Annotated in this window: 30 protein-coding genes, 1 tRNA gene and 22 pseudogenes; 45 read left to right on the top strand and 8 right to left on the bottom strand. The window is 37.8% G+C overall.

The features are described 5' to 3' along the window. Positions 1 to 49: 49 nt before the first annotated feature. Positions 50 to 122 (top strand) — tRNA-Thr (locus NBRC111893_RS09600). An 80-nt stretch (positions 123 to 202) separates the two neighbouring features. Here the strand turns inward: NBRC111893_RS09600 and helD are convergent. Further along, positions 203 to 2,514, bottom strand: a pseudogene (helD, locus tag NBRC111893_RS09595) (RNA polymerase recycling motor HelD). 328 nt (positions 2,515 to 2,842) lie between these two features. Between helD and trpS the strand changes: the two are divergent. The 19 genes and pseudogenes from trpS (at position 2,843) to NBRC111893_RS09505 (ending at position 19,791) form a co-directional block, all read left to right on the top strand. Beyond that, positions 2,843 to 3,859: a tryptophan--tRNA ligase gene (gene trpS / locus NBRC111893_RS09590; RefSeq protein WP_125008906.1), complete on the top strand. Its 1,017-nt coding sequence runs from the start codon at positions 2,843 to 2,845 to the stop codon at positions 3,857 to 3,859. 15 nt (positions 3,860 to 3,874) lie between these two features. Then, positions 3,875 to 4,802, top strand: a pseudogene (locus NBRC111893_RS09585) (Ppx/GppA phosphatase family protein). A gap of 119 nt (positions 4,803 to 4,921) precedes the next feature. Then, positions 4,922 to 6,135, top strand: a pseudogene (locus NBRC111893_RS12235) (hydroxymethylglutaryl-CoA reductase, degradative). Next, positions 6,128 to 7,098 (top strand): annotated as a pseudogene (locus NBRC111893_RS09575) (IpaB/EvcA family protein). The pseudogenes NBRC111893_RS12235 and NBRC111893_RS09575 overlap by 8 nt, the downstream one beginning before the upstream one ends. Positions 7,099 to 7,114: 16 nt before the next feature. Further along, positions 7,115 to 7,831: an NAD-dependent protein deacylase gene (locus NBRC111893_RS09570; RefSeq protein WP_125008905.1), complete on the top strand. Its 717-nt coding sequence runs from the start codon at positions 7,115 to 7,117 to the stop codon at positions 7,829 to 7,831. Between the two features lie 17 nt (positions 7,832 to 7,848). Next, a complete protein-coding gene (locus NBRC111893_RS12230) occupies positions 7,849 to 8,133 on the top strand; it encodes a DUF72 domain-containing protein (protein ID WP_369689741.1) in 285 nt (94 codons plus the stop codon). Positions 8,134 to 8,147: 14 nt separating this feature from the next. Beyond that, the gene (locus NBRC111893_RS12225) at positions 8,148 to 8,696 is read left to right on the top strand and encodes a DUF72 domain-containing protein (protein WP_369689740.1); all 549 of its coding nucleotides are present in this window, start codon (positions 8,148 to 8,150) and stop codon (positions 8,694 to 8,696) included. 82 nt (positions 8,697 to 8,778) lie between these two features. Next, positions 8,779 to 10,806, top strand: a complete 2,028-nt coding sequence (metG, locus tag NBRC111893_RS09560; RefSeq protein WP_125008904.1) for a methionine--tRNA ligase — start codon at positions 8,779 to 8,781, stop codon at positions 10,804 to 10,806. 51 nt (positions 10,807 to 10,857) lie between these two features. Beyond that, positions 10,858 to 11,659 (top strand): annotated as a pseudogene (locus NBRC111893_RS09555) (TatD family hydrolase). After that, positions 11,647 to 12,195 (top strand): ribonuclease M5, encoded by a 549-nt coding sequence (gene rnmV / locus NBRC111893_RS09550; RefSeq protein ID WP_125008903.1) that lies wholly within the window; start codon positions 11,647 to 11,649, stop codon positions 12,193 to 12,195. Before NBRC111893_RS09555 ends, rnmV begins: the two are co-directional and overlap by 13 nt. Next, positions 12,192 to 13,083, top strand: a pseudogene (rsmA, locus tag NBRC111893_RS09545) (16S rRNA (adenine(1518)-N(6)/adenine(1519)-N(6))-dimethyltransferase RsmA). The gene rnmV and the pseudogene rsmA overlap by 4 nt, the downstream one beginning before the upstream one ends. 98 nt (positions 13,084 to 13,181) lie before the next feature. Then, positions 13,182 to 13,427 carry a Veg family protein gene (locus tag NBRC111893_RS09540; RefSeq protein ID WP_125008902.1) on the top strand — a complete coding sequence of 82 codons (246 nt, stop codon included), beginning with the start codon at positions 13,182 to 13,184 and terminating at the stop codon, positions 13,425 to 13,427. Positions 13,428 to 13,551: 124 nt separating this feature from the next. Beyond that, positions 13,552 to 14,408 (top strand): annotated as a pseudogene (ispE, locus tag NBRC111893_RS09535) (4-(cytidine 5'-diphospho)-2-C-methyl-D-erythritol kinase). 146 nt (positions 14,409 to 14,554) lie between these two features. Then, positions 14,555 to 15,237, top strand: a pseudogene (locus NBRC111893_RS09530) (metal ABC transporter ATP-binding protein). Next, positions 15,230 to 16,029, top strand: a pseudogene (locus NBRC111893_RS09525) (metal ABC transporter permease). Before NBRC111893_RS09530 ends, NBRC111893_RS09525 begins: the two co-directional pseudogenes overlap by 8 nt. A gap of 125 nt (positions 16,030 to 16,154) precedes the next feature. Then, positions 16,155 to 16,973, top strand: coding sequence for a pur operon repressor (gene purR / locus NBRC111893_RS09520; RefSeq protein ID WP_191984851.1), 819 nt, complete (start codon positions 16,155 to 16,157; stop codon positions 16,971 to 16,973). A 21-nt stretch (positions 16,974 to 16,994) separates the two neighbouring features. After that, positions 16,995 to 18,371, top strand: a complete 1,377-nt coding sequence (gene glmU, locus NBRC111893_RS09515) for a bifunctional UDP-N-acetylglucosamine diphosphorylase/glucosamine-1-phosphate N-acetyltransferase GlmU (RefSeq protein WP_125008900.1) — start codon at positions 16,995 to 16,997, stop codon at positions 18,369 to 18,371. 83 nt (positions 18,372 to 18,454) lie between these two features. Further along, the gene (locus NBRC111893_RS09510; protein WP_125008899.1) at positions 18,455 to 19,435 is read left to right on the top strand and encodes a ribose-phosphate diphosphokinase; all 981 of its coding nucleotides are present in this window, start codon (positions 18,455 to 18,457) and stop codon (positions 19,433 to 19,435) included. Continuing rightward, positions 19,435 to 19,791, top strand: a complete 357-nt coding sequence (locus tag NBRC111893_RS09505) for a DUF3899 domain-containing protein (RefSeq protein ID WP_125008898.1) — start codon at positions 19,435 to 19,437, stop codon at positions 19,789 to 19,791. The genes NBRC111893_RS09510 and NBRC111893_RS09505 overlap by 1 nt, the downstream gene beginning before the upstream one ends. 60 nt (positions 19,792 to 19,851) lie before the next feature. Here NBRC111893_RS09505 and yidA read toward each other — a convergent pair. From yidA to NBRC111893_RS09490, 3 genes and pseudogenes are all read right to left on the bottom strand, one after another. Continuing rightward, a pseudogene (gene yidA, locus NBRC111893_RS09500) lies at positions 19,852 to 20,666 on the bottom strand (sugar-phosphatase). Between the two features lie 16 nt (positions 20,667 to 20,682). Beyond that, positions 20,683 to 22,013: pseudogene (locus NBRC111893_RS09495) on the bottom strand (HD domain-containing protein). 2 nt (positions 22,014 to 22,015) lie between these two features. Then, on the bottom strand, positions 22,016 to 22,837 hold the full coding sequence (locus tag NBRC111893_RS09490; protein ID WP_125008897.1) for a lipoate--protein ligase family protein: 822 nt from the start codon (positions 22,835 to 22,837) through the stop codon (positions 22,016 to 22,018). 136 nt (positions 22,838 to 22,973) lie between these two features. Here NBRC111893_RS09490 and NBRC111893_RS09485 point away from each other — a divergent pair, with 136 nt between their 5' ends. The 5 genes and pseudogenes from NBRC111893_RS09485 to NBRC111893_RS09465 all read left to right on the top strand — a co-directional run bounded on the left by NBRC111893_RS09485 (position 22,974) and on the right by NBRC111893_RS09465 (position 27,690). Continuing rightward, positions 22,974 to 23,408, top strand: a complete 435-nt coding sequence (locus NBRC111893_RS09485; protein ID WP_125008896.1) for a YwiB family protein — start codon at positions 22,974 to 22,976, stop codon at positions 23,406 to 23,408. A gap of 44 nt (positions 23,409 to 23,452) precedes the next feature. After that, positions 23,453 to 24,107, top strand: a pseudogene (gene rpoE, locus NBRC111893_RS09480) (DNA-directed RNA polymerase subunit delta). Positions 24,108 to 24,269: 162 nt separating this feature from the next. Then, positions 24,270 to 25,885, top strand: a pseudogene (gene pyrG / locus NBRC111893_RS09475) (CTP synthase). A gap of 168 nt (positions 25,886 to 26,053) precedes the next feature. Continuing rightward, on the top strand, positions 26,054 to 27,325 hold the full coding sequence (gene murA, locus NBRC111893_RS09470; protein WP_125008895.1) for a UDP-N-acetylglucosamine 1-carboxyvinyltransferase: 1,272 nt from the start codon (positions 26,054 to 26,056) through the stop codon (positions 27,323 to 27,325). Positions 27,326 to 27,438: 113 nt separating this feature from the next. Continuing rightward, entirely contained in the window at positions 27,439 to 27,690 is a 252-nt protein-coding gene (locus NBRC111893_RS09465; RefSeq protein ID WP_125008894.1) for a type B 50S ribosomal protein L31, read from the top strand. A 121-nt stretch (positions 27,691 to 27,811) separates the two neighbouring features. On the opposite strand, the pseudogene NBRC111893_RS09460 reads toward NBRC111893_RS09465, so the two are convergent. Next, positions 27,812 to 29,014: pseudogene (locus NBRC111893_RS09460) on the bottom strand (MFS transporter). Between the two features lie 36 nt (positions 29,015 to 29,050). Between NBRC111893_RS09460 and NBRC111893_RS09455 the strand changes: the two are divergent. After that, entirely contained in the window at positions 29,051 to 29,803 is a 753-nt protein-coding gene (locus tag NBRC111893_RS09455; RefSeq protein ID WP_125008893.1) for a class A sortase, read from the top strand. Here NBRC111893_RS09455 and NBRC111893_RS09450 read toward each other — a convergent pair. Beyond that, the gene (locus NBRC111893_RS09450) at positions 29,800 to 30,267 is read right to left on the bottom strand and encodes a low molecular weight protein-tyrosine-phosphatase (RefSeq protein WP_191984850.1); all 468 of its coding nucleotides are present in this window, start codon (positions 30,265 to 30,267) and stop codon (positions 29,800 to 29,802) included. The two genes, NBRC111893_RS09455 and NBRC111893_RS09450, sit on opposite strands and share 4 nt — an antisense overlap. Before the next feature lie 152 nt (positions 30,268 to 30,419). Here NBRC111893_RS09450 and NBRC111893_RS09445 point away from each other — a divergent pair, with 152 nt between their 5' ends. The 6 genes and pseudogenes from NBRC111893_RS09445 (at position 30,420) to NBRC111893_RS09415 (ending at position 36,770) form a co-directional block, all read left to right on the top strand. Further along, positions 30,420 to 31,187, top strand: coding sequence for a hypothetical protein (locus tag NBRC111893_RS09445; RefSeq protein ID WP_125008891.1), 768 nt, complete (start codon positions 30,420 to 30,422; stop codon positions 31,185 to 31,187). A gap of 45 nt (positions 31,188 to 31,232) precedes the next feature. After that, positions 31,233 to 32,615 (top strand): UDP-N-acetylmuramoyl-tripeptide--D-alanyl-D-alanine ligase, encoded by a 1,383-nt coding sequence (locus NBRC111893_RS09440; RefSeq protein WP_125008890.1) that lies wholly within the window; start codon positions 31,233 to 31,235, stop codon positions 32,613 to 32,615. Positions 32,616 to 32,807: 192 nt separating this feature from the next. Continuing rightward, positions 32,808 to 34,367: a degradosome RNA helicase CshA gene (cshA, locus tag NBRC111893_RS09435; RefSeq protein ID WP_125008889.1), complete on the top strand. Its 1,560-nt coding sequence runs from the start codon at positions 32,808 to 32,810 to the stop codon at positions 34,365 to 34,367. A 165-nt stretch (positions 34,368 to 34,532) separates the two neighbouring features. Continuing rightward, positions 34,533 to 34,922, top strand: a complete 390-nt coding sequence (acpS, locus tag NBRC111893_RS09430) for a holo-ACP synthase (RefSeq protein ID WP_125008888.1) — start codon at positions 34,533 to 34,535, stop codon at positions 34,920 to 34,922. Then, positions 34,897 to 36,020, top strand: a pseudogene (gene alr / locus NBRC111893_RS09425) (alanine racemase). Before acpS ends, alr begins: the two are co-directional and overlap by 26 nt. A 395-nt stretch (positions 36,021 to 36,415) precedes the next feature. Continuing rightward, a pseudogene (locus NBRC111893_RS09415) lies at positions 36,416 to 36,770 on the top strand (type II toxin-antitoxin system PemK/MazF family toxin). Between the two features lie 101 nt (positions 36,771 to 36,871). Here NBRC111893_RS09415 and cbpA read toward each other — a convergent pair. Together cbpA and NBRC111893_RS09405 are read right to left on the bottom strand one after the other, a co-directional pair. Then, positions 36,872 to 37,519, bottom strand: a complete 648-nt coding sequence (gene cbpA, locus NBRC111893_RS09410; RefSeq protein ID WP_125008886.1) for a cyclic di-AMP binding protein CbpA — start codon at positions 37,517 to 37,519, stop codon at positions 36,872 to 36,874. Between the two features lie 119 nt (positions 37,520 to 37,638). Continuing rightward, the gene (locus NBRC111893_RS09405) at positions 37,639 to 38,595 is read right to left on the bottom strand and encodes an L-lactate dehydrogenase (protein WP_125008885.1); all 957 of its coding nucleotides are present in this window, start codon (positions 38,593 to 38,595) and stop codon (positions 37,639 to 37,641) included. Between the two features lie 224 nt (positions 38,596 to 38,819). On the opposite strand from NBRC111893_RS09405, the pseudogene pth reads away from it, so the two are divergent. The 13 genes and pseudogenes from pth (at position 38,820) to lysS (ending at position 53,717) form a co-directional block, all read left to right on the top strand. Further along, positions 38,820 to 39,376, top strand: a pseudogene (pth, locus tag NBRC111893_RS09400) (aminoacyl-tRNA hydrolase). 38 nt (positions 39,377 to 39,414) lie between these two features. Continuing rightward, positions 39,415 to 42,943: pseudogene (mfd, locus tag NBRC111893_RS09395) on the top strand (transcription-repair coupling factor). Next, the gene (locus NBRC111893_RS09390; protein ID WP_125008884.1) at positions 42,936 to 44,522 is read left to right on the top strand and encodes a polysaccharide biosynthesis protein; all 1,587 of its coding nucleotides are present in this window, start codon (positions 42,936 to 42,938) and stop codon (positions 44,520 to 44,522) included. Before mfd ends, NBRC111893_RS09390 begins: the two are co-directional and overlap by 8 nt. Beyond that, positions 44,509 to 44,787, top strand: coding sequence for an RNA-binding S4 domain-containing protein (locus NBRC111893_RS09385; protein ID WP_125008883.1), 279 nt, complete (start codon positions 44,509 to 44,511; stop codon positions 44,785 to 44,787). The genes NBRC111893_RS09390 and NBRC111893_RS09385 overlap by 14 nt, the downstream gene beginning before the upstream one ends. 98 nt (positions 44,788 to 44,885) lie before the next feature. Further along, positions 44,886 to 45,281: an FtsB family cell division protein gene (locus NBRC111893_RS09380; RefSeq protein WP_125008882.1), complete on the top strand. Its 396-nt coding sequence runs from the start codon at positions 44,886 to 44,888 to the stop codon at positions 45,279 to 45,281. 157 nt (positions 45,282 to 45,438) lie between these two features. Beyond that, the gene (locus tag NBRC111893_RS09375) at positions 45,439 to 45,939 is read left to right on the top strand and encodes a S1 domain-containing RNA-binding protein (protein ID WP_125008881.1); all 501 of its coding nucleotides are present in this window, start codon (positions 45,439 to 45,441) and stop codon (positions 45,937 to 45,939) included. A 44-nt stretch (positions 45,940 to 45,983) separates the two neighbouring features. Further along, positions 45,984 to 46,555: pseudogene (gene tilS, locus NBRC111893_RS12220) on the top strand (tRNA lysidine(34) synthetase TilS); the annotation flags it as partial. 48 nt (positions 46,556 to 46,603) lie between these two features. Continuing rightward, complete coding sequence (tilS, locus tag NBRC111893_RS11695; protein ID WP_369689742.1) at positions 46,604 to 47,356, top strand: tRNA lysidine(34) synthetase TilS; 753 nt, start codon at positions 46,604 to 46,606, stop codon at positions 47,354 to 47,356. Between the two features lie 15 nt (positions 47,357 to 47,371). Then, on the top strand, positions 47,372 to 47,914 hold the full coding sequence (hpt, locus tag NBRC111893_RS09360; RefSeq protein ID WP_125008878.1) for a hypoxanthine phosphoribosyltransferase: 543 nt from the start codon (positions 47,372 to 47,374) through the stop codon (positions 47,912 to 47,914). A gap of 67 nt (positions 47,915 to 47,981) precedes the next feature. Then, positions 47,982 to 50,075 (top strand): ATP-dependent zinc metalloprotease FtsH, encoded by a 2,094-nt coding sequence (ftsH, locus tag NBRC111893_RS09355; RefSeq protein ID WP_125008877.1) that lies wholly within the window; start codon positions 47,982 to 47,984, stop codon positions 50,073 to 50,075. Positions 50,076 to 50,176: 101 nt separating this feature from the next. Further along, a pseudogene (gene hslO / locus NBRC111893_RS09350) lies at positions 50,177 to 51,072 on the top strand (Hsp33 family molecular chaperone HslO). 81 nt (positions 51,073 to 51,153) lie between these two features. Beyond that, positions 51,154 to 52,159 (top strand): annotated as a pseudogene (dusB, locus tag NBRC111893_RS09345) (tRNA dihydrouridine synthase DusB). A 54-nt stretch (positions 52,160 to 52,213) separates the two neighbouring features. Next, positions 52,214 to 53,717: pseudogene (gene lysS, locus NBRC111893_RS09340) on the top strand (lysine--tRNA ligase). The last annotated feature ends 170 nt before the right edge of the window (positions 53,718 to 53,887 follow it).

Raw genomic sequence — 53,887 nt, 5'->3', positions numbered from 1 at the left:
TTTTTTTGTTCTCTTGATGTTCAGTATTAATTCATATAAAATTAAGATTGCCGTTTTAGCTCAGAAGGTAGAGCATTTCCATGGTAAGGAAAAGGTCCCGGGTTCAAATCCCGGAAACGGCTTAAATAGTAAGCTAATGTTTATCTTAATTGATTTAAGTGAAAAATAAATAAAAAAAGCGACCCATCATAGGTCACTTTTTTTATTCATGATTAATTGTATGATCAATTTTGATCTCACTGTTGGTCAATGAATCTTCAGTAATGATTGGGGTAACCTTACCAACACTGATCATCGTCAAGCTGTGCATTGCTCTTGTAAAGATAGTATAGAGAGTACCAGTGTAATTTGGATTGGGGTAGTTCTTTTCAGAAATATCCCAAGCAATTACAGAATCAAATTCCAATCCCTTTGCTAAATAGATTGGAATGATAAGCACACCCTTTGGTAAAGTCCGATCAGCATCCTTAAGTAAGTTAACCTCAATTTTTGAATGAAGCTGGTCGTAAACTTGATTAGCTTCCTCAACATTTTTAACTAAGATTGCAACAGTTCCATATTCTGCTTGCTGCTTAATGACTAATTGAATTAGTTGATTATATGATTCTTTTAAGTCATCCGTAATAATTAGTTCTGGTAACTCACCTTCTCGTTGGAAGGCTTCAATTTCACCACCATTAGGCAGAATCGATTTAGCAAACGTCGTAATTGGATAGGTGGAACGATATGATTTAAGTAAACTAATTAATCGAGAATGCTTAGTTTTAAATGAAGAATTTAAACGATTCAATAGTTGCTTTGGTGTTTCAACTTCTTTGAATAGCGCTTGTTCACTATCTCCAAGTAATGTCCACTTAGTTTGCGGAAAAGCATATTTTAAATATTTTAGCTGTGCAACTGAATAATCTTGCATTTCATCAATAAATAGATACTTCATCGTGTTATTTTGGCCGCCACCGCACATGTAGTCTCTTAGATATAGAAGTGGTGCTGCATCATCTAATTCAACTTGATGAAATTCAATCTGCCTCATAAAGCTAGGTAACTTAGATTTCCATTCTTCCAATGAAGCGTTAGCTGGTGAATGATATTGTTTCATAAAGCTATTGTATTGAACGTATGGATCAACAAAATTGTTATTGAAAATCGCGTCATATACTGACTGAAGTCGATTAGTAACGATTTGCTTTGCGATGTAGAATCTTTCAGCACTTTCATCTTGAAATCATTCAGGCGTTTGCCAGCAAGAATATTGTGATAACGTTCATCAGTCATCTCGTCGATTTCCTCGTTAACCCAATCAGCTTGGGTTTCTTTGTCAATTCTTCGCTTTAGAATCTTAATTAATGCATTCTTGGTCTTTGTGAACTTATCAGCGGTTTTTAGAGCGGTCGGAAATTGGTTAAATACTTGTTTAATTTCGTCCTTAGAAAAGAAGACTTCGCCATTGAAGTTAATATTGGAAAAGGCAATGGTGTCCGCAGTTAAGTCATCACAGTATGTTGTGATGGCATTCATGTATTCACCAGCTTCTTTTTCTCTTCTAATATTTAGATCAGTATCACTTGTAGTATCATCGACTTCATATCGTTCAAACAAGCTCTGAACATTAATGCCCTTGAGACGATTTTCGATAAATTCGGCAAAAGTGACTTGTCGCATATTCCGTTCACCTAAACTAGGAAGAACTTCAGAAATGTAGTGACTGAAAAGACGGTTAGGTGAAAATAAAATAATCTGATCTGCTTCTAAGGTATCTCGACTGTGATACAGTAAAAAGGCAATTCTTTGAAGAATTGCTGAAGTTTTACCAGATCCGGCAACCCCTTGAACAACTAACAAATCACTACGTGTATCACGGATAATATCGTTTTGTTCTCGTTGAATTGTTGCGACAATGTTTTGCATATATTCATCGTTTTGTTCACCCAAAGCATTTTGAAGGAGCTCATCTCCAACTGTCTCATTGGTATCGAACATGTTTTTAATTTCACCATCATTAATTTGAAACTGGCGCTTCTTATTAAGGGTAACTTTTTGAGATCCCATGGGTGCCTCATAAGTTACCTCACCTAATGTGCCGTTGTAATAAATACTAGAAATTGGCGCACGCCAGTCATATATTAAAAATTCGCCATCTTTATCCTGAAAAGAGGCTGTGCCAATATATAATTTTTCTGGTGTAGTTTCACCATCTTCAGTGATATCAATTCGACCAAAGTATGGTGATTTTTGTAATTGTCTATAAGTATCTAATTGATCCTTTAAAATTGATTCATTTTCAGTTAATCGAGAAACTAAGCCTCTTTGTTGCTGTAATTCAGCACTAGTTTCGATTCGGTCATCAACTTCAAAGTAGTTTACTGAAGTGTTGGTAGAGTAACTTTGTTGAACCCGTTTGGTTTCGTCATGAGCCCGGTCATACTCTGTTTGGGTATCATCAATCTTGTCTGAGAGTTTGTTTACTACATCATCGACACGTTGTTGTTCAATTTTCTTTTCAGTATTTTCCAAATGGGCAAGTCCTTTCTATAAGTCGTAATTCTAAATGCTTTGAATATTCTAGATGTATTTTATGGGCCTGTCAATTCAAGCATACTTTGACATTTTGGTGATTTATAAGTAAAATAAAAGCGATATTTTGTTAAGTAGATGAGTCACTATCAGAGAGACTATAGTTGCTGAAAGTAGTCACGATAAATCGAAATGGAAAAGGTAATGTATGGGTAACTCCTTATCGTTGAGAAGTGGCGGCTATTAATAGTCCGCAATTTAGGTGGTACCACGGTTTAACGTCCTATTGAGCAAGTCAATAGGGCGTTTTTGAAAGGATGGATATGAAATGGCAAAGAAAGTTATTTTAACAGGTGATCGTCCAACAGGCAAGCTACACATTGGTCACTATGTTGGTTCCCTAAGAAACCGGGTTGAATTACAAAATTCCGGTGAGTATGATACCTATATTATGATTGCTGATATGCAAGCTCTAACGGATAATGCACGCGATCCAGAAAAAATTAGAAATAGTTTGCTTCAAGTTGCAATGGACTATTTAGCAGTTGGAATTGATCCTGAAAAATCAACTATTTTAGTTCAATCACAAATTCCAGCATTATCAGAACTAACTGAACACTATTCAAACTTAGTTAGTGTTTCAAGGCTAGAAAGAAACCCAACTGTTAAGTCAGAAATTCGGCAAAAAGAATTTGGTAAGAGTGTTCCAGTTGGATTCTTTACATATCCAATTAGTCAGGCTGCTGATATTACAGCTTTTAAAGCTGACACAGTTCCCGTTGGTGATGATCAAGAACCAATGCTTGAACAGACTCGAGAAATTGTTAGATCATTCAACTCGATCTATCAACAAGATATTTTGGTTGAACCACAAGGCTATTTCCCACCAAAAGGAATGGGAAGAATTCCTGGTTTAGACGGAAATGCCAAAATGAGTAAGTCACTTGGAAATGCAATTTATATTTCTGATGATGCTGATACAGTTAAACAAAAGGTTATGTCAATGTATACTGATCCTAACCATATTCATATTGAAGATCCTGGTCAGGTTGAAGGAAACGTAGTGTTTACTTATCTTGATATTTTTGATGAAGATAAACAAAAAGTGCAAGAACTTAAGGACCAATACAGTCGCGGTGGTTTAGGTGACGTGAAAATTAAATTATATTTAAACGAGGTCCTTCAAGGGGTCTTGGAGCCTATCAGACAACGGCGCAGTGTCTATGAACAAGATCCTGCAGCCGTTTACGATATTTTGAAAAAGGGTAGCGAAAAAGCAAATATCGTTGCTAATCAAACTCTTCAAGAAGTTCGTGACGCAATTGGAATCAACTATTTTAACTAGTAGAAGGTGTTCACAATGGAAAACCTTGTAATCTTGGATGTTGGTTCTAATTCCGTTAGAATGGCAATTAACCAAATTCAAAATGATGGCTCCTATCGAGAAATAAAACGGGTCAAGAGTGATAGTCGACTTTCTGAAGGCATGGGAACTAAGAAAATCCTTCAAGAAGTTGCAATGAAGAGAACCATCGCGTCATTGGCTGATTTTAAGGATATCTATTCTCAATATAGTCATGTTAATGTAATTGGTATCGCAACAGCCGCAGTTCGCCAAGCTATCAATAGTGCTGATTTTTTAAACCGGGTCAAGCAACGAATCGGGATTGAAATCCAAGTTCTTTCTGGGGATGAAGAAGCATATTATGACTACGTGGGAGTGGTTAATAGATTAGGTATCAAAAATTGTCTGATTTTAGATATTGGCGGAGCTAGTTGTGAACTGGTTGCTGTAAAGAAAGGAAAAGATACTAATCTAATTAGTATCCCAATTGGCGCAGTCAACTTATCAGAACGGTTTCATTTGGCAGATCGAATTTCAGGTTCTAATCTATTTAACGCTCAATTTCATATTAGAAAAGAATTTGCCCAAGTTGATTGGCTTAGCCAATCAAGAAGACAACCGCTAGTTTTACTAGGGGGGGCCAATCGAACACTTGCTAGAATTAATCGAAAACGGCAGAATATGTCACGAATTGATGCAATTCATGGGTATCATTTATCATATGAGCAAGTTAATCGCACGTTTTTGAATCTATTACGGGGAAATATGAAGCACCGCCAACAAATCCCTGGTTTGGAAACAGATCGAGCTGATATTATTGTTGGTGGCTTGATGCCACTTGTGGTATTAATGGATTACCTTGATACTAAAAAGTATATTTCTCTCAAGTGGTGTTCGGGAGGGAATTATTACTGAATACATTGAGAAGCATTATAATAAATGATAATTAGCTAAAGCTGGACAAGAAATCTTGACCAGCTTTTTGGCGCTATTGGTGGTGATGATTTGCGTTTGGAGCATGATGGCTTTTATAAGCATGATTATTTAACAAGATTAGCATTAGTGTTAGGACAGATAACTGAAACGAAAAGTGCTCGGAAAGTCATAGCTCATAACTATGACTCTAAATTAGCCAATATTATTGAAAACTACCTCACTAATTATCAGCTACCTGAAGGTATTGCCACTAACTTAGTGGTTAATGGAATTGAATATATGGTACCAATGGTCACTGAAGAGCCGTCTGTTATTGCAGCTTGTAGTAATGGCAGCAAATTATTGTCATCTGATGATGGAATTTTGGCGACTGTAATTAGTAATTTAGTTGATGGGCAAATAATATTGAAAAGCAGCCAATTTGAATTGGTGGAAAAGTATATTGCTAAGCATGCGACTGAAATTATTAAAGTTGCTAATCAGAGTCATCCTTCAATCAAAAAATATTCCCAAGGTGTAGTTTCGGTTAATACTAGGCGGTTAGATAGCCAATATCTTTCGCTAGACGTCGTAGTTGATGCTGGTGAGGCAATGGGAGCCAATATTGTTAACTCAATGCTAGAGGCTATTAAAGGCTATTTAGAGACCAATCTGTCACAGACAGAAACCCTAATGGCTATTCTAACGAATAATGCGCAGCATGCATTGGTCAAGGTTAGGGGGCAAGTGCCTGTTAGTAAATTGGCGACTTCAGAGGTAGATGGCAGGGTGGTTGCTCAGCGAATTAGCGAGGCCAGTTATATTGCTGAAATTGATCCAATTAGAGCTACAACCCATAATAAAGGCATTATGAACGGTGTGGATGCAGTAGCAATTGCACTTGGAATGATTGGCGAGCATTAGAAAGTTCAGTTCATAGTTTCGCTGCCAAGAATGGTCGTTACCAAGGACTGACTTCTTGGCATGTGGATAATGATTCTTTAGTTGGTGAAATGACAATTCCGATTCCAATTGGGTTTGTTGGTGGGGCAACTAGGGTCCTTCCGTTAGCTAAAATTAATCAGGAGATTAGCCAGGTAACAAACAGCAATCAAGAGATGATGTTAATTGCTGCCACAGGGTTAGCACAGAACTTGGCGGCTTTAAAAGCATTGGTTACCGAAGGAATTCAAAAAGGCCATATGGGATTGGCAGTAAAATCGGCGGTTCTAGCTAATGGCGCTAATCCGGCAGAAGTCGGTCAAATAGTTAATCGATTGAATGAAATCGGTAAGCACGATGCTGAGACAATTAAACAAGTAATTAATGATTTCCGTAAGGAGAATAATAAACATGGATAATAATGTTGAAATTGAATTAAATGATCAAGTTCAAGGACTTATTAATGCAGTTAACCAGTTTTGGGATGGTGATGTTTCCGTTCAATTCATTGGGAACTTGCAAGCAGGGTTTGTACGTCATGATCAAGCGCAAGCAGTTCAGGATGGCAAAATTTAATGATCCAAGTATCAGATTTAAGCGCTCCAAATTACACGGCATCACACGAATTAATTCATGTGTTGATGACTTTGCGGGGCTTTCCACAGGTCTTTTTTCCATTAACTACGGGAGATACTAAACTTGATGAGCAATTACAGATGCTGGGAACTGAACTATTTGACATCGTCTCGCACTTTGTGGTGGTTAGTGAACAACGTAAACATGGTTTGGTTGATGATGAAATTGAATCAATGTATTTAAAAGGAATTTACAAAACAATCAAGCCAGAACCTAAAGATGGCGATGACCAACAAACACTTCGATCGTTAACTTTACTAGATGCGATGGTGTTCTTTGGTGACAAGGTTGCAGAACACGAAGATAAGTTTAGTCAAGACTTTCCAATTTCATATGAAGCAGCTAAAAAATTATATGCGGTAATTACAGCGAAACCAACTAATTCTCCGTTTGCTTTAAGACGGAACGTTGTTAAATTATTCAAGGCATTTGATGAACAATTAAAGGCCTGGGGACTACCTCAACTTCACAACACTGAATTCACAACAGTAAGTAATGTATTGTCTGAACGCCAATTAGGTTTATCGGTTCGCCAAGTATTTGAAATTTTCCATTCAGAGTTGAAGATTGCTAATACTGACAAACGAGCATATGTGGGCTTCAATAAAAATGATGATCAAAATTCATTTGTAATTGAAGAGCTCAACGGTGATGTTGATAGTGCCGAATTCTTCAAAGAGACTTACGACAAAACTGTTAAGGAATTATTAGAAGAACTAAAGATGCCATATATTATTCGCGAATAATTTGGGGATGAATTTGATGATTGAATCAACAGTTCAACAACTATTTGATAATGCGAAAAAGATTACGTTTTTGACTGGTGCTGGAGTATCGACTCCATCTGGAATTCCAGATTATCGGTCAAAAAACGGTTTATACACTAATAATCACCATGCAGCTAAACCGGCTGAATACTATCTAAGTATTGATTGCTTAAATCAAGAACCAGAAGTGTTTTATGATTTTATGATGAACAATATGTATTATCCTGATGCTAAGCCAAATGTCATTCATCAAAAGCAAGCAAAATTTACCAAACAACGGGATGCAATGGTCATTACACAAAATATTGATGGTTTATACCAAAAGGCTGATACTAAAAGGTTAGTCGAGTTTCACGGCACGTTATTTGATGTTTACTGTCTTAAATGTGGAGAACATGTCGATTACCGCGAATATTTGGATAACATGCATCATCAAAACTGTGGTGGTATTTTAAGACCGAATATTGTTTTGTATGGTGAAGGATTAGCGGGTGAAAATATCAGTCGAAGTATTGCTGCAATTTCAACAAGTGATTTAATAGTGATTGTTGGTACTTCAATGAAGGTTTATCCATTTGCCGGGTTAATTGATTACCGGATCAAGAATGCCAATGTTGTCGTAGTTAACCAAGAGGTATTAGATCTTGGCTTTAAAACTACGATGCTTAAAACCGATGCAACAGCTTTCTTCAATGATTTACAAGTTAACTGATATAGGGGAGGTAAACTATGATTAATATTGGTTTAACCACCTTTGCTGATCATCCTGATTTGTCAGTAGATGGGAAAAAGCAGTCCAGATTAAGTGAGTACAGCAGTCACTTTCCAATTGTGGAAATGGACACACCATTTTATGCAATTCCCAAAGTTTCCGTAATTGAGCATTGGCAGCAACAAGCACCTGATAATTTCCAATTTATTCTTAAAGCTAATCAGTTAATGACACTTCATGATATAGCTAAAGGTGACCAAGTTAACAAGGAGGACCGACAGACAGTTTTCAAGAATATTTAAAGGCAGTTAAACCATTGGTTGTCGCTAATCAGCTCAAAACAGTCTTATTTCAGTTTCCACCAACATTTAGGTTGAACACTGAATCAATTGAGTATTTGAGGTTAGTTAGAAGTCTAATGGGAAAAATTGCAGTCTCAGTTGAATTTAGGGATGATTCTTGGTACGCAGATAATGTTAAGACTGACGTTAAGAACTATTTAACAGAGCTTGAGTTTACATTCGTAACACCTGATGAGCCCCATACGTTAAACGTCGGGGTTCCATTTGAACCAATTGTTACTAATCATTCATTGGCCTTCCTAAGACTTCACGGACGAAACGTAAAAGGTTGGACAACGCCGGGAAATAATTGGCGAGCTAAGCGGACGCTGTATAATTATTCTGAAACTGAGCTAACCGACATCGCAACTATGATTAAACGACTTGCCAATGAAGTGGCAGAAGTGATTGTGGTTTTTAACAATAATGCTGGTCATGATGCTGCAAAAAATGCGCTTAGGCTAAAGCAAATTTTGAATATTGAATATAATAATCTAGCACCCTTACAAATGGATTTATTTTGACTTAACATCGCCAAATATACGGTTTTTTGCTATACTTGAGGTTAATTATTAAAAAGTAAACGATATGAAAAGAGGTACTTTCATGGCAGAAAGTAAGCCAACATACTATATAACAACGCCAATCTACTATCCTTCTGGTAGATTGCACATTGGAAACTCATACACAACTATTGCTTGTGATGCGGAGGCCCGGTTTAAACGAGCAATGGGATTTGATGTGTTCTTTTTGACGGGAACTGATGAGCATGGACTAAAAATCGAACAAAAGGCTGAGGCATTAAGTACAACGCCTCAGGCTTACGTTGATGACATGGCTGCTCAAATCAAAAAATTATGGCAGACATTGGAAATTTCAAACGACCAATTTATTCGAACAACTGATGATTACCATGAAGAAGCCGTTGCCGAAATTTTTGATCGTTTATTAAAACAAGGTGATATTTATCTTGGTGAATATGAAGGTTGGTATTCTGTCTCTGATGAAGAATACTTCACCGAAAGCCAACTTGCTGAAGTGTATAAGGATGAAAATGGTAAAGTAACTGGCGGAAAAGCTCCATCAGGACACGAGGTCCAATTAGTTAAAGAACAGTCTTACTTCTTTAAGATGAGTAAGTATGCTGATTGGTTATTACAATACTATCGTGAACATCCAACTTTCATTCAACCTGAATCACGGATGAATGAAATGGTTAAGAACTTTATTGAACCTGGACTAGAAGATCTTGCAGTTAGTCGAACAACTTTTAACTGGGGAGTTCCAGTTAAGTCTGATCCTAAGCATGTGGTCTATGTGTGGATCGATGCACTTTCTAATTATATTACGGCCCTGGGATATGGTTCTAATAATCAAACTAATTTTGATAAGTACTGGCCAGCTGACGTCCATATGGTGGGTAAGGAAATCGTTAGATTCCATACCATTTATTGGCCAATCATTTTACACGCATTAGGATTACCATTACCTAAGCAAGTATTTGGTCATGGTTGGTTATTGATGAAGAATGGTAAAATGTCTAAATCTAAAGGTAACGTAATCTATCCTGAAACGTTGGTTGAACGCTATGGCTTAGATGCAGTACGTTATTATCTACTTAAAGCAATGCCTTATGGGAATGACGGAATCTTTACTCCAGAAGATTTTGTTGACCGCGTTAACTATGATCTTGCCAACGATTTAGGTAATTTATTAAATCGGACTGTTTCAATGGTAAATAAATATGATGACGGCATCGTTCCTGAACTCAACAGTGGGATTACTGACTTCGATAATGAGTTAGAAGCTACTAGTAATGAGGTTGTGACTAACTTTAAGTCACTTATGAATGAACTGCACTTCTCTGATGCGCTTAGTGAGGTATGGAAGCTAGTTGCGGCATCCAACAAGTATATTGATCAAACTGAACCATGGGTTTTAGCCAGAGATGAAGCTAAGAAGGAACAGTTAGATTCAGTCATGGCACATTTGGTTGCATCATTAAGAGTTATTGCTGAATTAGTAAGTCCGGTAATGACTCATGCTCCTAAGGAAATTTTTGCCCAACTTGGCATTCATGATGAAATTGATTTAACTAACTTAGCCTTTACCGATCTACAAAGCGGGATAAAAGTTGCTGAAAAAGGACAACCAATTTTCCCTAGATTAGACACTGAGGAAGAAGTTGCCTTTATTAAGGAACAAATGACTAAATCAGATAAGGCCAAAGGACGTGCTGCAATGAAAGAGGCTGCTGAAAATAATTTTGATCCAAATGAAACCGAACTAGCTTCTGATAAAAAAGAAGTTAGATTTGATGCTTTTGAAAAAATTGAGTTAAAAGTTGCCCAAGTTAAGAGTGTCCAAAAGGTTGAGGGTGCTGATAAATTATTGCAATTCAGACTTGATGCTGGTGACGATGGTGATCGCCAAATTCTATCAGGAATTGCTCAATGGTATCCTGACTTCAATAAATTGGTTGGTAAAAAAGTAATTATTGTTGCTAACTTAAAGCCACGAAAGATGAAAGGTGAAGTTAGCCAAGGAATGCTACTATCAGTTGAACATGATAATGGTGACGTTGAATTGGTTATCGTGCCTGAGCATTTACCAAATGGCTCAACTTTAGAATAAGAGAAAGCCGCCTTCATAAGAAAGCGGCTTTTTCAATAATTGAGGGATAATATGAAAATATTTGATTCACATACCCATTTAAATGATGACATGTTGTATAAAGATGTTACGAGCTATTTCAATCATGCTCAAAAATTAGGGGTAAAAAAAATCGCCAACGTTGGTTCTAATCAGAAGCTAAACGAGCGATCAATTGAACTTGCCGAACAGCATCCAGATATGTATGCAATTATTGGCTGGCATCCAGAAGATTCAATTTACTTTAAGGAAGACCAGGAACAATGGTTAATTGACCAGCTTACCAATCCTAAAGTGATTGCAATTGGAGAAATTGGTTTGGATTACTATCAAACCAATGCACCTAGATCAATTCAAAAGGCAGTATTTAAACGGCAATTGGAAATTGCCAAGGAATATCATTTACCAGTTTCGATTCATAACCGAGATGCCTTTGAAGATACGTATGAAATTTTAAAAAGAAGTTGGCGTAAGTGAAATTTCAGGGGTGATGCATAGTTTTAATGGTGATCCAGAATGGTTACAAAAATTTTTAGATTTAGGAATGTTAGTATCTTATAGTGGTGTTGCTAGTTTTAAGAAAACTCACGAAGTTCATGATTCGGTTCGGCAAACACCATTGGATAAAATGCTAGTTGAAACGGATGCGCCTTATTTAGCACCTGAACCATTTCGTGGAAAACAAAATGAACCTGCTTATACGTTGTACACGGTTGAAGCAATTGCTAGAATATTAGATATTGATCCAGATATTGTGGCCCAACATACCTACGAAAATACTTTAAGATTATTTGGGATAAGTGAAATAAATGAAATAAAAAAATTAAAGAAGTAATCGTTGTTGAAGGCAAAGATGATACTAAGCGAATTAACGCCGCGGTGAACGCAGACACAATCGAAACTAGAGGGTCTGCAATTGATGAAGCCACTTTACAGTTAATTGAAAAGGTGGCTGAAACGCGGGGAATTATCATCTTTACTGACCCAGATTTTTCTGGTGAAAAAATCCGGAAAATTGTGTCTGAAGCTGTCCCTGAAGCTAAGCATGCGTTTATTAAGAAGAGCCAAGCGGTTCCGGAACGATCTACTGGATCGTTGGGAGTGGAACATGCTTCACCAGAAGCGATTAGAGAGGCTTTAGCCCATGTTTATACCGTTGATGATAATCCGGTTGAAACAATCTCTGTGGAGGATTTACTACGGTTTGGCTTAATGGGTGGTGAAGGTGCTAAGCAACGGCGTCGGCGATTATCTGAATATTTGAATATTGGCTATGTGAATGCCAAGCAATTGCGCCATCGATTGGCAATGTTTCAAATTTCGAGAGCAGATTTTATTCAAGCAATGAAAGAAATTGAGGAAGAAAAATAATGAGTGATTTTCTAGAAATTGGGACTGAAACCAGAACCATGGCTATCCTAAATCAGTACCGACTATTTGCGAAGAAGGGCTTAGGCCAAAATTTCTTAGTTGATATTGATGTGTTAAGGCGCATTGTAACCACGGCTGAAATTACCGAAGATGACGCGGTTGTTGAGATTGGGCCGGGAATTGGAGCGTTAACTGAACAACTGGCAAAGAACGCTGGTAAAGTGGTGGCGTTTGAAATTGATGATAACTTGCTGCCAGTTTTATATGATACGCTTCATGATTATTCAAATATCAAGATTATTAATCAGGATATTTTAAAGGCTAATTTACCTAAAGTGATTGATGAAGAATTTGGTGAGGATAAGCAAGTTAAGGTTGTCGCTAACTTGCCTTATTACATCACCACGCCAATTATCATGGATTTATTAAGAAACGATAATCGGATTGATTCAATTGTGGTTATGATGCAAAAAGAAGTTGCTGAAAGACTAACTGCTAAGCCAAGTACTAAGGCATATGGATCATTATCAGTAATTATGCAGCAACAAAAAGATGTCGAAGTAGCATTTTTAGTTAACAAGGAGTCGTTCATTCCAAGTCCTAAAGTTGACTCTGCAATTATTAAAATCACTGCTAAGAAACAAACTGGCATGCAACCATTTGATTTGAAAAAGTTCCAAGGATTTGTCAGAGGATGTTTCATGCATCGTCGAAAGAGTCTATACAATAACTTACAAGGTGTTTTGGTAAATCACCTGAAATTAAAGAAAACATCAAAAAGTCACTAATGAAATGGGCTTAAGTGATAACTCACGACCTGAAGAGCTAACCGTTGAACAATTTGTTGAGTTATGTAATCGCTGCAATGATAATGGTTTAATTGACTAAATTGCGATTTATGATAACTTGATTAATTTAATTAAAGGTCAGATAGTTTGTGCTTTTATTCACGATATGTTATACTAAGATATCGTGAGGTGAGTGCAGTGCCTATCACATTATCTATGATTAAGCACAATATTGATGATCATATTGGTCAACGCATTAGTGTGACTTCTCAAATTGGGAGAAGAAAAACTGCTACGCGCGAGGGGATTTTGCGGGAGACATTTCCTGCAGTGTTCGTAGTGGAATTAGATAAGGATTCTAGTTTAAATAGAGTTTCTTACAGTTACACGGATGTTTTGACTAACAACATCAAAATTGAGTTCGATGCAAGTCAAGTTGACTAGCAATTTGGGGGGCCGGGAGGCCTTTTTTTTATGCCTAAATAGTAATCTAAAAGTGACTAACTGACTTTTGACTGATTATTTAGTATACTTTTTATAATATATCGTTGGTCAGGGGATGTTGTTAATGAAAATGATCATAAAAGCTCCCGCCAAACTTAATTTAGGATTGGATGCACCATTAGTTCATCCCAATAAAGAAGTTGAATGGGAAATGATAATGACTTCAATTTCACTTTGTGACTACGTTACCTTGGAAACAAATGATTCTCAAGAAATTGAAATTGATACTGATAGTGGTTTTTTACCTGCCGATAGTCGTAATTTAGCACTTAAGGCAGCGGAACTATTCTTTAAAGCTAATCACATTAACAGTGGTTTAAAAATTACCATTGAAAAAAATATTCCAGTTGCAGCTGGTTTAGGTGGAGGATCAAGCGATGCTGCAGCAGTTCTTCGTGGCCTTAATCAAATGTTTGAAACTGGATATTCAATCTTCGAATTGGCTAAATTTGGCTTACAAATTGATTCCGATGTTCCGTACTGTGTTTACGGAAAGACAGCGTTAGTGTCTGGGTATGGAGAAATTATTACACCATTACCAAAACTACCATCAATGTGGTTTGTGTTAGCAAAACCAAACGTTAGCGTTTCAACGCCTAAGATTATTAGATCGCTGTATGGTACAGAACTACAGCATCCTAATATCAGTTTATTGACCGAAGCCGTAAAACGACAGGATTATGGAGAAATTGCTGGTAACCTGGCAAATACGTTAGAAAATGTTACTGGGGAATTATATCCACAGATTTTAACGATTAAACAACGATTGGTTAACTACGGAGCTGATGGTTCATTAATGACCGGAAGTGGGCCAACAACTTACGGAATTTGTCGAAAAAAAGTCGGGCTAATCGAGTGTTTAATAGTATTTCTGGCTTTTGTCGGGAAGTATATCTGGCCCGACCAATCGAAACTAAATAATTAGTAGCAGTAATAAGCCGATCTTATTGCTGTTTTTTTGTTTATTAGGTAATAATAATCGGTCAGTATACCAAAATTACATTGACAAATAAATCTGGACCTGTAAACTAAAACAGTAATGATTACTTTTTGCAGGAGGAAACAAATTGGTGGAACAAGTTATAAAAGTAAACGATTTAAACGTTTCGTTTGGTCGTCAGCAAGTAATTACTAATTTGAATTTAACACTCAATCGTGGAGATTTTCTTGCGATTCTTGGACATAATGGGGTTGGTAAGACTACATTTGTTAGAACCTTGTTGAAGCAATTGAAACCAACTAGTGGTGAAATTATGCTTGCTCCTGATACTAAAATTGGGTATGTACCACAATTTAGAAATATTGATATTGAGTACCCGTTATCAATTCGTGATTTTATTGCATTATCATTTACAGGATTTCGACTACCGTTTTTAAGTCGGCGGGAAAAACAAATATTAAATGAAGTAATTGAACTAGTTGATTTAACGGAGATTGCTGATCGCTCAATGGGTAAAGCTTCAGGTGGTGAAAAGCAGCGAGCATACTTAGCATCCGCGCTGATTAAACAGCCCAATTTACTAATTTTAGATGAGTCAACGGCTAGTTTGGATCCTGACGCTAAGCAAGAACTGTTGGCGGTGGTTAAACGCCTTAACTTGCAAATCAATTAACAGTAATTTTTATTACGCACGATGTGTCGGTGATGGCTAAATATCCAGATCACTATTTGTGGATGAAACAGAATGGCTATGAACTTGGCCAAATTCAAGACTTACCAAGTGAGGTGCTTAATCAGGATAATGTTTAATTTAGAATTTATGAGGAATGCGTATCTTGCGGGTACCATGATTGCGATTGTTAGTGCGATTATTGGCACATTTGTGGTAGCCAGAAACATGTCTTTTATGACCCATACGCTTTCTGAAATTGGTTTTGCTGGAGCATCATTTGGAATTTTTATTGGCTGGCCGCCGCTTAATGGAATGCTTTTGTTTACAGCGATTAGTTCAATTTTAGTTGGTCAGTTAAGTGGTCGAATCGAATCACGTAGAGAGTCAGTGATCTCGGCTATTTCTGGATTGTTTATCGGGTTAGGAATTTTATTCCTCTCAATATCGCAAAAAATGCCAGTTATGCAACGAACATTTTGTTTGGTAGTGTGATTGGAATCAGTGCCCAAGATGTTCAGCTGATGGGTATTTTGTCATCCATCGTACTGATTGTTGTGCTGTTTATATATCGAAATTTAAAAGCAGATTCATTCGATGCGATTGGAGCAAAAATTAATGGTGTTAATTCACAGGCCATCTCAATTGTGTTTTTACTATTACTTGCGATGAGTGTGAGTGTAGCAGCTCAAATTGTCGGATCGTTGTTAATTTTTATTTTATTAACGTTACCGGCTTCAAGTGCTAAGTACTTTACCCATACAGTATTTTCAATGATTATGGTTGGCATTGCCTTTTCACTTACTGGAGTATGGCTTGGCCTTTATCTCGGTTATGTTACCAATTGGCCCGTAACCTTTTTTATTGCTTGTATTGAAGCTTTAATTTACGGCATTGCGCTATTATATAATTCAATTCAAAACCGTAGCTAGTCTAGTTACGGTTTTTATTTATTTTGTAAACGAAAAAAATGTTATAAATTAGTAATCAATTCAGCAAAATCCGAACATTTATGATAAAATCTAATAGATATTACATACAAATTGAGGTGGGATTTTTGAAAGTACGCAGAAGTGATCGGTTGATCGATATGACCCGCTATTTGCTTGAACGTCCGCATACACTTGTGCCGTTGACGTTTTTTTCCAAGAGATATGAATCAGCAAAATCATCTATTAGTGAAGATTTAACAATTTTAAAAAGAACCTTTCAAGAACGTGGGACAGGACTTTTAGAAACTGTTCCTGGAGCTGCTGGTGGTACTAGATTTTTACCATACATCTTAAAAGAAGAAGCGACCGAATTCGTTGGTGATTTGATGGATAAAATGACTGATAAAAGTCGTTACTTGCCAGGCGGGTATGTTTACATGTCAGATTTACTTGGCGATCCTGAAACCTTACGTCAAATTGGGAGAATTTTTGCTACCCAATATTTAAATCAAGAAGTTGATGCCGTAATGACAATTGCCACCAAAGGTGTACCAATCGCTCAGGGGGTGGCTAACCTACTAAATGTGCCATTCGTAATTGTGCGTCATGACATTGAAATTACAGAGGGCTCGACGGTTAATGTTAACTATGTTTCTGGGTCTAGTGAACGTATTGAAAAAATGTCATTATCAAAACGAAGCCTTAAGAAGGGCGCTAACGTATTGATTGTTGATGATTATATGCGCGGTGGCGGTACAATTTCAGGAATGATTTCAATGGTGGATGAATTTGAAGCTAACTTAGTTGGTATTGGAGTTGTTGCTGAAAGTTCATTACCGGAAACCCGCAAAATCGGGGAATACACATCATTAATGACGGTTGATGCTGAAGACAATACAGTTATTGCCAAAACGGGAAATTATTTAGATCGAATTTTTAATTAATTTATTATAGGAGAAATAAGAATGGCAACAAAAAACACGATTATCCTTGCTGCGGGCAAGGGGACTCGCATGAAATCAAAGCTTTACAAAGTGTTACATCGAGTATGCGGTCGAACAATGGTTGATCACGTACTAACACAAGTTGAGCAAGTTAAGATGGACAACATTGTGACCGTGGTTGGTCATGGTGCGGAAGCCGTTGAACAAGAACTAGGTGATCGAACAAAATATGCAGTTCAAGAGGAACAACTAGGAACTGGTCATGCAGTAATGCAGGCAGAAGATATTTTGGGTGACCTTGATGGAATTACAATGGTTGTTAGTGGAGATACACCACTCTTTACGGCTCAAACCTTTGATAATTTATTTGAGTATCACAAAAATAAAAAGGCCGCCGTTACAATTTTGACTTCAAAAACTGATGAGCCTACAGGTTATGGTCGAATTGTGCGGAATAATTTGGGTATTGTTGAACGAATCGTTGAACAAAAAGATGCAACCAGTGAGGAACAAGCAATTACTGAAATTAACACTGGGGTATATGCATTTGATAATCGCGCATTGTTCAATGCTCTTCATAGTGTTAATAATGATAATGCCCAGGGTGAATATTACTTGCCTGATGCAATTGAAATTCTTAAAAAGCAAGGTAAGACAATCGCCGCATTCCAAATGGATAATTTTTATGAATCCATGGGAGTTAATGACCGGGTTGCGTTGTCAAAAGCAACTAAAATCATGCAACAACGAATTAATGAAAGCCACATGCGCAACGGAGTGACGATTATTGACCCAGAAAACACTTATATTGACGTTGATATTAAAATCGGGTCTGACACCGTAATTGAACCAGGAGTGCAACTTAAAAATCAAACGGTCATCGGTGATGATTGTTACATTGGCGCTCATTCGGAAATTCGGAACTCAACAATTCATAATGGTGTAACTGTAACTTCATCATTAATTGAAGATTCAGAGATGCTTGATGGATCAGATATTGGTCCTAATAGTCATCTTCGTCCAGATTCACATATTGGCCAAGGCGTTCATTTAGGTAATTTCGTTGAAGTTAAAAAGTCAACAATTGAAGACAACACTAAGGTGGGCCATCTTACTTATGTCGGGAATGCTAAGCTAGGCAAGAACATTAACATTGGGTGTGGAGTTGTTTTTGTTAACTACGATGGTGCAAATAAGCACGAAACCGTGGTTGGAGATGATTCATTTATTGGTAGCAACTCAAACTTGATTGCACCACTGAAAGTTGCTGATCATTCATTTATCGCTGCGGGTTCAACTATCAACAAGGATGTCGCCCGATATGACATGGCGATTGCTCGTGAACGTCAAACCAACAAACCAGGTTATTATAAAAAATTACCTTATCAAAAAGATTAGCTTTAACAATGATATTTTAGGGGGATTCATTGTATAATTAGGTTAACTAGTCGAGTTGGCAAAAATTAAATTGGAGGATCCTAATGGCTCAGCAATACTTTGACGAACATTTAAAAATCTTTGCTCTAAATTCTAACAAACCACTAGCAGAAAAAATCGCTGCTACAGTGGGGGTTCCGCTTGGAAAAACTTCAGTTGATCGATTCAGTGACGGTGAAATTAGAATTAACATTGAAGAGAGCATTCGGGGAGATAATATTTATATTATTCAATCCACCTCAGCTCCTGTAAATGATAATTTAATGGAATTGTTGATTATGATCGATGCGCTTAGAAGAGCAAGTGCTAAGACAATTAACGTAGTAATTCCTTATTACGGTTATGCCCGTCAGGACCGCAAGGCACGGTCTCGTGAACCAATTACTGCTAAATTAGTTGCTAACATGCTTCAAAAGGATGGCGTTGATCGTTTAATTACGCTTGACTTGCATGCAGCTCAAATTCAAGGATTTTTTGATATTCCAGTAGATCATTTAATGGGAGCACCACTATTAGCAGATTATTTCTTAGACCATGATTTCGATGAAGATACTGTCATTGTTTCTCCTGATCATGGTGGAGTATCACGAGCTAGAGCGTTGGCTGAATTTTTAGAAAAACCAATCGCCATTATTGATAAGCGCCGTCCGGAAGCTAACGTTGCCGAAATTATGAATATTATCGGTGATGTTAAAGGTAAACGATGCTTAATGATTGATGATATGATTGATACAGCTGGAACAATTACTTTGGGAGCCCAAGCATTGATGGATGCTGGTGCAAAAGAAGTTTATGCTTGTTGTACTCACCCGGTACTTTCTGGTCCAGCAATTGATAGAATTGCTAAGTCACCAATTAAGAAATTAGTTATTACTGATACTATCCAATTACCAGCTGAAAAACAAATTGATAAGATTGTTGAAGTATCTGTAGGTCCACTTATCGGGGATGCGATTAAGCGAATTAACGAAAATAAACCCGTTAGTCCACTATTTAAAAATCGGTTTCACGGATCTGAGGCTTAATGATCAAATTAAAGCCAGCAGTCTTAGTTAGTTGGTTGGTAGTCATGGTGGCCGATGCCGTGGGAGTTATGTTGTCTAGTATGCTTACGGTTGGGAACATTAACTTTATGTTTGGTCTTGGATTCATGATTGTGGCAGCTTTTTTAATTGTCAAGAGTGGTCACTTATTCACTGGCTGGCGTTTCAATACCAAAAAGAAGACGGATCTTGAGCAAGAAAACTTGCCCAATCAGCCTAAAGTTAATGAGGTTGGCTCCGTTAAAAATCAAGCAATCAAACTAAGTATGCTAACTAAGTATTATTTATTAGTTGGTGGATTATTAATAGTTTTGGGAATTGGATTAACCATTATTTAAAAAAGAACGCCATACCAATAGATTAATCTATTGGTATGGCGTTCTTTTTTATACAAATAGTTAGTTGGCCTCGTTTACATACTTGTTAATTGCAAATGCAACGCCGTTTTCAGCATTAGTTTTGGTAATAAATGATGCGGCTTGCTTAACTTCATCAATGCCATTACCCATTGCAACCCCCATACCGGCATATTCAATCATGGTTAAGTCATTTCCTTCATCCCCAATGGCCATTACTTGATCTGATTTTAAATCTAATCGCGTAGCTAAATCCTTTAAAGCATTTCCTTTACTGGCATTCTTGTTCATCATTTCGATGAAGTATGGTTCACTTTGAACGACGTAGAGCCGATCAGTCAGTTCAGCAGGGATGTTAGCTTTAATTTTGGAAATAACTTCTGGATGATCAACGAACATGGCTTTTGAAATGACCATATCATCCGTTATTTGTTCTGGAGTCTTAAAGACGATTGGTAATCTAACAAGATAACTTTCACCAATCGTGTAAGGACTTAGTTCTTGGTTTGTAGCGATAATTTGATCGGTGGTCTCAATTTGATAATGGGAACCAAGCAAGCGACTGAACATTTCTGTTCTTAAGAAATCCTCATAAGATAGGGTATGATGACTAATTACATTACCACTAAGATCTTGCGCCATTGCGCCATTAAAGGTAATCGCAAATTCATTGCTACCACTAATTGAAAGTTGCTCTAAGTATGGTTTCACGCCACTTAGTGGTCGTCCAGTACATAGCACAACTTTGATGTCACGTTTACGAGCAGCGGTGATTGCATCGATAGTTGCTTGTGCTAATTCGTTCTTCTCGTTTAGTAGGGTACATCGATATCAATGGCAATAAGTTTAATATTCATAATAAGACTCCTAAGGTTAAATTAATTTATCATTGTGAATGTGCTTGGTAAATTCGTCATATTCCGATTGGAATAAATCAACATTATCTTCCCTGGTCAAAATATTTTTGGAAAGAAGAATCGATTGTCGCCTTCAGAACGGTCAGAAATGGCGCTAACGATTGGGCTTACATCTGCCAATTGGACTAATGATCCATCAGCTTGAATTAGCTGAATTTGTTTTTTAGTGGGAGTGTATGCATCGTATGGTTGATCAAAACTATCATCGGTTGATGTGTAGTATGCTGGATTGTATCCCGATTGCTCGACTAATTTTTGTAAATGAGGAATTAATGATTCAGTATCTTTGGTAAATCGTACAGATTTAAATGGTTTTCGATCAATAAACCGGCTAGCTAGATCAGCTAATACATCATCGGGATATCGTTTCCAATGAATAAAGTAGGTATTGAGGACGCCATCGTCCAACTGAAGATAATCATCAAGATTAAATTCGTTTGCAAAAAATGGTAGCAATAAGTAGGGAACCTGAGAAGTTTCAGCTATTGATTCGCCGAAGACTTCTTTAGCTCGAGATAACAGGCGATTTAACACGACTTCCATGGAACGAGAACCCGGATGAAAATAGACTTGTTGGTACATCTGAAATCGACTAACAATGTAATCTTCAACGGCATGCATGCCGTTGATCTCAAAACAGATACCATCGTGGTATGGCCGCATTACTTCGAGAATCCTTTGTAAGTCAAAGGTTCCGTATTTTACACCGGTATTATATGCATCACGGAGTAAATAATCCATCCGATCAGCGTCGAGTTGACTAGAGATAATTTCAACGACTTGCCGATTAGGGTACGTCTTATTAATTACACTAGCAACCATTTCTGGGAATTCCGGGCTAACCTTTTTTAAAACAGCGTTAATTTCAGTTTGATTAGAAGTAATGATTTGTCGGGTAATTGCTTCGTGGTCAGTATGAAAAATGTGTTCAAATGTGTGTGAGTATGGACCATGACCAATATCATGTAGGAGAGCTGCACAAAGAGTTACTAATTCTTCTGAATTATCCCATAGGCCATCCCCGAGAGCTTTACTTGGATAATTTTTGGCGAATGATTCTGTAATTCTGCGGGCAATTTCGTAAACCCCAAGAGAATGTGAAAATCGAGAATGTTCGGCTCCGTGAAAAACCAAGGGCGTCGTACCTAGCTGGTGAATTCGACGTAATCGCTGAAATTCACTGGTGTTGATTAAGTCCAAGATAACTTGGTACTTAACATATACATAATTATGGACCGGGTCTCGAAAGACCTTTTCCTTAGATAATTGTTGCTTAGCGTAAGTCAATATTAACCTCCGATTAGTGGTAATTGTTGGTTTCGCAATTCCATTTTTGATAGTTGTTTGCTGCGAATTTTATTAAATGCAGTTGTCTGAAGGACATTTCCAGAATGTTGATTTAATGGATAGGTTTGTTGTATAGCTTGAGAAATTCGCTGCTTGATAATTTCATTATTACTATAGTGGTTGTTTAAATCGACTAAGCCAGTCATTGATTCAGGATTTATTTTAGGAAAATGCCACTGGGTTTGTTCATAAGCCGCGGACTTTTGATAAAAGTCAGATACTACGGCACTACGAGCATTCTGATTGCCAAATACACTCATATAAAGCATTAGCACAACGGCATCTTTTTCACGACGTTGGGCGATACCGGCGATTTTTTGACCGTTCACGCTTAAATCATATTTACCTGGGCAGTATGAATCGGTAATTTCGTAAGCGTCAATTTGTAAATCAGGCAAAGATTGACGAATTAGAGTAGTAATGACCTCATAAGCTTCATCGACAGTTAGCGGTTGTTCACTGGTGGGAAGAAATAGTGAAACGTTAAGAACTCCCGGATCAGAAATCACAGCTAAGCCACCAGAATTTCGTAAAAAGTAATTATATTGCTGATCTATTAGTTTCTGCAAGCCAGTTGTTAACTTGGGGAGATGGCGATCGTTGATCCCCAAAATTAGGGTTGGCGCAGTTGTAGTCCAAAATTGTAAAAATGGCGTTTGCAGTTTGTTAGTAAATTCTAAAATGGTGTTGGTATCCGCAAATGATTCTAATTGGTGACTAGGTGAATAATCAGCTTCCAAAATAGTAATTGCATTAGTAAACATGGCTTCGCCCCTTACAGTTTAATAATTTAATTATACCAGAGATTAGTTAGATACTAATAAGGTAGATTAAATGAGTGAAAAATATTAACAGGGGGCATATAATTAATAGGTAAAACGTGTGAAGAGAAGGTGCAAAATGGATAACCCAACAAATAATTTACCGGTACAGATCCATCTAAGAACGGATATCCTTCAAGATGGGAAAAAGGCAAACTATGTTTTTGATATGGAAGGTCAACTTGTTGAGATTGGTAATGCGATTTATATTCGTTACGATGAAGAAGTTGCAGGAGAGTCAATTCCTGTAACTATCAAAATCACTGGTAATGGTGACGTTAAGATTACCCGTTCAGGTGAAAATCGATCACAATTAATGTTTAGCGAAGGAAAACGCATTTCGGCAGTTTATAAAACACCATATGGTCCATTAGACATTCAAACGGTTACTCTAGGATTAGACGTTGAGTTATTAGAAAATCCGTTAAGAGGGACCATTGAAATTTCTTATCTACTTTATGCTGGCCAGGAAATGTTAGGTAAATATAATATTTCATTGCAATTTACGGTGTAACCGAGTATAGTAACTTTTAGACTGTTGAAAGGACGTGTACCAGTTTGGAATTAAAAGTCTTTGAAGGCCAAAACAAAAATGAACTATCTATGATCGAAGTTGCTCACGCAATTTTAGCGGAGCGCGGAGATGTTATGCCGTTCGCTGATTTGGCTAATGCCGTTCAAGAATACCTTGGTGATAGTAATAAGGAAATTCGAGATCGATTATCTCAGTTTTACACTGACCTAAATATCGACGGTAGTTTCATTTCACTTGGTGACAATCTTGGGGCTTAAGAACTTGGTATCCTTACGAATCGATTGATGAGGCCACAGTTCATACTGAACTCGACGATGAAGATCGACCAAAGAAGAAGAAGCGTCGTAAGGTTAATGCCTTTTTAGCTGATGCTTCTGATGATGACGACGTAATTGATTACGACGATGATGATCCTGAAGACCAAGATGATGATTTGAGGATGAGTCTGAAGACGAAGATGAAACTACACCAGATACTAACGTTGGCAAGTACGATAACGACTTAGCTGATATTGATGATGACAGTGATGACGATGATGATGCTGAATTACCTGATGGAATCGAAGGCGAGTTGACTGACTTAACTGACGATGATGACGATGATTTATTGTCTTCAGATGACGACGATGACGATGATACTGATGGTGATGATTCTAGTTACGAAGATAAAGAAAAGTAATTTATCTTGACGCTGACCATAATATTATGTATTATATTTTCTGGGCTCCTTGAATGTTCAAGGGCATCAGAACGATGATTAATTTGTTCCCTATTCGATTATTTGGATAGGGGATTTTTTCTTTTTTACCCCCTGCAGATTTTAAGAGGAGAGGAATTTTATATGACCAAATATATTTTTGTTACCGGAGGCGTAGTTTCATCTTTAGGCAAAGGAATCGTTGCCGCATCACTAGGTAGACTACTAAAGAATCGTGGATTAAATGTTACTATTCAAAAATTTGATCCATATATTAACTTAGATCCTGGAACAATGAATCCATATCAACACGGAGAAGTTTTTGTTACGGATGATGGAACAGAAACTGATTTGGATCTAGGCCATTACGAACGATTTATCGATAATAATTTAAATAAGTATTCGAACGTTACCACCGGTAAAATCTATGATGAAGTTCTTCGCAAAGAACGTCATGGAGATTATCTTGGCGCAACTGTTCAAGTAATTCCTCACATCACTGGCATGATCAAAGATAAAATTATGCGGGCTGCAAAGACATCAAACGCTGATATTGTGATTACTGAAATTGGAGGAACGGTTGGTGATATTGAATCACTACCTTTCCTTGAAGCAATTCGGCAAATGAAAAATGAAGTTGGTGAAGAGAATACCTTCTACATTCACACCACGCTAATTCCTTACTTGGGGGCTGCTGGTGAAATGAAAACTAAACCAACTCAACACTCTGTTAAGGAACTTCGTGGATTAGGAATTCAACCTAATCTACTAGTTGTTCGTTCTGAAAAACCAGTTACTGATTCTATGAAACAAAAGATTTCACTATTCTGTGATGTTAAAAAGAAGCCGTAATTGAGTCATTAGACGTTCCAACTCTTTATTCAATTCCATTACGCTTACAAGAACAAGGCATGGATCAACAAGTGCTTGATCACTTTGGCATCGAAGCCCCAGTTGCTGATATGGAAGATTGGAAGCAACTTGAACAACACGTGCAACATCTAAAACGAAAAATTAAGATTGTTTTAGTTGGTAAGTACGTTGGTCTTCAAGATGCTTATATCTCAGTTGCGGAAGCTCTTAAGCATGCTGGTTATCCTGTAGATGCTGATATTGATCTAGAAATGGTTGATGCAGAAAAGGTTACTCCAGAAAACGTTGCTGATTTCGTTGATCATGCTGATGGAATCTTGGTTCCAGGTGGATTTGGTGATCGAGGAATTGAAGGAATGATTACGTCAATTAAGTATGCCCGTGAAAACGATATTCCATTCCTTGGAATTTGTTTAGGTATGCAGATGGCTAGTGTTGAATTTGCCCGAGATGTTTTGGGCTATGCCGATGCTAACTCAACTGAAATGGATCAAAACACTGAGCATAAAGTAATTGATTTAATGGCTGATCAGGCTGATGTTTCTGATATGGGAGGTACTCAACGATTGGGTGCATATCCATGTAAATTAAAGCCTGGTACTAAGGCTGCTGCGGCTTATGACAACGCTGAAGAGATTTCAGAACGTCATCGTCACCGTTATGAATTTAACAATGCTTATCGTGAAGAAATGGAAGCTCATGGGCTAGTATTCTCAGGAACTTCACCTGATAATCACTTAGTTGAGGTTATTGAGGTTCCAACTAACAAATTCTTTGTTGCTGCTCAATACCATCCAGAATTCCTATCACGACCAAATCGTCCTGAAGGATTATTCCGTGATTTTGTGGCTGCTGCGAATGATCGTTATCTTGAAAATCAAAAGTAATTAATACTGACAGCTCTAATTCCGTGTTATGCTGAATTAGAGCTGTTTTTTTGTTGAAAACTACCCAAATTTTATAATTAGGCGGAAAGTATTGTATTTTGCCATTATTTTTTATAAGATATCTCTTGGCATGTAATTTGTCTGAAAGAAGAAATGAGGAAGTTTACGATGAGTAAATTAATTATAAATGGAGGAAAAAAGCTAGCCGGTGAAATTACTATTGGCGGTGCTAAGAATAGCACGGTAGCATTAATTCCAGCCGCTATTCTTGCTGATACACCGGTGAGTTTTGATTCAGTTCCGGATATCCTTGATGTCCATAACCTAATGGTCATCTTGGAATCGATGAATGTATCCTCCGATTTTCATGATGATGTGTTAAACATTGATCCAACAAACATTGTTGAAGCACCATTACCTAGTAAAGCCATTAAGAGTTTACGTGCATCGTATTACTTTATGGGAGCATTGCTGGGTAGATTCCATCGAGCAACAGTAAGTTTCCCTGGTGGAGATAATATTGGCCCACGACCAATTGATCAACATATTAAGGCATTTAAGGCATTAGGAGCAAATGTTACTGATGAAAATGGAACAGTTACTATTACCACTGGAAAAGAAGGGCTCCATGGAGCTCAAATCTTTTTAGATGTTGTTTCAGTTGGAGCGACCATAAATGCAATTTTAGCTGCTGTTAAGGCTAAGGGAACAACGGTCTTAGGTAATGTGGCTAAAGAACCTGAAATAATCGATATCGCAACGTTTTTGAACAATATGGGTGCAAACATCCGTGGCGCCGGAACCGACGTTATTCGAATTGAAGGGGTTGACTCATTAGTTGCCCAAAACACTCATACAATTATTCCTGATCGGATTGAGGCTGGTACATATCTATCACTCGCGGCAGCGATGGGTGATGGGATAACTATTACTAATGTCATTCCGGAACATTTGGAATCATTTGTGGCTAAGCTTGAAGAATTAGGTGTTAATCTCAAGGTTAACGAAGACAGCATTTTTGTTGCGACATCAGATTCATTAAAGCCAATTCAAGTTAAGACAATGCCTTATCCTGGATTTGCGACTGATTTACAACAGCCGTTAACACCATTATTGTTTAAAGCTAAAGGTCGTAGCGTGATTATCGACACGATTTATCCTAAGCGAGTGAAACATATTTCTGAATTAGTGAAATTAGGCGGTCATATTAAGTCTGAAGATATCGAAGAAGGAATCATTGCGGTGGATACATCTGATAATTTACATGGAACTACGGTTTCTGCTGGCGAAATTCGTGCTGGAGCCTCGCTATTAATCGCTGGGTTAATGGCAGACGGGACTACTGAAATTACTGAAGCTGATAATATTCTTAGAGGATATGGTAGTATCGTTAAGAAATTGACGGCTGTCGGTGCTGATTTGAAATTAGTAAGTGATTAATTTTCATTTGATTTAATATTGAATCAATTTTTATTCTATGTTAAACTAACAAAGTTGACTAATCGATAATCTCTGGGTCATCACATTGGTTCAGGGCAAAGGAGCGATATATAATGAAACAAGGAATTCATCCAGATTACCACAATGTTGTATTTCAAGATTCAAGTACTGGTTACAAGTTTATGGCAGGTTCTACTAAGAACTCTGACGAAACTATTGAATGGGAAGATGGCAACACTTATCCATTGATTCGTGTTGAAATTTCATCTGACTCACATCCTTTCTACACTGGTAAACAAAAGTTTACTCAAGCAGATGGTGCTGTGGACCGATTCAACAAAAAGTACGGTCTTTCGAACAACTAATCAAAAGCGAGGCTTGCCTCGTTTTTTTTTACCTAAAAATGAAAACAAAAACAAAAAACGGATTGCTGATCTCTTGTTGTTAAGAGTTTAGCAATCCGTTTTTTATTCGTAACAAGATAAGCTATCTTGCTTTGCGAAGCGATTTAGTATTGGTGTAAACCATTCCTAAGTTAATTACTACTAAGCAAGCTGTTGAAATGAATACTCCTGCGTAATCGAATGATGATGAAACAAATGAACCAATTAAAGGGCCAGCAACGTTGCCCATTGCTTGAAATGACTGGTTCCAACTGAAGATTCTTCCAGTTACATACGATGGCGTGTTCTTAGTTAAAATTGTTTGAACTGCCGGAAGCATCGAAGCGTTTGAAACACCAATCAAAAAGCGCAGGCCGATTAATTGCCAGACGTTGGTTACGAAAGCCATTGGAATGTAAACGAGAATGGCAAGCCCAAATCCAAACATGAGGATTTTTCGGAACCAACTCGATCGCCCACCCGGCCTAACATTGGAGCCGCAAATAGAGTGGCAATTCCTGGGATGGCTGCGACCACTCCACTGAAGAATGTGGCTTGGGGGCTGTTATTCATGATTTCTCGAACGTATAATGCTAAAATTGGGGCTATGGAATTGTTAGCGGCCTGGATAATCATAGTGGTTACGAACATTCCAAAAACTAACTGTGAGTTATTTAAGGACTTAATAACCCCACGGGTAGTTAGCATTGCCTCTTTCTGAACGGGTTCAAAGTTTTCGTGAACTAAAAACGTAGTAACAAAAGAAAACCAATACGAATAAGAAACCGGTAATGATAAAGGTTAATCGATAACTAAAGATGGAAGCTAAGGTTCCCCCAAGCAGTGGTCCTAGTAATGTTCCAGAAACGTTTCCGGTAACTAGGGTTCCTAGGGCTTGACCCGATTGACTCTTTGGAACCTGAGTAGCGATTAATGCGTTGGCATTACTAATGTATCCAGAAAAGACACCTTGGATTAGTCGGTAGATAATTAATTGCCAGACGTTAGTCGCAGTTCCCATTAAGAAAAAGATTACAGCTAATCCGGCTGATGCTCGAATTAACATTAATTTTCGACCGGTTTTATCTGCTAGTTTACCCCAGAGCGGTGACACAATGGCGGTCATAAAATAACTAGCCGCAAACGCTAATCCACTGTATAAACTCAATTGTCCTTTTGTAAAGTGTCCCATGGTATCAACATATAGCGATAAAAATGGCATGACCTCAGAGAAGCCGATGCCGGCCATAAAAGTACCAAACCAAAGGACGATTAGATTTTGTTTCCATGAAAATTTCTTTGCCAAATAGGTCTTCCTTTCAAAATAAGTTGGAGAATCAATATGAAACTAAACAAATTTGTTAATATAATAATCGGTTTAGGACTGGTAATTTTATTGGTGATTGCCTTGTTATTAATTTTTAATCGACAGGTCAAAAATCAGTTAATTAAGTCTTACCAACCAGAAATTTCTCGTAAAATGATAATTCAAAATGAGAAATTAATTAATCAAAATAAGCATATGTCTAATAAGTCTAACGCAATGACAACTAATCAATCAAGTAAAGAAATCAGTTTTGACTTTGATAAAGTTCAAGATTTAGATTTACAGACTGCGGTTAGCGCAAGAATTCATGCTAGTAATGTTCGTGTGGTTGGGCAAATTATCGTTCCCCAGGCTGGGTTACATTTGCCAATTGGAATAGGAGTAGCAAATCCAACCTTAGCGTTAGCTGCAGGAACAATGCGAGCTGATCAAAAAATGGGTCAAGGAAATTATTCATTGGCTGGCCATCATATGCTTGACCATAATATTTTATTTGGTCCATTGTATTATCGAGCTAAAGTTGGGCAACCAATTTACTTAACTGATATGAAGTACGTTTATAAATACGTAATTTCGCAGAAGAAATTTATTTCAGCTTATCAGACATCAGTAATCAACCAAACAAAAAAGCCGATTATTACCCTGATAACTTGTGACAAGACTGGGGTAAATCGACTGATGATTAGGGGAAAATATCAAGCTCGCATATTACTAAAAAATACATCTAAAACTTTACGACAAGCAGTGAATAATCCCCAATATAATTAATTAGTTAACATGTTGCGTTTGATATATGTGAGCCACGCTGGTAATGATGATGCTAACTGATTATAAGTTCTGTCAAAACGATGATCATACCAAGGATCAGCGATTTCTTTTCCTGATTCGTCTAAGATATTTAAACATAAGTGGATTTTATGGACATCTTGTTTAGGCGCCATTTCTGTTAAATCCACGATATTTTGATTATCCATACCAATGATTAGATCAGCCCATGCAAAATCATCTGAAGTAATTGGACGACTAAATTGTCCAGTCATGGATAGATTATGCTTAGCTAACTCAGCGATGGCACCAGGATGAGGAGGATTACCCTGCTCATAGCTGCTAGTTGCAGCTGATTGGATATTAATTGAATCTTGGAGTGATTGTTGCGCAACCATGTGTCTAAACATGGTTTCCGCCATCTGTGATCGACAAATATTACCCAGACAGACAAATAAAATATTCATTATTTAGGGTCACCTCATTTTTAAGTAACTTTTATGTTAACAAGGGAATGAATAAAGCGCAAATTAGCTGAAAATTTTTAAGGTTTATGTCCACAATGGTCAGTGGAGAGTGTACAATTGAACTATATAATTAAGGCGGGTAGAGGATAGGCATGAAGGGTAATTACTTATTTTTAAATTCAAATCCAATTGCAAATATGGTGCTTTCGTATGGGATTACGGGAGCTGATTTTTTGAATGGAATTGATGACATTCCAGATAACATTATGCTTTTAGATGATGATGTCACTTCGGCTAATGGTTTTAATTCTCATTCAAAATTTAATTTAATCAATGGTTCCGGCGAGATTCGTCGGTATTTACTTGGTGATCCGCATCAAATCAAGAAATTTATTGATTATGACTCAGAAGACAGCTTAAACAGTCTTAACCCATTTGAAATTGCTGAACTTTTATATTTAGGCCATATGCATACCCCTATGGGCCGTCCTTACTCATCAAAACTAATTAATCGTTATATTTATTTAAGCCAGGGTGATGGGGTAATGAGAACATATTATCGCAAGTACTCTGAATTTAATCATATATTGGAAATCGCAATTAAGCGTAAGTTGCGTGAATTGCATAACTCAAGGCGAGTATTCTTGAGACCATTAGCTATTAAAGACCTTGATAAATCGATTCTGATTGATTTGATTAGTAAAGGCGGCGATGGTCTGTTTATTGAGTTTGAAGGATTGGTTGAAAAGCATAAGACTTACCCAATTCAATTAAGAATGTTAAATAATCCAGATGGCGCTTCGGTAGTGTTTAAAACGTCTCAAGTGAAGGAAAATACCAGAATCGTTGGGACGCTAACGTATGATTTAAAGTCGTCTGAGTGGAATCTTAATTGGATTGATGATGAAGATTTATTATAGGGTGTGGTATTATTCTTAATAGACAATAATTTTAGGAGAACAATTATGAAAATGACAATTGCAGAGATTGCCCAAGCAATCGATGCCGACACCTCTTTACTTTCCGAGGAAACATTAGCCAAGGAAATAACGAGTGTTGATTTTGATAGCCGGAATATCAAACAGGATGGGTTATTTATCCCACTGTTAGGTGAGAAGGATGGCCATAATTATATTGAAAGTGCGGCCGCTAATGGTGCAGGGGCAACTTTGTTTGCTAAGGATCACGAAGACCAGCTTCCCGTGGCGGTTCCAGTGCTATTAGTGGATGATCCCTTAAAATCATTTCAAAAATTGAGTAAATATTACTTACAGAAAATTAATCCTCGGGTTATTGCGGTTACTGGTAGCAATGGAAAAACCACTACTAAGGATATGATTGCTGCAGTACTTAGCTCGGAATTCAATGTTGTTAAGACTTACGATAATTTTAATAATGAAATTGGGGTGCCTTACACATTACTTCAAATGGAATCTAATACTGAATTTTTAGTGGTCGAGTTGGGAATGGATCGCCCAATGCAATTGGATTTTTTGAGTAAGTTAGTAGAACCTGATATTGCTTTGATTACAATGATTGGTGAAGCCCACATTGAATTCTTTAAAACTCGAGATAAGATTGCCGACGCAAAAATGGAAATTACCCATGGCTTAAAAGAAGATGGTATTTTTATTTATGATGGTGATGAACCACTATTACGTGAACGAGCTAAAGACTTATCAGTTAGAACCATGACTTTTGGTAGCAAGCAAGACAATGATATTTATCCAATAAAGATTGATGGTCAAAAGTTTACAACCAACTTTACTACGAATTTATGGCCTGATGTTGAAATGGTTATTCCAATGATTGGTGACTATAACGTTAACAATGCCTTGATGGCAATTTTAGTCGGTAAGATTTTTCGAATTCATGAAAAGTTAATTTGTAAGCAACTAAAAACTGTTCAATTAACTAAGAACCGAACTGAATGGCTTGAAGGCAAGCTAGGCGAAGCTGTCTTAAGCGATGTTTATAATTCAAATCCAACGGCAGCTTTAGAAGTACTGAAGACGATCAATGAGACACCAGTAGATGGCCGCAGAGTCATTGTACTAGGTGATATGTTAGAACTTGGCGAACAATCATTAGCAATGCATGCTTCTCTAGCTCAGGAATTATCTTTAGCTAAAGATAATCAAGTTTATTTAATTGGTGATGATATTCAGGCGCTTGCTGAGGCACTTAAACCAGAATATGATGCTACCCGGCTCCACGTTTACAAAAAAGATCAGTTGGATCAACTTGCTGCAGACTTAATTGCTGACATGCAACCAAACGATACAATTTTATTAAAGGCTAGTCACGGAATTCATCTAGAACAGGTGGTAGCTAAGATAGTTAAGTGATAAAAAAGAGGCAGAATTGCGTGTGGTTACGCGATTCTGTTTTATTTGTTTGCTTACTGCTAATGGATGTTGTATACTTGTACAGTTATTTTATTTGAGAACTTGGTCAAGTCATGAACGAACCACGAGAAACGGATTTTCTCCAGTTCATGACGGTGCCCTGATGTTTCATAATTTTAGGAGGAAACATATTTGAAGTTTAGTGAATTAGGATTGTCAGATAGCATTTTATCTGCTATCTCAAAGAGCGGGTTTGAAGAAGCAACCCCAATCCAAGCCGAAACCATTCCAATGGTATTAGATGGCAAGGATGTAATTGGTCAGGCTCAAACAGGAACTGGAAAGACAGCTGCCTTTGGCCTACCTATCTTGCAAAAAGTTGATTTGCAAGGTAAAGATATTCAAGCATTAGTGATTTCACCAACCAGAGAGTTGGCAATCCAAACCCAAGAAGAATTATATCGCTTGGGTAAAGACGAAGGTGCTAAAGTACAAGCCGTTTATGGTGGTGCTGACATTCGTCGTCAAATCAATAACTTAAAGAATCATCCACAAATCGTGGTGGGAACACCAGGACGGATTTTAGATCATATCAATCGTCGGACTTTGAAGCTTGAAAACTTGAAGTACTTAGTTCTTGATGAAGCTGATGAAATGCTAAACATGGGATTCTTGGAAGATATTGAATCAATTATCAAAAAGACCCCTGAAGAAAGACAAACATTGCTGTTCTCAGCAACTATGCCACCTGAAATCAAACGGGTTGGGGTTCAATTCATGAAAGATCCTCATCACGTTAAGATCAAGGCTAAGGAATTAACCACTGATTTAATTGATCAATACTATGTACGGGTTAAGGAATACGAAAAATTCGATACAATGACTCGATTCTTCGATGTTCAAGCACCTGAAGTAACCATCGTATTCGGTCGAACTAAACGTCGGGTTGACGAAGTTTCTAAGGGACTTGAAGCTCGTGGCTACAAAGCTGCTGGTCTTCATGGTGATCTTACTCAAAGTCGTCGGACTCAAATCATGAATGAATTTAAGCAAGGCAAGATTGATATTTTGGTTGCCACTGACGTTGCTGCTCGGGGAATTGATATTTCTGGAGTAACACATGTGTACAACTATGATATTCCTTCTGACCCAGATAGTTATGTTCACCGGGTTGGTAGAACTGGTCGTGCCGGCCAACATGGTGTATCAATTACATTTGCAACTCCAAACGAAATGGATTACTTACGAGAAATCGAAAAGTTAACCAAAGTGAGAATGTTGCCTTTGAAGCCACCAACGGAAGAAGAAGCATTTGCTGGTCAATTAAATGCTGCTGAATCTCAAGTTGGCGAATTGATCAACAAGACTAACACTGACAAGTATGCTGATATGGCCAACAAGCTTATTGAAGAATACGAAGCTACTGACTTAGTTGCAGCATTGTTAAACGAAGTTACTCGTGACGATGTTAAAGTTAAGATTACTCCTGAACGTCCGCTATCAAGAGGTGGTCGTTCAAGAAGAAATGGTGGCGGTCGTTCTAGAAATAGAAACGACTCACGTGGTGGTCATCGTGGTAACGGCGGCGGTGGCCGTGGTGGAAATCGCGGTGGCGGTAGTCGCGGCGGTTACAACCGTTCTTCAGATAGAGATCGTAACAAGAAGAGTAGCGGTGGTCGTCGTGATGGCGGCAAACGTGAAGGCGGTCATAGTTCTGACAGAAAAAAGAATTTCACTATTAAAAACGGTTAACATTAACCATTTAAAAACAGTTTTCCTTTGGGAAGCTGTTTTTTGTTTTGTTTTAAATTAATTTGCTTCACTAAACCGTGAATTATTTTCAATATGGAGCTAGCTAAGATTTCAGATTATCTGTGGTATTATATATGATGACTTTAAATTGAAAAGAGTAAACAAATGATTGCAGGAATCGGAATTGATATAACTGAAATTGAACGAATCAAGTTAGCAATTGAAAAGAATCCTAATTTTTTGACCAGAACGTTAACAACGGATGAAATTGCTGCATTAGCTAATCTCTCCGAAAAACGTAAACTGGAATTTATTGCTGGCAGGTTTTCCGCAAAAGAATCGTATTCTAAGGCGATGGGGTCGGGATTAGGAGCAACGGTTTCATTGCTTGATTTAACCATTTTGAATAATGAGTTAGGGAAACCGGTTGTGACAAAACATCCATTTAATGGTCAGGCTCACTTGTCCATTTCCCATACTGATAAGTTGGTTATGACGGAAGTAATCTTAGAAAAAGGGGATATTACAGATGGTAGTTTCAATGATGCGGAATAGTCAGGTACTGATAGACCAGCAAGCAATTTTTACTAATGTTCAAAATGCTCGTGAGCATTTGGATGCTGACTCCGATTTGTTCGTAGTAGTAAAAGCGGATGGATATGGTCACGGAGCAGTGCAAGTTGCTAAAACAGCTGAGAAGGCTGGGGCTACTGGATTTGTGTCGCCTTGATTGATGAAGCAATGGAATTACGTGAAGCGGGAATCACTTTACCAATCTTGGTGTTAGGAATTACTGCTCCTCAGTGGGCGCCAGTTGCTGCTGATAACAATATCTCGTTAACGATTTCAACAACTGATTGGCTTAAACGGGCTGATAAAATTTTAAGCACTATCAGTAGTGAGAAAAAAGTTAAAGTACACGTGGCGTTGGACACTGGAATGGGAAGAATTGGTTTTCAGACGCCCGCTGAGTTGAGCGAGGCGTTATCCGTACTAGATTCAGCGGTTAATGAGATTGAGTTTGAGGGAGTTTTTACCCACTTTGCAACTGCTGATGAGAAGGATGATCAGTATTTTAAACAACAATATCAAAAGTTTAATGATTTTATGGCAGTTGTGCCAGTACGTCCTAAGTATGTGCATGTCGCCAATTCAGCAACTAGTCTCTGGCATAAGATTTGTGATGGTAACATGGTGCGACTAGGAATTGCTGCCTATGGTTTGAATCCCTCACAAAAAGAAATCGTTGAATTACCATATGATTTAAAACCAGCGTTAACTTTAACTTCTAGTTTGGTTCACGTTAAGCGGGTAACCAAGGGTACCCACATTGGTTATGGAGCTACTTATAAAGCTCAGCAAGATGAATGGATTGGCACCGTTCCAATGGGTTATGCTGACGGAATTTCTCGTAAGTTACAAGGATTTCAAGTATTAGTAAATGGCCACGCATGTGAGATTGTTGGTCGAGTCTGTATGGATCAATTCATGATTAGATTAGATCGTAAATATGATTTTGGCACGCCAGTGGTTATTATTGGTGAGTCGGGGGGCTTACAAAATACTGCTGAAGACCTAGCTACCTATCTTGGGACAATCAATTATGAAGTAATTTGTGACCTGCAACCGCGGATCAAGCGCGTATATTATTAAATTTTTATGCATGAGAAGCTATTCCATGGTATATTAGTATTTAACTAAAGAAATATAGGGGATAGTTTTATGGCAAATGTAGTCCAAAATAACAAGCAATTTTCATTAGCAGTAGACGAAAAAATAACTCATAAGCTAAGCGATTTTGTCGCCAAGTCGGGATATCTCAATCATCAACTGTAAGAATTGCTATCAACTATTTTTTGATGATCCGAAACTGATCCATTCATTGATGGATGGCTATCGCGAGATGGGAAACTTAAATCGTGAGTTAACTCACGATTTTTGGCTTGTGAGGCTGACGCTGAAATTCACCTTGCCCAGTATCGGAATAAATACGACGTTTAACTATTTTGGATTATAGTTTTTGTCGTTATAGGGGGGGTAAATAATGGCTGACGTTTTTATTTAAGCGTGGGGACATTTTTTTATGCTGATCTCTCACCGGTAGTTGGTTCAGAGCAGGGGGGAATGAGACCAGTATTAATTGTCCAAAATGATATCGGAAATCATTATAGTCCGACGGTGATTGTTGCAGCAATTACTGCCAGAATTTCTAAGCCTAAGATGCCAACACATGTGGGTATCAAAGCTGGGGATGGAATCGAACGGGATTCGGTAATTCTGCTTGAACAGATTAGAACAATTGATAAACAACGTTTGAAGGATAAGGTAACACATCTCAGTCCTGCTTTGATGGCTAAGGTTGATGAAGCTATTAAAATTAGTATTGGGATTGTGGATAAGTAAATTCTTCAAACTGAGTACATAATTTGTAAAATCCGTAGTTAACTTATAAATCAAAAAGTACTGATCATTTATTGATCAGTACCTTTTTGATTGTAAGTAGTTTAAAGAGTTTTTTCATCTTTTAAATTTTCTACTTCAGGGACTCGGAATTCTTTTCGTTCGAGCGCAGCAATAATTCGGTTTAAGCGATCTTGGTCTACTTCTGCAGGCAAGGTGAACATAATTCGATGAACTAATTCGCCTTCTTGGGCATCGAGGGAAATTACACTTGCAATTGACGTGTACTTCGTAATAATTTTAGTGATGTCTTCCAAATCACCACGCTCGCCGCTAGCGACAACAGTTAATACGTAACTACCGATGTTAACGTTCCATGACTGAGATAACATGTCTAACAGTCTAGTATGTGTTAAAATTCCATAGAAGTTATTTTGTTCATCCAAAACAGCAATGTATGGTAAGTCTTTGATTGAAAAGAAAACTTGAAAGAAAGCTGAGTTAATATTAATAAATTTAGTGGCATTCTTTAACAGGGTAGTAACTGGTAAAGTCATATCTCCCCCCCGAGATTTGTGACGATAAATATGCATTTTGTAGATATTACCACGGAAAATTGTACCAGTTTCATCTAAAATTGGAACACAACGATAGCCGGAATCTTCGAGGACGGTGAGGGCCTCTTCAAGCGTGTTGCTTTCCTTCACTGTTACTAATCGTTCTTTTGGCTTAACTAAGCTTTTAAATAGCATAAACATTCCTCCGAATATCAATTTTATGTTCTCATCATAACATAATAAAGTAAATTATTTATTAATAAACCGAAAAATTCGGGTACAAAAAAGCCGCCTAAGCGACTTCTTTGAATGAATTATAGTTGAGCCATACCATCGGCAGTTGTCTTTTGAAGAGTTTCTGCTGATTTTCTCATTAATTCCTTTTCTTCATCACTCAAAGGAACTTCGATAACTTCGGCAACCCCTGAACCATTAATAATGGCAGGTGTACCAATGTAAACATCGTTTAAACCATATTGGCCATCCATTGGAGCGCCAACAGGAAGAACAGTGTTTTCATCACGTAAGATTGCTTTAGAAATTCTCATCAAAGCAGTAGCAACTCCGTAGAACGTTGCACCCTTACGATTGATGATTTCGTATGCTTTATGACGAGTGTCATCTTCAATTTGGTGAAGATCATCCATTGATAAACCAGCACGTTTAGCACGTTCAATCAATGATTCACCACCAACAGTAGCTGAAGCATAAGCAGCAAATTCTGAATCACCATGTTCACCCATGATGTAAGCGTTAATTGATTGTGGGTTAACGTTTAGCTTCTTAGCTAAGCCAACTTGAAGTCTTGATGAATCAAGTGATGTACCACTACCAAATACACGGTTCTTAGGGAATCCTGAGAATTTTTGAGCAGCGTAAGTCAAAATATCAACTGGGTTAGCTGCAACCAAAATGATTCCCTTAAATCCTGAAGCAACTAATGGGTCAATGATTGCTTGCATAATTTTAAGGTTCTTATTAACAAGGTCCAAACGAGTTTCGCCTGGCTTTTGAGGAGCACCAGCAGTAATAACTGCTAGGTCTGCATCAGCACAGTCTGAGTAGTCACCTGAGAAAACGTGTTTTGGTGAAGTAAATACTTGGGCGTCCTCAAGGTCAAGGGCGTCTCCTTCTGTACGTTCCTTTACAACATCAACGATAACAAATTCTTCGGCAAGTCCTTGTTGCATCATAGCGTATGCGTATGATGATCCAACGGCACCGTCACCAATTAAAGCAACTTTTTGGCGATCTAAAGTCAAATTGATCATCTCCTATAAAATTTTCTGAAACCAACTGTATTATAACATATGATTGTTGCTAAATTCACAACCAATTTAGGAGATACGTAGTTTAGCTGGGGATAATCACCGATTAATTATTATAAAAATGAACAAAACGCATATTATGGTATAATTTTGAAGATATCTAGTAGACAAGCTGAACATTCTTTGTTCGGCCTTTTGTGTTGTCAGGAAGAAAGAGGAACTAAAAAATGAAATTAATTGTTGGGTTGGGAAATATCGGTCCCCAATATACAGGAACACGACATAATACCGGTTTTATGGTGGTTGAAGAATTTGCTAACCAGCATAATATTCAAATCACAACCAGAAAGATGGACGCTAAGTATGGCGTTGGCTTTATTGGAACCGAAAAAGTGATGGTTGTGGAACCAACAACGTTTATGAATGAATCTGGCAGAGCAGTAGCTGCTCTTCAGAATTACTTTGATGTGGACGTTGATGATATTATTATTATTCATGATGATATGGATCTGCCAGTAGGCAAAATTAGAATCCGAGCTACGGGTTCTGCAGGTGGCCATAACGGGATTAAGAGTATTATTAGCTCAATTGGGACTAAAGATTTTGCTCGGATCAAGGTGGGGATTGCCCACCCTCAACGGCAAAAGTTGTTGACTATGTGTTAGGCAAGTTCTCAAAAGAACAATTACCTGATTTTTTAAGTGCACAAGATCATGCGGTTAGTGCTATTGAGAATTGGATCGACGGTAGCACGATTCCAGAATTAGAAAATCAGTTTAACTAAACAGATTAACTAAACAGATTTAAGAGAGGAAGAGACGAATGGAATTAGATCATCTATTTGAGGGGATTCCGGAATTCGAGGATGTTGTGACCAAAGTCGCACCGCAATCCCGTCAATTAGTTACTGGATTAAGCGGATCGGCCAAAACTATGTTTATTAATGGAATATACAAACAGTTAAATCAGCCAATGATTATTGTGACAGATACGCTTGCTCATGCAGATCAGCTAACGGCCGATTTAGCTAATCTTGTTCCTGATGATCAACTATTCGAATTTCCAGTAGAAGAAATTGGCGCTAGTGAATTAGCTACTAGTTCACCTGAGTATAAAGCGTTGCGAGTCTTAGCACTTAACCAGTTAGCCGACGGGTCACCTGCTGTGATTGTGACTTCAGTATCGGGGATTCGGCGAATTTTACCAACTAAAGGTCAATTTGAGGATGCTAAGCTAATGATTTCAACTGGTGATGAATTTGATTTAGCCGAGTTAAAACTCAAATTACATCAAATGGGGTATTCACTTCAGAAAATGGTTGCTGCTCCTGGTGAATTTTCAATTAGAGGTTCAATCTTGGATATCTATCCATTAAGTAGCGATAATCCAATCAGAATTGATTTTTTGACACCGAAGTTGATTCGATGAGAAGCTTTAATGTCGCGGACCAGCGAAGTATTGAGAACATTAAAAGCAGTGTCATTTATCCAGCTAGTGATTTGATTATGACAACTGAACAAAGACAATCAGTTGTTAATCAGTTACAAATGAAACTAAAAACAACGGTTAGCGATTTAGATGACGAAGCTGCTCAGGTTCTTCAAAGCAATCTTGACGTCAAAATCACGGATTTAAGTAACGGTTTGAATGATCCTTATTGGCTATTATTCTCACAGTTGCTTTACCCAGAACAAACGTCAATTATTGATTATCTTGCGGCTGACGGGGTTGTTGTATTCGATGAGTACTCTAAAATAACTGAAGCTAACGTTCAACTACTGGCTGATGAGCAGGATTGGTTGGAAGATAAGATTTCTCAGCACGAAATTCTACCGGATTCCAATTACACAAGTGACTTTAAGGCGACATTTAAAAATAATCAACATGGTAGTGTTTTACTATCTTTGTTTAAAAAGGGGTTAACTAACTTAAAGTTTTCACAAATCAGTCAAATTAATACTCGCCCGATGCAACAATTTTTCTCCTCAATGCCAATGCTGAAAGGTGAAGTTGACCGCTGGTTGAAAAGTCAAACGACGGTCATCATGATGGTTGAAGATGAAAAACGGCTAGATAAAGTTGCAAATACCTTGGCTGATTTTGATGTTAACGTTAGTATTGCTACTCCAACTAAATTATTAGCGGGCAAAGTGCAGCTGATCGCTAATGGATTAGATAATGGTTTTGAATTACCACAGAATAAGTTAGCGGTGATTACGGAGCGTGAACTGTTCCAAAAAGTTACTAAAAAGCACCGCAAGATGACTACATTTAGTAATGCTGAACGAATCAAAAGTTATACCGATTTAAAACCCGGAGATTTTGTGGTCCATGTCAACCACGGAATTGGCCGTTATGAAGGCATGAAAACGATGGAAGTTGATGGTAAGCATCAAGACTACTTGACCATTACTTATAAGGACAATGCCCAACTTTTTATTCCGGTAACTCAACTTAATTTAATCCAAAAGTATGTTTCATCAGAAGATAAGCATCCCCGTATCAACAAACTTGGCGGTAGCGAGTGGGCTAAGACTAAGCAAAAAGTTGCTAGCAAAATTGAGGATATTGCCGATGATTTGATCGAATTATATGCGAAACGCAGTGCCCAAAAGGGATTTGCTTTTCCAAAAGATGATGCCTTACAGCATGATTTTGAAAATGAATTTCCATACAATGAAACTCCTGATCAAATGCGAAGTGCGCAAGAAATCAAACGAGATATGGAAAATGCTAGACCAATGGATCGGCTCTTAGTCGGGGATGTTGGTTATGGAAAGACAGAAGTCGCCTTAAGGGCTGCATTTAAGGCAATCGAAGTTGGTAAGCAGGTGGCATTTTTAGTGCCAACGACAATCTTAGCTCAGCAACACTATGAAACGATGCAGGACAGATTTGCTGATTATCCCATTGAAGTTCGTGTATTGTCTCGCTTCCAAACCAAGGCGGAAATTAAAGCGACTCTTGCTGATTTGCAGGATGGCACCGTTGATGTGGTAGTTGGAACTCATCGAATTCTGTCTAAGGATGTTGGGTTCAAGGATCTGGGATTATTGATTATTGATGAGGAACAACGATTTGGCGTTAAGCATAAGGAGCGGATTAAAGAACTTAGAAGTAACGTGGACGTATTAACGTTAACGGCAACACCAATTCCTCGAACCCTAAATATGTCAATGATGGGAATTAGAGACTTGTCAGTTATTGAAACACCACCTGCAAACCGGTACCCAATTCAAACTTACGTGATGGAGCAAAATGCTGGGGCAATCAGGGATGCAATTGAACGTGAAATGGCTCGAGGCGGTCAAGTGTTCTACCTGCATAATCGGGTAGGCGATATCGAAAAAACGGTGGCAAATTTAGCCGAGTTAGTTCCTGATGCCAGAATTGCTTATATCCATGGTAAGATGACGGAAAATCAATTGGAAAACGTCTTATATGAATTCATTAATGGTGAATACGATGTTATGGTGACAACTACAATTATTGAGACCGGGGTAGATATACCTAACGTAAACACGTTATTCGTGGAAAATGCGGATCGAATGGGCCTTTCACAGCTGTATCAACTCCGTGGGCGAATTGGTAGAAGTAGTCGAGTGGCGTATGCATACTTTATGTATCAACCTAATAAATCATTGACTGAAGTTGGTGAAAAGCGATTGGAAGCCATTCGAGACTTTACTGAATTGGGTTCAGGGTTCAAGATTGCAATGCGAGATCTATCAATTCGAGGAGCAGGTAATTTGCTTGGCAAACAGCAACACGGGTTTGTAGACTCGGTCGGGTATGATCTCTATACTCAGATGCTTTCTGATGCGGTGGCTAAGAAACGAGGCGCAACCGTTACGCAAACTACTAGTGCTTTGATTGAATTGGATGTCGAGGCTTACCTACCATCAGATTATATTGATGATAGTCAACAAAAAATTGAATTATATAAACGGATTCGGCAGCTTGATGGTAAGGCCCAGTTAGATGAAATTACTGATGATTTGATTGACCGATTTGGTGATTTTCCAGTGGCAGTTGATAACTTACTGAAAATTGCTGAAATTAAGATGAATGCTGACTATGCATTAATTGAAAAATTCAGCGTAAGGATCATGATTTAACAATCACATTCGCTAGATTGGCTGATTCTGAGTATGAAAGTAAAGATTTGTTAAGAGCTATTGCTCAAACTAAATTCCGTGCTACTATCAATTCAGCAGAACAAAAGTATCAAATTAAATTGGTAGTCCAAAACAACATGGCTGATTGGTTAGACCAGTTAATTAAGTTAGTTACCGAGTTAGCTGACATTCGGCATGTGAAATTGGCAGATGGGAAAAATCAGGATGAGTAATGATTCAAATCGAAGTGCGTTGGTAACAGGAACCGCGTTACTAACAGTGGCTTCTTTGATTGCAAAAATTTTGAGTGCTGTCTACCGGATTCCTTTTCAAAATATGGTCGGAAACGTTGGTTTTTACGTTTACCAACAGATATACCCGATTTACGGAATTGCAATGACAGTTGCGCTCTCTGGGTTGCCAGTATTTATCTCTAAATTAGTAGTCGATGCTAAAACAGAAACGGACAAACTAAATATTGTGTATCAGATTCAAAAGATACTCTTTATTGTGTGTGGCTTGATTTTTGTCGGCCTGCAGTTAGGTGCAAATCAGATTGCAATCTGGATGCATGATATTCAGTTATCGCCAGTGATTTATGCAGTCTCCTGGATGTTTTTGGTAATTCCATTTTTAGCTAGTTGGCGTGGGTACTTTCAAGGTAGATACCTGATGAAACCAACTGCATATTCACAAGTCCTTGAACAGCTCGTGAGAGTTTCCATAATCTTGGTGACAGCAGTGTGGGCAGTCAGGCACCACTTAGATCCTCATCGTATGGGTAGCTTGGCGATGCTATCAGCACCTTTTGCCACGCTGGCTTCCGCGGGTTTAATTTATTACTTCTTAAGAAAAGATCATATTCGAAAATTATCTCGTTCATATGCGATTCCAGGATTATCCCGACGGTTATTACTTGAAGGAGCCACAATCTGTTTAGTCGCTTCAGTAATGTTATTGCTGCAACTTGTTGATTCATTTTCTGTTGTGGCTGAGCTAACCAAATTAGGAAATAACCAGTTGATGGCTCAAAACATTAAGGGAGTCTATGATCGTTCTCAGACGTTAGTTCAACTTGGATTAACAATTACTACTGCCTCAACGACTGCAATTTTGCCTCAATTGGTGGCAGCTGTGAAGTCAAAAAATCAACAAAGATATTTACAATTGGCTCATGGAAGTATTGCTGTTAATTTTGGGTTAGCCTGTGCGATGAGCTTTGGGATGCTTGCTTTAATGGCTGCAATTAATCCGTTGTTATTTGCTACTCCAGAATTGAATTTAACTATTAGTGTTTACTGCTTTAGCATCTTGGCAGCGTCGATTATTTTGGTGTTGAATACCATTTTTCAAAGCCATGATGTTTTTGGCCCCACAGTGATTGCAATTATTATTGCAGTGGTGATTAAAGCTGCCGTTAATTCGCTGTTTATTGATCAATGGGGAATCTTGGGTGCTAGCCTGGCAACCGTTAGTAGCTTGTGCGCGGCAATCTTGATTATGATTGTTAGTGGCTGGAAGTATTTACGCGATTTAATTTCATGGTCTCAACTAGCAAAGCTGGTATTAATTAGTGCGATAATGTGGTCAGCGGTGATCGGTGTTCGGATCTTAATTAAAGCAATTTTGATTGGCAAAGTTACGTTAAGGATTATGGCTGGCATTCAATCAATTGTTGGAATTGGTGTGGGCGTATTCGTATTTGTTATTGTATGTATTATGTTTAAAGCATTTAGTGATCAGGAATGGTTACTTATTCCGATGGGAAATAGAATATTAGAAATTCGAGGAAATTATAATGAGAATCGATAAATTTTTAAAGGTTTCAAGAATTATTAAGCGTCGATCAGTTGCCAAGGAGATTGCCGATCAAGGTAGAATTAGTGTTAATGGTCGAGTAATTAAGTCGTCTAGTGAAGTTCATCCAAACGATGAAATAGTAATCAAGTTTGGTAATAAAACTTTAACTGTCCGGATTAAAGAGCTATTGGATACTACCAAAAAGGATGATGCTCAAAGAATGTATGAAATTATTAACGAAGAGTATGAACGCGATTACAATTCAGAAAATGAATAATTAATCTTAAATTCTCCTTGAAAAGTAGACAAAGCTCAATTGGGTGTTGTAATATTAATTCAAAAGGGTTTGAGTCATTTTTGATCGGGGGATTTAATGTGGCAAAATCAAAAGGGAAAATTAGTAAGCTTGAGAATGAATTTACTAAAAAAAGAGATATTGAAATTCTAAAGAATAAGATGTCGCTAAAGCTTAGCCATAAGCGTAAGCGCCGAGCACTAGAAATTATTGGTGGTTTTGCATGCGTGGTTTTGCTATTTGGAGTTCAGATTGTTAGAGCCAAGGGAAATTTAACTCAAATTAATAGTCAAATTGCTAAACAACAGGCAAATTTGAAATCCGAAAAAGCTACTAAAAAACAACTGAGCGTGAAGGTTAAGCAGTTAAATAATCATTCTTATGTTGAGAAACTTATTCGCGAACGATATTACTACACCAAACCGGGTGAGACTGTGTATAGTTTTCCGGATAAAGCAATTGACGACTTAGATTAAGCATTCAAATTAAGCTAATCTCTAAAAATTTATTTTAGAGATTAGCTTTTTATTTTCTTGATATTAAATTGGTTGATCCTAGCTTAGTTTGTTAAACTAATTCGAATTAAGTATGCTATAATTTATGTACAACTACATAGGAGGAACAATTTTTTAAATGGCAATTGAAATTGGGGAAAAAGTCAGCGGTAAGGTATCGGGAATTACTAATTTCGGTGCGTTTGTTGACTTAGGTGACCATAAAACAGGATTGGTTCACATTAGTGAAGTTTCAGATGGATTTGTCAAAGATATTCATGACATCCTAAAAGTTGGTGACGAAGTTACGGTCAAAGTTTTAAAGGTTGACGGGGATAATAAGATCAGTTTGTCGATTCGAAAGGCAAACGAAAACCACGACAATAACGAGGAACATAGTCACAGCACTCATGAACGTAGTAATTCTGGCTTTCACCATGAGAATCATAACGAGCATCGTAGTAATAACGGGGGTAGACGTTCATTTGATAAAAAATCAAATGGCAATAACAATGCGCATAAGTCCGATAGTTTTGATGATTTAATGTCTGGCTTTTTGAAGCAAAGTGAGGACCGTTTAGCGACTCTCAAGAAGAATACTGAAGGAAAACGTGGGGGCCGCGGTGGCCGTCGCAGTTAATAAATCAAGATCAGGTACTTTAATTAGTATCTGTTTTTTTATTGGTGGAGGTTATTTTGTCGTTACTTAATCAATTCATAAAAAATGTTCATGAACAGCATTGGTTTGACCGTGAGACAACCGTTGTGCTAGCTGTTTCAACTGGGGTTGATTCAATGGTGATGTTGAATCTATTTTTAAGGGCCAACATCAAGGGACTAAGAATTATTGTGGCATATGTTGATCATCATTTGAGACCGGCATCATTTGAAGAGACGACGTTTATTAAAGAGTATTGTGCTCAGCATCATGTAGAACTCCAAATGAAGGAATGGCCTGCTGAAGTTCATCCCAAAGTGGGGATAGAAGCTGCGGCCCGGGAATTTCGTTATGGTTTTTTGCAGAAATCATGGATCAGTTTAAAGCTGATTATGTTGCGACTGCCCACCATGCTGATGATTTAGCGGAAACAATGGTTATGAAGTTAGTTAGGGGCGGACGGTTAAACTCCTTGGTTGGTATCGCACCTGAACGTCAATTTGGGAATGGTAAGTTAATCAGACCTATGTTGTCATTTGGTAAGTTTGAGATTCGCCAATATGCTAACGACAATACATTAAAGTGGTTTGAAGATGAGACTAATCAGAATGACGAAAACTTACGCAACCGGATTCGACACCACGTAATGCCCCAATTAAAAGAAGAAAATCCGTTAGCGATTAAACATATGGTTGATTATTCTAAACAATTAATTAAAATGATAACCGTTAGTAACCATTATATTGATAATTTGTTAAGCGGTATGGTTGGGGACAAGCATGAATTAGATATCACCAATTTTAATGACTTTGATGATTCACTGTGGACCCTACTGATTCAACGGTGGTTAGAGCAATTTCCAAAATCAGTTGCAGTTTCTAATGACCAGTTAACTCAAATCGTTCGGTTAATTAATAATCCTCTGAAAGCACAAGGAGAGGTTGATTTAAATAGCCAAATTACAGTAGCTAAACGGTATGGAAAACTAGTTATATTAAATAAGTCCAAAAAATCATTTTCTACCTATCAAAAAAATGTGGATTTTATGGTACCATTAAATCGTTGGAACCAAATTGAAGGTGGTCGCTCTTTTGGCGTCTTTACTCATGCTCCTGACAACATTACTCCGGGTATTAAAATTCATGAATTGTTACTAACTGAAGCCGATTTTCCGTTAATTTATCGGCATCCTAAGCCGGGAGATCGGTTCGAAATCGAAAACGGCGGTCATCAAAAAGTTGCTAGATTTTTGATAAATCAAAAGATTACAACTGATGATCGTAAGAGGATTCAATTGTTAGTTTCAAATACCGATAATGTATTAGCAGTTCTTGGGTATCGAGTGGCTAAAAGCAGCGGTAATCAGGACACCAACAAATACTATTTAATTGAGAAGTGAGAGGAAACCAAATTAATGGATAATGACATCTTAAAGGTGCTGTACAGTAAGTCTGACATTCAAGAAGCTTGTCAACGACTAGGAAAAGAAATCAAGTCGTACTATGGTGACAAAGTTCCTGTAGTAATTGGGGTTTTAAAGGGAGCAATCTTCTTTATGACTGACGTAATTCGAGATACTGATATGTATATGGAACTCGACTTTATGGATGTTTCCAGTTACCATGGCACAACCCAATCTTCAGGAGTGGTTGAATTAGTTACAGATATTTCAACCGATATTTCTGGCCGAGATGTTTTGATAATGGAAGATATCGTTGATACCGGAAGAACGTTAAAGTTCTTGATTGACACCTTAAATGATCGTGGCGCTAGCTCGATCAAAGTATGTACTTTATTAGATAAACCTTCTGGTAGAGTGGTTGAAGCATCATCAGATTTCATTGGTTTTGAGGTGCCTAACGAATTCGTAGTCGGTTATGGATTAGACTATGAAGAAAAGTATCGTAACCTTCCTTATATTGGAGTTCTGAAGCCTGAAATTTATACGAACAATTAATGGTCAATGAAAGTCAAATGTGGTAATATTTGGACTATCAAAATAAATACTGTGTAGGAGGACGTCGATGAATTCAAATCGAAATGGACTATTTAGAAGTAGCCTATTTTATATCGTGATGTTCTTGTTAGTAATGGGGGTCATTTACTTCTTTAATGGGAGTAATACTCACACGGAATCTCAAGAAATCCGATCTAGCCAATTCGTTCAAAATTTAAAGGACGATAAGATTAAGAACTTTTCGATTCAACCAAGTGGCGGAGTTTACAAAGTTACTGGGGAATATCGACAAGCTAAAAAAGTAAAAGAACAAACAGGAATCCTTGGTGGTGCTACACAAACTAGAGAAGTTACCAAGTTTAGTACCACTGTCTTAGAAAATAATTCTTCGGTTGCAGATATTACTAAGGCAGCTCAGGATAATGACGTTAAAATGAACGCTAAGCCTGAAGAATCTAGTGGTTTTTGGGTAAACTTATTAGTTTATGTATTGCCATTGGTTATCTTCATCTGGTTCTTTTACATGATGATGGGCCGTGCCGGCGGTGGTCAAGGCGGCGGTAATGGTCGAGTAATGAACTTTGGTAAATCTAAGGCAAAACCAGCCGATAGTAAACAAAATACTGTTCGTTTTGCTGATGTTGCCGGTGAGGAAGAAGAGAAACAAGAACTTGTTGAAGTTGTTGAATTCTTGAAAGATCCACACAAATTTACCTCGTTGGGGGCTAAGATTCCTCATGGTGTATTACTTGAGGGACCTCCAGGAACGGGTAAAACATTGCTAGCTAAAGCGGTTGCTGGTGAAGCTGGAGTACCGTTCTACTCAATTTCGGGTTCTGACTTTGTTGAAATGTTTGTCGGGGTTGGTGCTAGTCGTGTTCGTGACTTATTCGAACAAGCTAAGAAGTCTGCTCCAGCAATTATCTTTATCGATGAAATCGATGCCGTAGGTCGCAAGCGTGGCGTTGGCATGGGTGGCGGTAATGATGAACGTGAACAAACCCTTAACCAATTATTAGTTGAAATGGATGGTTTTGGCGGTAACGAAGGCGTGATTGTTATTGCGGCAACTAACCGTTCTGATGTCTTGGATCCTGCATTGACTCGTCCAGGCCGATTTGACCGGAAGATTCTTGTGGGTAGTCCAGACGTTAACGGTCGTGAAGCAATTCTTAAGGTTCATGCTAAGAATAAGCCAATTGCATCTAATGTTGACCTGAACGAGATTGCCAAACAAACCCCTGGATTTGTGGGAGCTGATTTGGCTAACTTGCTTAATGAAGCAGCGCTACTTGCTGCTCGTCGAAATAAGAAAGAAATCGATGCTTCTGATTTTGACGAAGCTGAAGATCGGGTAATTGCAGGGCCAGCTAAGCGTAACCGAGTAATTTCTGAACTCGAAAGAAAGACGGTTGCATACCATGAAGCAGGACATACCATTGTTGGTTTAGTCCTTAATGAGGCCCGAGTAGTTCACAAGGTAACAATTATTCCTCGCGGACGTGCCGGCGGTTATGCAATTATGCTTCCTCGAGAAGATCAACAATTGATGTCTAAGAAGAATGCTCAAGAACAGATTGCTGGATTGATGGGTGGCCGAGCTGCTGAGGAAGTCATCTTCAATTCTGAATCTTCAGGAGCTTCAAATGACTTTGAACAAGCTACAAATATTGCTCGAATTATGGTTACCCAGTATGGGATGAGTGATAAGTTGGGTCGAGTTCAACTTGAAAATCCAAGTCAAGAATCTTATGGTCCAAGGTATTCACAACAAACGGCTGCTGTTATTGATGAAGAAGTTAAGCGATTCACCGATGAAGGTCATGATGAAGCTGTTAGAATTATCGAAGAGCATCGTGAACAACATAAGCTAATTGCTGAAGCTTTACTTAAATACGAAACTCTTGATGAAAAGCAAATCTTGTCACTCTATAACACTGGTAAGATGCCTGCTGAATCAGAATCAAGTGATTTCCCAAGCGAACGGGCAGCTACTTTTGAAGAAGCTAAACGGGAGCTTGAACGTAAGGAAGCTGAACGTCAGGCCCACATCGAAAATGGTAAGGATACTGATGATGAATCTACTGATTCAACTGAGAACCCTAAGCCGGATGATGTAAATCCTGATTTTGATAACCAAGATCACCGTAATGATGATTAAGTAATATCGTTATTTTGAAGTAGTTATTGAATAGTAAGTGGGATTGCAACAAAACGTTGGTTTTGCTGTAATCCCGCTTTTATTTCTAAAAGGAGATTAGAATGAAAGATTATTTAGTTAAAGCAATCACAAGCGGTGGTATGTTTCGAGCTTATGCAGTTAATGGACATCAAATGGTCGCTGACGCTCAGGTTAAACATGACACTTGGAGTGCGTCTTCAGCTGCCTTAGGTAGAACTATGATAGGGTCGACATTGTTGGCTGCATCCGTTGATAAAAATGGGGCAGCTATCACAGTTAAAATTAACGGTGGTGGCCCGGTCGGCCAAATCTTAGTTGATGCGGATTCTCATGGTCACGTTAAGGGATATATTAGTGAGCCACATGTTCATTTACCTTTAAATAAATTTCATAAAATTGATGTTGCACAGGCAGTTGGAATCAATGGGGGCTTGGAAGTTAATAAAATTTTGGAAAATGGAGACCCATACACAAGTAGTGTGCCATTGGCATCAGGTGAAATTGGTGACGATTTTACTTATTATTTAGCTCAATCCGAACAAATTCCTTCAGCTGTTGGGGTTTCAGTATTTGTTAATGAGGACAACTCAATTGGAGCGGCGGGTGGTTATTTAGTTCAGGTGTTACCTGGAGCAACGGATGAGGCCATTGACAACCTAACTAAGCGGATGAAAGAAATGCCAATGTTATCTGAGCTATTGTTAAAGGAACAATCACCTGAAGATATTCTTAACCTATTGTTTGGTGAGGATAATTTGAAGTTTCTGACAACAGAGCCAGTTGAATTTTATTGCAATTGTTCAAAAGATAAGTTCCGAAATGATTTGGTTGGGATTCCAGTTGATCAGTTAAAGGAAATTTTAACTGAAGATGGTAAAATCGACGTAGTTTGCAATTTTTGCCAATCAAAGTATCATTACGATGAAGCTGATTGAATGATATTATCACTGAGGCCGAAAGTCGGAATAGTAAGTAACTTACTATTAAAAGTTAAATTCTGTGATAATATTACTCACGGTATTTTTTAGATTAAAATTACGCGTTTGAGGTGAAAATAATGGAATGGAAAATTGGTGACGTTACAATTCCTAATCAAGTCGTCGTTGCACCAATGGCTGGAGTGACTAATTCTGCTTTTAGAATTATTTGTAAGGAATTTGGTGCGGGATTAGTTGTTTGTGAAATGATTTCTGATCGTGGCATTATGTATAAAAATAAAAAAACTTTGGATATGATGTTTGTTGATCCTAATGAACATCCAATGAGCATTCAAATTTTTGGCGGTACTAAAGATACATTAGTTGAAGCTGCTAAATTTGTTGATCAAAATACTTCTGCTGATATTATTGATATCAATATGGGATGTCCTGTTAACAAGGTGGTTAAAACCGATGCTGGTGCTCGTTGGTTATTAGATCCCAATAAGGTTTATGAAATGGTTTCTTATGTAACTGACGCAGTTAAAAACCGGTCACTGTTAAGATGAGAACTGGCTGGGACGAAGATCATATCCTCGCTGTAGAAAATGCATTAGCTGCTGAAAAGGCCGGAGCTTCAGCCTTGGCAATGCATGGTCGGACTCGTAAACAGATGTATACCGGTCACGCAGACTGGGAAATTCTTAAGCAAGTTGCTAATGAATTAACAATTCCATTTATGGGTAATGGAGATATTAAAACTCCTCAAGATGCTAAAAAATGATTGATTACGTTGGTGCTGATGCTGCGATGATGGGCCGAGCTGTTGAAGGCAATCCGTGGATTTTGCGGCAAACTGAGCACTATTTAGCCACTGGTGAGTTGTTGCCAGAGCCTACTGCAGAACAAAAGATTCAAACTGCTAAGGAACATTTACATCGCCTTGTGGAATTAAAAGGCGATTATGCAGGTTCTCACGAATTTAGAGGTCAATCTGGATACTACTTAAAGGGAATTTCACATTCTGCTAGGACTAAAGTTGCGTTGAATAATGCTGATGGTGAGGAAGCAATGGATGCGATTTTTGATGAATTCTTAGAAAAAAATGCTAAACGTAACTCACAACATCAAGAAATCGTTCAATAATCAGATAGATATGTGCTAGAATTGGAATGTTAATACGATTTAGGAGGTTTAATAGTGGCCAAAGATAAAGAAATGAACGATCAATTAATCGTTCGTCGCCAAAAATGAATGAATTACGTGAGGAAGGAATCGATCCCTTCGGACACCGATTTGAAAGAACAGACCTTGCACAAGGACTCCATGATGAATTCGAAGATGCAGATAAAGATGAGTTAATGGACTTGAATAAGAAAGTTACCATTGCTGGTAGAATGATGTCTAAGCGTGGTAAAGGAAAAGTTGGCTTTGCCGATCTCCGCGATAGAAGTGGTAGAATTCAAATTTATGTTCGTAAAGATATTGTGGGTGAAGAAGTTTACCATATCTTTAAACGTTCAGATATTGGAGATCATTTGGGTATTACTGGTCAATTGATTAAGACCGATATGGGAGAATTAACGGTTCGGGCTGAATCAGTTACATTTCTATCAAAGGCCCTTCGGCCACTACCTGATAAATATCATGGCTTGCAAAATCAAGAACAAAAATATCGTCAACGTTATTTAGATTTGATTGCAAATCCTGATAGTTTCGAGCGTTTCCAAAAACGTAGTAAGATTATTACTGCTGTCAGAAGTTATTTAGATGGCAATGATTTCTTAGAGGTTGAAACTCCAGTCCTTCATAATCAAGCTGGTGGTGCTAGTGCTCGTCCATTTATTACTCATCACAATGCTCTAAACATTGATTTATACTTGCGGATTGCGCTTGAATTGCATTTAAAACGCTTAATCGTTGGTGGTATGGAAAGAGTCTATGAAATTGGTCGAGTATTCCGTAATGAAGGAATGGATACAAGACATAACCCTGAGTTCACAATGCTAGAATCATATGCTGCTTATTTTGATTTCAATGATGTAATGGATGAAACTGAAGGCATTTTAAGGCAGCTGCCTCAGCGGTTACTGAAGATCGAATCGTGGAGTATAAAGGTCATACCATTGATTTGAACAAAGAATTTACTAGAATGCACATGGTTGATGCTATTAAAGAATATACCGGTATTGACTTCTGGAAAAAAATGAGTGTTGATGAAGCTAAGAAATTGGCCGATGATAATGGTATTCATTACGAAAAGTATTGGAAAGTTGGCCACATTATTAATGCTTTCTTTGAAGAACTAGTTCAACCAAAGTTAGAGCAACCAACATTTATCTATGGTCATCCCGTAGAAATTTCGCCTTTAGCTAAGAAAAACGCTGACGATCCTAGATTTACGGATCGTTTTGAATTGTATATTGTTACTAATGAATTTGCTAATGCCTTTACTGAGCTTAATGATCCTATCGATCAACGCGAACGATTTGAAGCTCAAGTTGCTGAACGTGAAGAAGGTAATGATGAAGCTGAAGGAATCGATGAAGATTACATCGAGGCCTTGGAATATGGTATGCCACCTACAGGTGGATTGGGAATCGGAATGGATCGTTTGGTAATGCTATTGACCAATGCTGAATCGATTCGCGATGTTTTATTGTTCCCAACAATGAGACCTGATGACGACTCTGCAAATGAATAAATAAAAAGACGCTGCTGATAAAGCAGCGTCTTTTTATTTTCTCATAACTAATTTACTTTCGTGTGTTGACATTTGTCACAAAAGTCGGTATATTATTACTTGCGGTTTTAAAGTTTGATATTTTGAATCGCAAAATGATTTAAAAAGTCGTTGACATATAAACGACGAGA

This window comes from Lentilactobacillus kosonis (assembly GCF_003864335.1).
GTDB lineage: Bacteria > Bacillota > Bacilli > Lactobacillales > Lactobacillaceae > Lentilactobacillus > Lentilactobacillus kosonis.
This window is presented reverse-complemented; position numbering and strand designations above follow the sequence as displayed.

What these genes read in the sequence shown, in the direction of transcription:
- NBRC111893_RS09485 (WP_125008896.1), top strand. Translation starts at nt 22,974, where the DNA reads ATGGATAACCCAACAAATAATTTACCGGTACAGATCCATCTAAGAACG.
- NBRC111893_RS09385 (WP_125008883.1), top strand. Translation starts at nt 44,509, where the DNA reads ATGAGAATCGATAAATTTTTAAAGGTTTCAAGAATTATTAAGCGTCGA.
- ftsH (WP_125008877.1), top strand. Translation starts at nt 47,982, where the DNA reads ATGAATTCAAATCGAAATGGACTATTTAGAAGTAGCCTATTTTATATC.
- NBRC111893_RS09440 (WP_125008890.1), top strand. Translation starts at nt 31,233, where the DNA reads ATGAAAATGACAATTGCAGAGATTGCCCAAGCAATCGATGCCGACACC.
- hpt (WP_125008878.1), top strand. Translation starts at nt 47,372, where the DNA reads ATGGATAATGACATCTTAAAGGTGCTGTACAGTAAGTCTGACATTCAA.
- NBRC111893_RS09375 (WP_125008881.1), top strand. Translation starts at nt 45,439, where the DNA reads ATGGCAATTGAAATTGGGGAAAAAGTCAGCGGTAAGGTATCGGGAATT.
- glmU (WP_125008900.1), top strand. Translation starts at nt 16,995, where the DNA reads ATGGCAACAAAAAACACGATTATCCTTGCTGCGGGCAAGGGGACTCGC.
- NBRC111893_RS09570 (WP_125008905.1), top strand. Translation starts at nt 7,115, where the DNA reads ATGATTGAATCAACAGTTCAACAACTATTTGATAATGCGAAAAAGATT.
- NBRC111893_RS09445 (WP_125008891.1), top strand. Translation starts at nt 30,420, where the DNA reads ATGAAGGGTAATTACTTATTTTTAAATTCAAATCCAATTGCAAATATG.
- trpS (WP_125008906.1), top strand. Translation starts at nt 2,843, where the DNA reads ATGGCAAAGAAAGTTATTTTAACAGGTGATCGTCCAACAGGCAAGCTA.
- NBRC111893_RS09450 (WP_191984850.1), bottom strand. Translation starts at nt 30,267, where the DNA reads ATGAATATTTTATTTGTCTGTCTGGGTAATATTTGTCGATCACAGATG.
- NBRC111893_RS09405 (WP_125008885.1), bottom strand. Translation starts at nt 38,595, where the DNA reads ATGATCAATTTGACTTTAGATCGCCAAAAAGTTGCTTTAATTGGTGAC.
- metG (WP_125008904.1), top strand. Translation starts at nt 8,779, where the DNA reads ATGGCAGAAAGTAAGCCAACATACTATATAACAACGCCAATCTACTAT.
- cbpA (WP_125008886.1), bottom strand. Translation starts at nt 37,519, where the DNA reads ATGCTATTTAAAAGCTTAGTTAAGCCAAAAGAACGATTAGTAACAGTG.
- tilS (WP_369689742.1), top strand. Translation starts at nt 46,604, where the DNA reads ATGCCCCAATTAAAAGAAGAAAATCCGTTAGCGATTAAACATATGGTT.
- NBRC111893_RS09505 (WP_125008898.1), top strand. Translation starts at nt 19,435, where the DNA reads ATGATCAAATTAAAGCCAGCAGTCTTAGTTAGTTGGTTGGTAGTCATG.
- NBRC111893_RS12230 (WP_369689741.1), top strand. Translation starts at nt 7,849, where the DNA reads ATGATTAATATTGGTTTAACCACCTTTGCTGATCATCCTGATTTGTCA.
- NBRC111893_RS09490 (WP_125008897.1), bottom strand. Translation starts at nt 22,837, where the DNA reads ATGTTTACTAATGCAATTACTATTTTGGAAGCTGATTATTCACCTAGT.
- NBRC111893_RS09510 (WP_125008899.1), top strand. Translation starts at nt 18,455, where the DNA reads ATGGCTCAGCAATACTTTGACGAACATTTAAAAATCTTTGCTCTAAAT.
- NBRC111893_RS09390 (WP_125008884.1), top strand. Translation starts at nt 42,936, where the DNA reads ATGAGTAATGATTCAAATCGAAGTGCGTTGGTAACAGGAACCGCGTTA.
- NBRC111893_RS09455 (WP_125008893.1), top strand. Translation starts at nt 29,051, where the DNA reads ATGAAACTAAACAAATTTGTTAATATAATAATCGGTTTAGGACTGGTA.
- murA (WP_125008895.1), top strand. Translation starts at nt 26,054, where the DNA reads ATGAGTAAATTAATTATAAATGGAGGAAAAAAGCTAGCCGGTGAAATT.
- NBRC111893_RS09465 (WP_125008894.1), top strand. Translation starts at nt 27,439, where the DNA reads ATGAAACAAGGAATTCATCCAGATTACCACAATGTTGTATTTCAAGAT.
- acpS (WP_125008888.1), top strand. Translation starts at nt 34,533, where the DNA reads ATGATTGCAGGAATCGGAATTGATATAACTGAAATTGAACGAATCAAG.